Here is a 56563-nt window from a genome sequence, read left to right on the forward strand (position 1 = left end):
ACGCGCGCTCGATCTGCGCGGCCAGTTCGCGCGTGGGCACCAGCACCAACCCGCGCGGCCGCCCCGGCTTCGTCACCCCGCTGGCGAGCCTGGCCAGCATCGGCAACCCGAACGCGAGCGTTTTGCCGGACCCGGTCGGCCCACGGCCGAGCACATCCTTGCCCGCCAGGACATCCGGCACGGTCGCGGCCTGGATGGGGAACGGCGTCTCGATGCCGTCGTTGCGCAGTGCCTGCACGAGCACGGCGGGCAGACCCAAGTCCATGAAGGTCACGGTGGGCGCTACGGCGACGGGAGTCGAGGGGGTCACAGGTGTGGTCGGCCTTTCGTCGGGCAACGCGCTCGAACCGAAACGCGCTGTGCGGGAGTCGCACCGCGCGCCGTGCACGGACGGGCGCGGAAAGGCCAGGCAGCAGGCCAAGAGTTCAGGATACGTGGGCACAGTCGAAGCTGATCAAAGGATCATGCGGAACCGGCGGCGGCATCGTCCGCCAGTCCAAGACTCAGCCCCGGAAGAGCCGCCCGAGCTCGACTAGCCACGGCACCGCCACGGCCATAGTCGGAACGACGAGTATCGCGGCGGAGCCGAGATAGGCGGCGCTCGCCACCCGTACGTCACCGATGCGCCCGGTGAGCCGCTGGATACGGATCAGCGTCGTCGGCCCGCCTGCTGCCAGCGCGCCCTGGGGCGCGGTCGATTTCGAGCAGGCGACGAGCGCGCGGGCCAGCGGCTTGGGCCCGGTGACCTTCACCGCGGAGTCGTCGGCGAGCAACTCGATGAGCAGCTTGACCGAGCCGAGCGCGGCCTTGCTGCGCACGAACCGCGGGAACGCCTCGTGCACCGCGGTGAACGCCTCGAGCACCAGGTCGTGCCTGGCCCGCAGGTGCGAGCGCTCGTGACTGACGATCGCGGTGATCTCCGCGTCGGCGAGGTTGGTCAGCGTGCCCTCGCTGATCACCACGCGCTGCCGCAGGCCCGGCAGGCAGTAGGCGATCGGCTCGGTCGCGGCGAGCACCCGGATATCGGAGGCCCGCCGGCGCGGACCGCTCTGATCGAGCAGATCGACCAGCATCCGATGCCTGGCCCGCCGCCGCCGCGTGTGCACCCCGACCCGCACGATCGCGTAGCACAGCCGCGCGCCGACCAGCAGCGTCAACGCGAACACGAAGACATACGCCAGCCACAGCGGCAGCCCGAGCGCGTCGATCTCGCGGGTGGGCGCGGTGGTCGGCCTGCCGTCGGGGCCGGGCACGAGCAGTTCGGCCGCGATGGCCAGACCCGAACCGAACGCGCTGAGCACGGCGGCGAGCGCGATGGCCTGCCAGAGCACGAGCGCGGCGCGCGGGGTCCGGTATGTCCACGTCGCCCGGCTGAGCAGGGCCGGGGCAGGCCCCGCGAGAAGCAATGCGAGTCCGGCGAATACCGGCGCGGTTGCGTTCATCGACTCAGCTCACTGCGTTGGGGGCAAGGTCGCGAGGAGTCTACTGCTGGGGCGGTGTGTCCTCGTTCGCTTCGAGCTTAGCGAGTGCTTCGCGTAATGCGGCAGCCTCATCCTTTCCGACCTGTTCAACGAAGTGCACCAGCGCGGCGGCGCGGCTGCCTGCGGCGTCGGCCTGCTGCAGCGCGTCCACCATGAGGCTGGCGACCAATTCATCCCGGGTGTGCACCGGCGCGTAGCGATGAGCACGGTCGTCGCGCTGCTGGACCACGAGATTCTTCTTCGCGAGTCGTTGCAGCACCGTCATCACCGTGGTGTACGCGAGCTCGCGGCGTGCGGCCAATGCCTCGTGCACCTGCCGGACTGTCTGCGGTTCATCGGCCGACCACAACTGGTCCATGACCGCTTTCTCGAGTTCACCAAGTCCTGCCATCCCACAATTTTACGGACTCAACGACGCGCATGCGTACTACAGGGTGTCGTAACTATGGAATAGCTGGTGTGTCATTTGTCATACCGGCGCGGATTCGGGCATGACCGGCCCGCCCGCCTTGCCGAGAACGTGCCGCGTGCCGATCGGTACCACCATCGGCCGGCCCGACACCGGATCCGGCAGCACGGAGGCGTCGAGATCGAAGACCTCGCGCAGCAGAGCGACGTCGATGATGTCGGCGGGCGTGCCCTGCGCGACGATTCGCCCGTCGCGCATGACGATCAACTCGTCGCTGTAGCGAATGGCCAGATTCAGGTCGTGCAGCACCATGACGACGGTGCGGCCGAGCTCGGCGTGCAGCCGGTCGACCAGGTCGAGCACGTCCACGGCGTGCGCGAGGTCGAGGTAGGTGGTCGGCTCGTCGAGCAGCAGGATATCGGTGCCCTGCGCGAGCGCCATGGAGATCCACGCGCGCTGGCGTTGCCCGCCGGAGAGTTCGTCGAGCGCGCGGTCGGCCAGGTCGGCGATGCCGGTCTGCGCGAGCGCGGCCATCACCTCGTCCTCGTCGGCCGCCGACCACTGCCGGAACCACGACTGATGCGGATGACGCCCGCGCGCAACGAGATCGGCGACGGTCAGGCCCTCCGGTGCGACCGGCGACTGCGGCAGCATGCCGATCACCCGGGCCACGTCCTTGGTCTTCATCGTCGAAATGGCCTTGCCGTCCAACAACACTCGGCCCTGCTGCGGGCGCAGCAGCCGGCCGAGCGCGCGCAGCAGCGTCGACTTGCCGCAGCCGTTCGGGCCGATCACCGTGGTGATCACGCCGGGCGCGATGTCGAGGGTGAGTTCGTCGATGATCACCCGGTCGCCGTAGGCGAGCCGGACGTCGTCGGCGGCGAGCCTGGTCGGCACCGCGTTGTTCACAGCGTCTGTGGTCATGCCAGCGTCGCCTTCCGATTCATTCGCACGAGCAGGTAGAGCAGGAACGGTCCGCCGAACGCCGCGGTCACGATGCCCACCGGCAGATCGGCCGGAAACACCGAGCGCGACGCGACATCCCCGCCGACCACCAGGATGGCACCGGTGAGCGCCGACCCGATGAGCGGTTCGCCGGGGGTGCGCAGCAGCCGCCGGGCGATCTGCGGCGCCGACAGCGCGACGAAGCTCACCGGGCCCACGGCGGCGGTCGCCACCGAGGCGCCGATCACGGCCGAGCCGATCAGAATCGCCTGCTGCGTCTGGATTTTCACGCCGAGCGCGCGGGTGGTGTCGGCGCCGAGGCGCAACGCGGCCAGCGTGCGGGCCGAGCCGAGCGCGACGACCACGACGACGGCCAACGCCAAAGTCGCGGGCAGCAAACCGGATCGGTCGGCGTTGTTCAGAGATCCGTTGAGCCACAGGTGCGCTCGCTGCGCGTCCTGGAGCGTGGCGCGGGTGAGCAGCCAGCTGACGCCGGCCAGCAGCAGCGCGTTCATGCCGACGCCGATCAGCACCAGGCGCAGACCGGTGACGCCGCGATCGCCGGTAGGGCTGCGGCCCCACGCGAGCAGATAGATCGCCGCCGCCGTGAGCAGCCCGCCCGCCAGCGCGGCCAGCGGCGCGCCGAGGGTTCCGAGCAGTCCGGTCGCGCCGCCGCCCAGCACGACCACGCTGACCGCGCCCAGGCTGGCACCCGAGGTGATGCCGAGCATGTCCGGCGCGGCCAGCGGGTTGTGCAGGATGGACTGGGTGATCGCGCCGGCCAGCCCGAGCGCCGCGCCGACCACCAGCGCGGTGAGCGCCCGCGGCAGCCGGGAGTCCAGCACGATGAACCGCTGTGACCTGGTTCCGCCGCCGGTGAGCACGTCGACCACCCGCCCGAGCGGGATGTGCGACTCGCCGGTGGCGATGTCGAGACAGAACAGCAGCAGCACCAGCGCGGCCAGCGCGGCGACGACCGCCACCATCACCGGCCGCAGCACCACCGACACGGGCCCGATCCGCAGCGCGGGCCGAACGCCCTCGGTCTTCACCCACTCGGTTTTCACCGACGGTGTCACAGGCTCACCAACTTCCGACGCCGGACGAACGCGATGAAGAACGGGGCGCCGATCGCGGCGAGCACCACGCCGACCTGGAGTTCGCCGGGCATGGCCACGACGCGCCCGACGATGTCGGCGATCAGCAGCAGCAGTCCGCCGATCAAGCCGGAGTAGGGGACCAGCCAGCGATAGTCCGGCCCGGTGACGACGCGAGCCAGATGCGGCACGACCAGCCCGAGAAAGGCGATCGGCCCGACCGCCGCCGTCGACGCCCCGGACAGCAGCACGATCGCGGCCAGCCCGAGCGCGCGACTGCGCCCGACGTTCACGCCGAGCCCGCGTGCTACATCGTCGCCGAGGCTGAGCAGGTTCAACCCGGGCGACGCGATCAACGCGAGCAACACCCCGAACGCCAGGAATGGCAGTACCTGCCAGAACACCGAGGCGTCGCGCCCGGCGACCGTGCCGACGACCCAGAAGCGGTAGGTGTCCAGCGCCGCCGGATCGAGCAGCACAACGGCGTTCGTCATCGCCTGCAAAAATGCGGTGACTGCCGCGCCCGCGAGCACCAGGCTCAGCGGGCTCGCCTTGCCGCCGCCGACGGCCGATGCCCCGAACACCACCAGACCCGCGATGAGCGCGCCGGCGAAGGCGAACCAGATGTACTGCTCCGGCGCGGTGAACGCGAACAGGTAGATGCTCAGCGCCGCGAAAAACGCCGCGCCCGAGTTGAGTCCGAGCAGGCCCGCGTCGGCGAGCGGGTTGCGCGTGTAGCCCTGGATCAACGCGCCGGCCAGGCCGAGCGCGACCCCGGTGACCAGCGCCAGCGCCGTGCGGGGGAGTCGAAGCCCGCGGACGATCTCCTCCTCGGTCGACCCGGCTGGGCAGCTGAACGGGCCGCCGGGACAGCTGATCGCGTGGTGCACGGCGTCGTAGACGGTGCCGGGCGAGAGCGCCCGTGTGCCGATCGCGACGCTGGCGAGCGCGGTGAACAGGAGCAGAGCGGTCAATAACAGCAGACCGGATAGGCGGCGTCGCCGTACGTTGCCGAGCGTGGTCACGGTGACGAACTACTCCTGAAATTCGTTGTAGCCGAGTACTGGTTGGTCTGGTAAGCCTAACCTATCTTGCGGTACGCACCGCTACGGCCAATTCTCGAGGAGGTTCCATGCCCGAGCTCATGACCACCTGCCCGCCGCGCCATACGCACCTGGTGTTCGATCGCACGTGTGCCGATTTGCGTGCGCTGCAACCCGAACATCCGCGCGTGTACGCGGTCGCGGCGATGGTCGAGCAGGGCAAGCGCCGATGGTGGCGGCTGGCCGACGGGGCGCGTGAGGGCCGCATCGAACTCATGTATCGCAGGCATGCCGCGGAGATGATCCGCGCCGACGTCGCGGCCGAGGTGGTGGCCACCGCGCTCATCCACGCGGTGGTCGGCCGGGTGACCGCGCTGCTGGTGGCCGAGGGGCGGGCCTGGGATCCCGGCCTGGAGAACCTCTGGATCCACACCGACAACGACGGCGGCATCGACTGGGCGGGCTTGGGCGACACCACGATTCGCGTCCTCGACGGCGACCCGCTCGCCGACGAGCCCGGCGCGGTGAGCCTGCCGTGCGAGGACGCGATGTATGTCTGGCTGGCCCACCGCTGCGAGCCGTCGCTGACGCTGATCCAGTCGAGCATGGCTCGGTGCGCCGGTCTGAGCGCGCGCCGATTCTGGTTGCTGGTAGGCGAATCCATCGCGGGCGCGTCGACCTACGTGCCGGCCCTCGCCGGTACCGACGCGGAGATCGGCACCCGCCGCGGTCAAGGGCTGTTGGCGGCCTTGGAACAGCGCGGATTACCGGTTCGCCGCGCGGCGGTGTTGCTCAGTTAGGTAAGCCTGACCTATAATCATGACCGGCGTTAGGATTGGTCGAGAGTCCCGAGGGCTGCGGTGACCCCCGATCCATTGCCGCGGTGGGCTCCACTTCCCGTAGTGGAGCCCACCGCTTTGTCTTCGACGCCCGGTCGGCAAGTGAGCCAGCGAAAATCGGGTCCCACCCCCTATGCAAAAGTGGACCACATGACAGATCAGGAGAAGCGGGCCGGCGACTGGCTCGCGACGATCACGCCCGAGCAGATGACCAAGGCCAGCGAGGGCACGTTCACCGACCTGATCGGCCTGCGCTACACCGAGGTGAGCCCGGACCGCGTGCGCGGCGAGTGGACCGTGAAGCCGCACCTGTACCAGCCCGCGGGCATCCAGAACGGCGGCGTCTACTGCACCATCATCGAGACGCTCGCCAGCGTCGGCGGCGGGGTCTGGTACGGCGGCAAGGGCACGGTCGTCGGAGTGAACAACAACACCGATTTCCTGCGCGCGATCCGCGACGGCAACCTCTACGGCGAGGCGACCCCCATCCATCGCGGTGGGATGCAGCAGCTCTGGCAGGTGGTGATCACCGACGAGCAGCAGCGGGTGGTCGCGCGCGGACAGGTCCGCCTGCAGAATCTGCCGGCCCGGGGCTGACCTACCGGCGACCGCTCGTCCCGCGCCGCGGGAACGGGCGTGCCAGAATGACCGTCACCCAGCCACCCCGACCCGGTGAGGAGCCCGGATGCGACTGTCGCCGCACGAGCAGGAACGCCTGCTGCTGAGCTACGCGGCCGAGCTGGCCCGGCGCAGGCAGGCGCGCGGGCTCAGGCTCAACCATCCCGAGGCCGTGGCCCTGATCACCGATCACGTACTCGAGGGCGCGCGGGACGGACGCACGGTCGCCGAGCTGATGTCTTCGGGCAGAACGGTTCTCACGCGCGCCGACGTGATGGAGGGCGTGCCGGAGATGATCCACGACGTCCAGGTCGAGGCCACGTTCCCGGACGGCACCAAGCTGGTCACCGTCCACCATCCGATCGGCTAGGAGGCCGCATGACACCGCAGCGTGCGGCCCGCGGACGGGTGTGCGAGGCATGATCCCCGGTGAATACCTCTGCGCGGAGGGCACTGTCGAGCTGAACGCCGGCGCGCACCGGATCGAGCTCGACGTCGTCAACACCGGCGACCGGCCGGTGCAGGTCGGCAGCCACGTGCACTTCCCGCAGTCCAACGCCGCCTTGAGCTTCGACCGCGTCGCCGCGCACGGCTACCGGCTCGACATTCCCGCGGGCACCGCCGTGCGCTTCGAACCCGGTCTGGGACAGCGCGTTTCACTGGTCCCGCTGGGTGGCGCCCGCGAGGTGCACGGCATCAGCCTGACGCCGCCCGGCCGCCTGGACGCGCGGTGACCGAACCCGGGAAAGTTGGAGAGTCGCAATGGAACTGAGCCGGGCGCGTTACGCACAGCTGTTCGGGCCGACCACGGGCGACCGAATTCGCCTGGCGGACACCGATCTGTTCGTCGAGATCACCGAAGACCGCAGCGGCGGACCGGGTCTCGCGGGAGACGAGGCCGTCTTCGGCGGCGGCAAGGTGCTGCGCGAGTCCATGGGACAGTCGCGCGCCACCCGCGCCGACGGCGCGCCGGACACCGTGATCACCGGTGCGGTGATCATCGACCATTGGGGAATCATCAAGGCCGACATCGGCATTCGGGACGGCCGCGTCTGCGCCATCGGCAAGGCGGGCAACCCGGACACCATGAACGGCGTGCACCCCGATCTGGTGGTCGGCCCGTCCACCGAGATCATCTCCGGCAACGGGCGCATCCTCACCGCGGGCGCCATCGACTGCCACGTGCACTTCATCTGCCCGCAACTGATGGACGAGGCGCTCGGCGGCGGCATCACCACCCTGATCGGCGGCGGCACCGGCCCGGCCGAGGGCAGCAAGGCCACCACCGTCACGCCCGGCTCCTGGCACCTGGCGCGCATGTTCGAGGCCACCGACGGCTGGCCGATGAACATCGTGCTGCTCGGCAAGGGCAACACGGTCAGCGCCGACGCCATGTGGGAGCAGTTGCGCGGCGGCGCATCGGGTTTCAAGCTGCACGAGGACTGGGGCTCGACCCCGGCCGCGATCGACGCCTGCCTCACCGTCGCCGACGCGGCGGGCGTTCAGGTGGCGCTGCACTCGGACACGTTGAACGAGGCCGGTTTCGTCGAGGACACCCTCGGCGCCATCGCGGGCCGCGGCATCCACGCCTACCACACCGAGGGCGCGGGCGGCGGCCACGCGCCCGACATCATCACCGTCGCGGCGCATCTCAACGTCCTGCCGAGCTCGACCAACCCGACCCGCCCGCACACCGTCAACACCCTCGACGAGCACCTCGACATGCTCATGGTCTGCCATCACCTGAGCGCGTCCATCCCGGAGGACCTCGCGTTCGCGGAGAGCCGGATCCGCCCGTCCACCATCGCGGCCGAGGACCTGCTGCACGACCTCGGCGCGATCTCGATGATCGGCAGCGACTCGCAGGCCATGGGCCGCATCGGCGAGGTGGTCATGCGCACCTGGCAGACCGCGCACGTGATGAAGCGCCGCCGCGGCGCCCTGCCCGGCGACGGCGCCGCCGACAACGCCAGGGTCCAGCGCTACATCGCGAAATACACCATCTGCCCCGCCGTCGCGCACGGCCTCGACCACGAGATCGGCTCCGTCGAGGTCGGCAAGCTGGCCGACCTGGTGCTGTGGGAGCCCGCCTTCTTCGGCGTCCGCCCGCACGCGGTGCTCAAGGGCGGCGCGATCGCCTGGGCCGCGATGGGCGACGCCAACGCGTCCATCCCGACGCCGCAGCCCGTCCTGCCGCGGCCCATGTTCGGCGCGGCCCCGCTCGTCGCGGCCGCCACCTCCCTGCACTTCGTGTCCGAGCAGGCCATCGACGACGGGCTCGCCGACCGGTTGCGCGTCAATCGAAAACTGGTGCCGGTCAAGAACGTTCGCGACCGTAAGAAGACCGACATGCCGCACAACGACGCCATGCCGCGCATCGAGGTCGACCCGGACACGTTCACCGTCCGCGTAGACGGCGAGGTCTGGACCGAACAGCCCGCCGCCGAACTGCCTATGGCGCAACGCTATTTCCTGTTCTGAGTGGCCCTCTCGCGCTCAGTCGCCGAGCCCCTCGGTCAGCCGCCCGCCGTGCAGCCGGTGGTGCCGGAAGGCGAGGCGGACGATGTCGGCGATGCCGGGGTCGGCGATCGTGTAGACATTGCGCCTGCCCTCCTTGCGCATATGGACCAGTCCGGCCAGCTTGAGTTTGGCGAGGTGCTGGCTGACCGCGGGCACGGTCTGGCCGATGTCGACGGCCAGCGTGCCGACGTCGCGCTCGCCCTGGCTCAGCAGCCAGAGGATCTGCAGCCGGGCGGTGGCCGCGAGCATGCCGAAAACCGCTGCCGCGTCTTGTAGTCGATCCGCCGGGAGAGGGCCCGGCTCGCCGTCGTCGGTCACGTCCGCCTCCAACCTGTCGGTAGCGTGGCACGCGGGCGAATACTTGCGCAACTGATTGACGAACGTGCGGCGGCGGGGTTGTAATAATGGGTGCGCAATTCTGCGTAGTGAGCAACCAACGAAGCGGGGTGAGCGGCTGATGCCGGTTGACAGTATCGACGGTTCCGGCCGGACCGCCGCCTCGAAACGGGTTGTGCCGGTTCGTCGTTGATCTGCCCGTGCGATGGTGGCCGACCCGAGCGGCCGATCGCTTGACGCGGCACCCATTTCGACATTGTTCGACCTGTAGGGCCGGCGCATACGGCGTCGACCCGAGTGGTCGGCGCGATCAGACGCTACGAAACATTGGAGTTCCGCCATGGCGATCATGTTCAAGAGGGCCGAAACACCGCATCGCGCACCGAATCTGGAGCGCCAGTCGATCTGGTTCACGATCGGCCTGTACCTGCTGATCAGCGCGGGGCTGCTGACCATGCACTACGCCCACCCGCAGAGCCCGGTCGGCTCGTCGTCCGTCTCGCCCGCGCACTCGTCCTACGGCCGGTAGCGATGGGCGCCCGCAGCAGCACGGTGGCCGCCGACCGGTTCGACACCGAAGTCCTGCAACAACATTGGATCCCGTTGGCGGCCGCCGACGCCGACACCGCCGCCGTGCTGCGCGAACGGCTCGGCGTCGACTTCGCCGCCGCGCGCAACCGGGTCTGGGAGACCGACGACTTCCTCTACCTGCCGGTCGTCGCCAACTACAAGCGCGGCGACGCCATCGAACGCGAGACCATCGTCTTCGCGCTGGGCGCCGAGTTCCTGGTCACGCTGCAGCCGGCCGAGCACTTCGTCCCGTTCGACAAGGCGATCGCGAAGATGCGCCGCAATCCCGCCCTCACCGGCTCCGCGCACGGCGTGATGTACGCGCTGCTGTGGGCGCTGAACGAGGCGTCCGAGCGGGTGATCTACTACGCCAGCGACGCGCTGGAGGCGATGAACGACGAGATCGAGATGGCCACCAACGGCTACGACCAGCGCGGCCGCGAGATCGGCGTCGCCGACATGCGCGGCACCATGTCGCGGATGAACGCGGCCGAGGAGATCGTCTCGCGCACCCAGGAGACCCAGCTCCAATTGGCCCGCGCCGCAAGGCATCTGATGGCCGACAGCACCGTGCACAGCGCCGAGCTCGACAGCCTGCTCACCATCCTCATCGCCGACATCGACGGGGTGAAGCAGCACGCGGGCTTCGAGCACGACAAGGTCCGTTACCTGCAGCAGTCGGTGATGACCTGGTTGGACGTCAAACAGAATCAGATCGTCAAGGTGTTCACCATCATCACCGCGGTCTTCCTGCCGCCCACCCTGATCGCCACCTTCTACGGCATGAACTTCACCTGGATGCCGGAGCTGGAGTGGCAGCACGGTTTCGTCGCCACCACGCTGATGACCCTGGTGGCCGCGGTGATCCCGCTCGTGTACATCAAGCGAAAGGGCTGGCTGCGCTGACGTCTCGTGCCGATCATGCTCACGGTAAACCGGTCCATCTCGCGTTCGAGCCCGAGTGAATCTCCTACTGGTCGAAAACGATTCGCACCCGCGATGACTCCGGCAGAGTCTGACACGCCAGGGTGAGCCCGAGCGCGATCTCCTCGTCGAGGAGCGCCTCGTTCTGCCGCATCCGGGTGCGGCCCTGCCGCACCGAGCACACGCAGGTGCCGCAGGCGGACTCCCGGCAGACGTAGGGCGCGTCGATGCCGTTGTCCAGCAACACATCCAGCAGGGGCATGCGCCTCGGCCAGTCCAGCACATGGGTCCGGCCGTCGATCTCGACCTCGGCGACGGTGGCGTCGCCGAGCGGCTCGGCCTCGACGCGCTCCGGCTCGTCGAACGGATTCGACCGCAGCGAACGGTACTCCTCGCGGTGCAGACGAGCGGCCGGAACCCGCAGTGCCGCGGCCGCCTCACCGACCACGGCCAGGAAACCGGAAGGGCCGCACAGGAACCAGTCCCGACCCGAGTACGGTCGCAGCAGCTGCGTGACGGCCTGCGTGGTCGCGAGTCCGCGTTCCGCGTCGAGCCAGTGCAGCACCCGCAACCGGTCGGGGTAGCGGCGCGTCCACTCCGCGAGCGGATCCGCGAAGATCACCGACTCGCGGTCCCGATTCGCATACAGCACAACGGCATTGCCGCGACCGCCTGCCATCATGGACTTCACGATCGAGAGGATAGGCGTGATGCCGCTGCCCGCCGCGCACAGCACCACGTCGGCGTCCAGCCCGCGCGGCCCGAACGAACCGGACGGCTCGAGCACCGTGATCAGATCACCGACCGCGACGGTGTCACAGAGCAGGTTCGAGGCATACCCGCCCGCGATGCGCTTGACCGTCACCGCAATTCGGTCATCGCAGTGCGGGCTGCTGCACAACGAGTAGCACCTGGCGACCGATCCGGTCCGCGCGCTCGGCACGCGCACGGTGAGGAACTGGCCGGGCCGGTAGCGGAACCGCGCGCTCAGCTCGTCGGGCACCTCGAACACGAGGGTGCGGGCCTCGGCGGTCTCCTCGATCACCGCACCGACCTTCAGCACATGAACGCGCACGCCGTTGTCCGCGTTCATCGCCCTACCTCGACACCTCGATCGGTGCTGAAATAGCTTGCGCCCCTGCGGGCTCCGACGATGTCGGGTCGATCAAGCGGAGCACCCGCCGCCCGACCCGCTCGATCCGCTCGACGTCCAGCGGCTGGGCGATCCGCCGATTCACGCCCGGCGCGATCCGTAACAGGAAGTACCCCAACCACGCCTCGGCCCGCACCGGGACCACGGCGAGGTCGTACCGTACGGCGCGCTGCGCCGCCCGCGCCACCAGGTCCGGACTCAGTGGCGAGAACGGCAGTTTCGCGGCGGCGTCCTGCACCCGCCGGGTCAGTTCCTTGCCCCGCGCGACCAACTCCTCGTCGACGCCGACGGTGACCGCGTGCTCGCCGATATTGGTGTTGATCACGCCGGGGCAGATCGCGCTGACCCCGATTCCCTTGGGCCCGAACTCGAGTCGCAGACACTCGGTCAGCATCTTCACCCCGGCCTTGGACACCGAGTACGCCGACATCACCGGCGTCGGCGTGAACGCGGCCGCCGACGCGATATTGACGATGTGGCCACGCTTACCGTTGTCGATCATCTGCTGCCCGAACACCCGGCAGCCGTGCACGACGCCGAGCAGGTTCACGCTCAGCTGGCGATCCCAGTCGGCGGGCGTCAGGTCCACGAACGCGCCGCTGACCAGCATCCCGGCATTGTTGACCAGCACATCCGGCACCCCGTGATCGGCGAGCACGTCGCGGGCGAAGGCCTCCCACGCACTCGGATCGGTGACGTCGAGCCGGGCCGCGCAGGCGCGCCGCCCGCGCGCGTGGATCATCGCCTCGGTCGCCGCGGCCGAGTCCCTATTCAGGTCGGAGACCACCACGTGCGCGCCCGCCGCGGCGAATCGGAGCGCGATGGCCCGGCCGATGCCGCTGCCCGCGCCGGTCACCACCACCAGCTCGGGGTGGATGTTGGTGCGTTTCATACCGATTCTTCCAGGGTCGCGCCGATCCGCGCCGTGCGCACCGGCCTGCGGTAGTGGTAGTCGTCGAGATCGAAATGCCGGTTCTGCCAGTACATCTCGCCGTGCGTGGAGGGGCGGAACGGCGAGTCGCCGTGGCTGTTGATGTAGTAGGTGTTCGAGCCGTCGCAGACGGAGGTGAACAGGAAGTTCTTCTCCTGGCGGCGCAGGCATTCGGCGAAGTACTCCTCGTGCGCGCGCCTGCTGACCTCACACTCGGTCGCACCACGCCGCTTGGTCTCGGCGATGGCGCGGCTCAGGTGGGCGGCTGTCGCCTCGATCATCCAGATGTAGGAGCCGAGCACGAAGCCGTAGGGCCCGGTGATGGTGAACATGTTCGGGAAGCCGGGCACCGAGACGCCGTGGTAAGCCTGGAATCTGTTGCGGTCCCAGAACTCGCCGAGGTCGAGCCCGTCGCGGCCGGTCACCGGGAACGGCGGGACCGAGTCCTTCTCCCACAGTTTGAAGCCCGTCGCACAAATCAGCACGTCCACCGGGTGCCGCATCCCGTCCTCGGTGGTGACGCCGTGCTCGCCGATGAACCCGATCGGCTCGGTGACCAGGCTGACATCCGGCCGGTTGAACGTCGACAGGTAGTCGTTCGACATGGACGGCCGCTTGCAGCCGAGCCCGTAGGCGGGAATCAGCTTCTCCCGCAGGACCGGATCGTGCACCTGCGACCGCATCCACCGCCGCGCCGGAATCTCGGCGAGCCGGCGACCCGCGTCGGAGAGCCAGGTCGGGCCGGCGACCAGGCCGCCCATGCCGATCTCGGTGGCGAGCGTGCCGAGCATGCGAAGAGCGGAGCGAGCCCACGTCCGTTCGAGCACCGCGCGGCCGAAGGGCCCAACCGCCGCATCGGTTTTCGGGAACACCCAGATCGGCGTCCGCTGGAAGACGCTCAGGTGCGCCACCTCGTCGACGATGGCGGGCACGAGCTGCAGGGCGGTCGCGCCGGTGCCGATCACCGCCACCCGCTTGCCCGTCAGCGCGACATCGTCGTCCCACAGCGCCGTGTGCATCAGGGTGCCGCCGAAGTCGTGCAGGCCCGGGATGTCGGGCATCTTCGGCCGTTCCAGCCCGCCGATCGCCATCACGACGTAGCGCGCGGTGAGCGTGCGGCCGCCGTCGGTGCCGAGCAGCCACACGCTGTCCTCCGCGTCGAAGACGGCCGAGACGATCGTGGTGTTCAACCGCAGCTTCCGGCGAAGACCGTACTTGTCGACCATGCTCTCGGCGTAGTCGCGCAACTCGGTGCCGGGTGCGAAGATTCGCGACCAGTCCCCCCGCTGTTCGTAGGAGAAGCTGTAGATGAACGACGGGATGTCCACGGCCACACCGGGGTAGGTGTTGGCATGCCAGGTCCCGCCGACCCGGTCCCACTTGTCCACGATGACGAAGTCGTGAATGCCCTTGCGCTGCAAAGCGATAGAAGCTCCGATGCCGCCGAACCCGGCCCCGACCACGATCACTTCGAAGTCGGGTGACACCCCGCTCATCGGACACGATCCACGAGCGCGCCTTCGGCGCCGAACAACTCGGTCTGCCACCGCCGCAGCAGCGCACCGGTGTCCACGTCGTCCGGGTGGAACCCCGGTCTCAGATACACCTGGATCTCGCCGAGCAGGCCGCGCACGATGGGCCCGCGAACCAGCCGATACGACTGCCTGGCCACCGTAACCGGTTGCCAGGCAGCGGGATCGGCGAGAATCGAGACGAGCACGCCCAGCCCGACCACCGGAATCGTGAACGCGTACAGCGCCGACATGACTGCGATCCGCAGCCACTCCGGCCCGCCGACCGAGCGATAGACGTCGAACGCCACCGACTTGTGCTCCAGCTCCTCGAGCGCGTGCCAGTTCAGCAGGTTACGCACTTCGGGATCGCCCGCCAGCTCCTGGATTTCGGCGCTCGAAAGCACCCGCGCCGCCAGCACCGCGGTGTAGTGCTCGGCGGCGGCCGTGACGGCTAGGTGAGCGGCCGGCGGCGCCAGCCGCTCGGCCCGCTGAATGAGGCTGTGCTGCCTGCTCAGCACCCGTGGCAGCGGGTAGCCGAGCGCGAACAGCTGCTCGTTCAACTCTCCGTGCTGCTGGCCGTGCACTGCCTCCTGGCCGATGAACGCCGCGACGCGTTTCTTCAGCACCGGGTCGGTGATTCGATCGGCGAAGCGGCGCACCGACCGGATGAACGACTCCTCGCCGGGCGGGAAGACCGCCGAGAGCAGCGCGACGAGGTGACTGAGCACGATGTCGTCGCCCGCGTAGTACTTGGTCATCGGTTCCGGTTGGCCGAAGCGGAATTTCATCCGGCGCACCCTCGGGTAGCCGGTGTTCTGCACGCTGGAGGACATGTGAATCTCCGTTGATTCCAGGGGTTTTCGAGAGGGGGAGTGGCTACGTCAAGTGATCGACGAGGGCGCCTTCGGCGCCGAAGAGCTCTTTCTGCCAGCGCGCCAGCAACTCTCGCGAGTCGATGTCGTCGGGGTGGAAGCCGGGCCGCAGGTACAGCACCAGTTCGCGCCCGATGCCGCGGAAGACGGGACCGCGGAACAGGGTCACGGCCTCTCGCGCCAGGCTGAGCGGGTATCGACGCGCGTCGGGATCGCGGCCGATCGACACACCCAGGCCGACGGCGGTGAGCGGGAGGGTGAGCGCGACCAGAATGGCCATGGTGAGAATGCGCATCGTCTCCGTGCCGCCGACCGCGCGATACACGTCGAAGGCCACCGACTTGTGCTCGAGCTCCTCGAAGGCGTGCCAGTTCAACAGGTTTCGGACTTCCTCGTCGCCGGCCAGCGCCTGGATCTCGGGGCTGGACAGCACGCGCTCGGCGAGCACCGCCGTATAGTGCTCGGCGGCCGCGGTGGCCGCGAGGTGCAGCCGCGCGGGGATGCGCTGCTCGAAACGCTTCTGCCGTTCGATGACCGCGGGCGCGTCCAACCACTCGATGGCGTAACCCATGTCGATCAGTTTCTCGTTGAGCCGCCGGTGCTCCCGGCCGTGCATCGCCTCCTGGCCGATGAACCCGGCGACCCGCTTCTTGAGCACCGGATCGGTGATCTGATCGGCGAAGCGGCGCACCGAGCGGATGAACGACTCCTCGCCGGGCGGGAAGCTCGCGGACAACCCGGCGATGAAGTGGCTGAACACCATGTCGCCGCCCGCGTAGTACTTGGACATGGGCGCCGGCTCGCCGAAGCGGAATCTGATTCGCCTCGCCCTCGGATATGCGCTGCCCGTGCGTTCCCTCGTTCGCACCCTCTGCTCGGTCATCTCGCACCTCGTTGAGCTCGGTACCGTCAGTATGCGGTACTACTAGTACGATACCGTCTCAGACGGATACGGCAAGGGGCGATTGATTCGTAGCTGGTAGACGGAATTTAGCCGCTGGCAAGCGGAAAATCTGTCTGGTATTGATGGCGAAAAGCCTCGTTCTCGCCTGCCGGAGGTGCGGGCTTGTGCGACAAAGCGCGCACGTCGTGACAATATGTTTGCTCAAATGTTGCGGAGTCTCGACGGCCGGGCTAGGTTCGTCGGGAGTGGATAGTCGTAAGTGCCCAGCCTGTTGAGTAATACCGGGAGCATCCATGCGGAACCGACTTGTAGCTGCGATATTGCCTGTCCCGGGTCGTGCGTGACATGGCCCCGATGATCACGCCGGGCGAGGACCTGCTGGCCACGAACGAGTTCCTCCGCGACGGCGTCCGAGTGGGCGTGGTGATCGGCCGACCCCAGCCGTACCCCGGCGGATCTGGCTGGCGCTGCCGCGTGCGCGTCGAGTGCGGCGCCACCCGCCTGGAGCAGTCCCAGGTCGTCGCGCCGACCGCGCAGGAGGTGCTGCGCCTGGCCCTCGAGCTGGTCACCACCCGGCTCGGCATGACCGAGGCCGAGTTCTTCGAGGGCGCGACCATGAGCCCCGCCGCCTGACGCACACCCGAACGGCGCTCGGCTATTCGGTTGCGCCTCTGGTGAACACGGTGCGCCCCGGCCCGAGTGCGGGCATCCTTGGAGGGTTGGTGCAAACGCGTAACCAGGGGTGGTGGTCGACGTGGACGATGACTCCGCGATGGATGCCTATTCGCGCACGGTGATCAGGGTCGCCGCGTCGGTCACGCCGCATGTGGCCAGCGTGCGGACCAGGCGGGGCAGCGGCTCGGCGGTCGTGTTCACCGACGACGGCTTCTTGCTGACGAACGCGCACGTCATCGGGTCGGCCGGCGGCGGTGAGGTGGTGTTCGCGGACGGCGTCGAGGCGAAGTTCGAGGTCGTCGGCGTCGACCCACTCTCGGACCTGGCGGTGCTGCGCTCGCGCGACGGGGCGCCCGGCGCGGTGACGCTGGGCGACGCGGACCGACTCGTGGTCGGACAGCTGGTGGTCGCCGTCGGCAGCCCGCTCGGCCTCGCGGGGTCGGTCACCGCGGGTGTGGTGAGCGCGCTCGGTCGGGCCGTGCCGGTCGCCTCCCGCCGCGCCGGACGCGTGATCGAGGACGTGATCCAGACCGACGCCGCCCTCAACCCCGGCAATTCCGGTGGCGCGCTGTCTGATTCGGCGGGCCGGGTGGTCGGCGTCAATGCCGCCGTCGCGGGAATCGGTCTGGGCCTTGCGATTCCGATCAACGCCACCACCCGGCGCATCATCGACACGCTGCACACCGACGGCCGCGTCCGGCGCGCCTACTTGGGCCTGGTCGGCATGCCCGCGCCGCTGCCCGCCGCCGTCGCCGCCCGGACCGGACAGTCCGCCGGGGTTCGCATCATGGAGGTGGTGCGCGGCGGCCCCGCGGACCAGGCCGGGCTGCGCCGCGGCGATCTCGTGCTCAGCGTCGCCCGCGCCGAAGTCCGTGACGCACAGGGCATTCAGCGTCAGTTGTTCGCCGATGCGATCGGCGTCGAGTTGCCCGTCACGGTGCTGCGCAACGGCGCGATGGTCGATGTGATCGCCGTCCCGATCGAGCTCACCGTCGACTGATCTCGCCGCACACCCGTGCGGGAAAACGGAAGGGCGGCTACTCGGCGAGCGCGGCCGGTTCGCGCTCCGGCTCGGGCGCGGGATCGCTCGTCCACCGCGCGTCGACCACCAGCCCGATCACGCCGACGGCGATCAGCACGGCGGAGAACACGATCAACGCCGGGTGAGTGGTGCCGGTGAGCGCGTCGCCGAGGATGACGGTGCCGACCGTGCCGGGCAGCACACCGACCAGCGTGGCGAACATGTACGGCCAGAAGCGGATCGAGGACAGTCCGCAGCAGTAGTTGATGATCGAGAACGGCACCGCGGCGATCAGGCGCAGCGAGCCGACGGCCAGCCAGCCCCGCCGGCGCAGCCGATCGTCGACGGCGCGCACGGCCGGGTGCGTGAGGCGCGAGGCCACCTGCTCCCGGTCCAGCGCGCGCACCAACAGGATGGCGAGCGCGGCGCTGACCGTCGTGGCGCCCACGGCCAGCGCGATGCCGAGCGCCGGACCGAACAGCAGCCCGGCGCTGACGGTGAACACCGTCCGCGGGATGGGCGCGACCGTCACGAGCGCGTGGACCACGAAGAACAGCAGCGGAAAGATCGGGCCGACCGAGGTCGCCCAGTCCTGGATCTGGCGCGGGCTGGGCAGCGGGACCAGCATCGCCGCGCCGAACAACGCGACGACGCCGACGATCGTCGCGAGCACGCGCGGGTCTCGGAGCAGCCTGGTCACCGGGGCCAGGTTACCGGGTGGTAGTGGTACTGGGAGACAACACGGTGCGCGGCTGCCGCTAGCATCAGAAGAAACGGGACGAATGCTCGTTAACCAAAGTGGTCGCTGAACTGGGCGAATGCGGCGGTTTTGGCACACACCACGGGTGCGCCTGCAGTCGAGTGGAAGAGGAACGCAAGCTATGCCGATTGCTTCAGAGCCTGGACCGGGAGCGGCGCCCGCGGGCGCGGACCCGGTGCCGCAGTTCTCCGAGTGGCGCAAGGGCGTGGCCGGGGTACTGGCGAAGGTCCGGCGGGTCGAGATCGCCGAGTTGCCGGACGAACCAGAGCATTTGCTCGATGAGACGACCTACGACGGGCTGACCGTCGCCCCGCTGTACACGCGCAGGGACGAACTGCCCGAGCACCCGCTGCCGGGGGCCTTTCCGTTCGTCCGCGGCGGCGACGCCACCCGCGACGTCCACCGGGGCTGGTACGTCAGCGCCCACTTCGCGGGCCCGGACGCGGCCGAGGTCAACAGGGAGATCCTGGCCGCACTCGGCAACGGGGTCAGCGCCGTGTGGCTCGGCGCGGGCGAGCGCGGCGTGCCGGTGGCCGACCTGCCTGCCGCGCTGTCCGGCCTGCTGTTCGACCTCGCGCCGCTGGCCCTGGACGCGGGCGCCGCGACGGCCGAGGCGGCCGAGCGGGTCTACGCCGCGCTCGACGGCTATGACACGGCCTCCCGCAAGGACATTCAGGTCTGCCTCGGTGCCGCGCCGCTCACCAGCCGATTCGCCGACGCCGCCAATATCGGGCTCGCGGAGACGGTGACGCTGGCCGCCGGCGCGGTCGCCCGCGCCGAGACGGTGTGCGCGATCACCGTGGACGGCACGGCATTCCACAACGCAGGCGCCTCCGACGCCCAGGAGCTCGGCGCCTCGATCGCCGCCGGACTGGCCTACCTGCGCGCGCTCACCGAGCGGCTGGACATCGCGGCGGCATTGGGGCAGTTGACCTTCCGCTTCGCCGCGACCGACGACCAGTTCGCCACGGTCGCCAAATTCCGTGCCGCGCGCCGACTCTGGGCCCGGGTCGCGCACGTCTGCGGCGCACCGGATTTCGGCGGCGCGCCCCAGCACGCGGTGACCTCCGCGGCCATGATGACCCAGCGCGACCCGTGGGTGAACCTGCTCCGCACCACCCTCGCCGCGTTCGGCGCGGGCGTCGGCGGCGCGGACGCGGTGACCGTGCTGCCGTTCGACTCGGCGCTGCCGGCCGGGGAGCTCGGCGTCTCGAAGTCGTTCGCGGACCGCATGGCTCGCAACACCCAGCTGCTGCTGCTCGAGGAGTCGCACCTCGGCTTCGTGCAGGACCCCGCCGCGGGTTCCTGGTATGTCGAGGAGCTGACCGACGCGCTCGCGGCCAAGGCGTGGGAGTTCATGCAGGAGATCGAGGCCGAAGGCGGGTATTCCGCCGCGCTCGACTCCGGGCTGCTCGCCGAGCGCGTCGCGGCGACGCGGGCGGCGCGCGATACCGATGTGGCACACCGCAAGACGTCGGTGACCGGGGTCAACGAGTTCCCGAACCTGGCCGAGCCGCCGCTGTCCGAGCAAGCGCGGCGCGCGGACCGGATCGCGCGCTACGGCGCGACATTCGAGGCGCTGCGCAACCGCTCCGACACCTATCTGGCCGAGCACGGCGCGCGGCCGAAGGCGCTGCTGGTGCCGCTGGGATCGGTTGCCGAACACAATGTTCGGGTGACGTTCATCGCGAACCTGCTCGCCTCCGGCGGCATCGAGTCCGTCAATCCCGGGCCGTTGACCGTGGACACGATCGCCGCCGCGGCGACCGAGGCCGGCGCGCCGATCGCGGTGCTGTGCGGTTCGGACAAGCGCTACGGCGCGGAAGCCGGTGCGGCGGTGGAGCAATTGCGCGCCGCCGGAGTGGAGACGGTGTTGCTGGCGGGCGCCGCGAAGGCGGTCGCCGAGCTCGAGGACGCGCAGCGCCCCGACGGATTCCTCGCGGCGAAAATCGACGCGGTCGCCGCGCTGTCGGGCCTGTTGGAGAAGGTGGGAGCCTGATGACACTGAGTCACACGCACGAACAAGGCCATACGCACGAACCGGGCCGGATCCAGCACCTGGTAGGCAGTTTCGCCGAGGTGCCGCTGACCGAGCACGCCCCCGAACGCGCGGCCGTGGACTCCGCGCAGGTCGACGCCTACCTGCGCGAAGCCGCGACGGCCAACCATCAGACGCCCCAACAGCTGATGTGGTCGACGCCCGAAGGCATCGACGTGCCACCGGTGTTCACCAAGGCCGATCGGGATGCCGTTGTCGCCGAAGGCTATCCGCTCGACAGCGTGCCCGGCGTCGCGCCGTTCGTGCGCGGCCCCTACCCGACGATGTACGTCAACCAGCCGTGGACCATCCGCCAGTACGCGGGCTTCTCCACCGCCGCGGACTCGAATGCCTTCTACCGCCGCAACCTTCAGGCCGGGCAGAAGGGCCTCTCAGTCGCCTTCGACCTCGCCACGCACCGCGGCTACGACTCCGATCATCCGCGCGTGCAGGGCGACGTCGGCATGGCCGGGGTCGCCATCGACTCCATCCTCGACATGCGTCAGCTGTTCGACCACATCCCGCTCGACCAGGTCAGCGTGTCGATGACGATGAACGGCGCGGTGCTGCCGATCCTCGCGCTGTACGTCGTCGCCGCGGAGGAGCAGGGCGTCGCGCCGGAGCAGCTGGCCGGAACCATTCAGAACGACATTCTGAAGGAGTTCATGGTCCGCAACACCTATATCTATCCGCCCAAGCCCTCCATGCGGATCATCTCCGACATCTTCGCCTACACCAGCGCCAAGATGCCGAAGTTCAACTCGATCTCCATCTCCGGCTACCACATTCAGGAAGCGGGCGCGACCGCCGACCTGGAGCTGGCCTACACCCTCGCCGACGGCGTCGAGTACATCCGGGCCGGCATCGACGCGGGCATGGCGGTGGACGAGTTCGCGCCGCGGCTGTCGTTCTTCTGGGCCATCGGCATGAACTTCTTCATGGAGGTCGCCAAGCTGCGGGCGGGCCGGCTGCTCTGGAGCGAGCTGGTCGCGAAGTTCGAGCCGAAGAGCGCGAAATCGCTGTCCCTGCGCACTCATTCGCAGACCTCCGGCTGGTCGCTCACCGCGCAGGACGCGTACAACAATGTCGCGCGCACCTGCATCGAGGCGATGGCCGCGACCCAGGGGCACACCCAGTCGCTGCACACCAACGCCCTCGACGAGGCGCTCGCGCTGCCGACGGACTTCTCCGCCCGCATCGCGCGCAACACTCAGCTGCTCATCCAGCAGGAGTCGAAGACGACCCGGCCGGTAGACCCTTGGGGCGGTTCGTATTACGTCGAGTGGCTGACCCATCAGCTCGCCAACCGGGCCCGCGCGCACATCGCCGAGGTGGAGGCGCACGGCGGGATGGCGCAGGCGATCGGCGAGGGCATCCCGAAGCTGCGCATCGAGGAGGCCGCCGCGCGCACGCAGGCGCGCATCGACACCGGGCAGCAGCCGGTGCTCGGCGTCAACAAGTACCAGGCCGAGGAGGACCAGCAGGTCGAGGTCCTCAAGGTCGAGAACTCGCGGGTGCGCGCCGAGCAGATCGAGAAGCTGCGGCAGCTGCGCGCCGATCGCGACCCGGCCGCGGTGGAGCGCGCGCTGGCCGAATTGGCCCGCGCCGCAGCGTCTTCCGAGGGCGGCATGGCCAACAACCTGCTGGCGCTCGCCATCGACGCGGCCCGCGCAAAGGCCACGGTCGGCGAGATCTCCGACGCGCTGGAGAAGGTGTACGGCAGGCACCAGGCCGAGATCCGTACCCTGTCCGGTGTGTACCGCGACGAGGCAGGGAAGGTCAGCAACATCACCAGGGCGAGCGATCTCGTCGAGGAGTTCGCCGAGGCGGAAGGCCGTCGCCCGCGCATCCTCGTCGCGAAGATGGGGCAGGACGGGCACGACCGAGGGCAGAAGGTGATCGCCACCGCCTTCGCCGATCTCGGCTTCGACGTCGACGTGGGCCCGCTGTTCCAGACGCCCGAGGAGGTGGCGCAGCAGGCGGCGGACAACGACGTGCACGTGGTCGGTGTGTCCTCGCTGGCGGCGGGGCACCTCACGCTGGTGCCCGCCCTGCGGCAGGCGCTGGCCGAGGCGGGGCGACCCGACATCATGGTCATCGTCGGCGGCGTCATCCCGCCCGGTGACTTCGACGCGCTCTACGAGGCGGGCGCCGCGGCGATCTTCCCGCCCGGCACCGTCATCGCCGACGCCGCGATCGATCTGCTGAAGAAGCTCGCCGGTGAGCTCGGGCACGCGGAGCTGTCGCCCGAAAGCGACGGTGGCGCCGGGGATTCCGCCGGGGCCGAATGAGCGAGCACGACTCCGTCGTCCCATCGGCCGGCCTTCCGCGCGACACGTCCGCGGAAGGCCGGACCGGCGCGGAAGGTCGACCCGGCGCGCCCTCTGTCTCGAATAGCGTTGGCGCACAGCCGGTATCGCAGAACACCGGCGGCTCCCGGCGGCGCGCGATCGATGTCGACGCGCTGGCCGAGGCGGTGCGCTCGGGGGAGCGGGCGGCCCTCGCGCGGGCGATCACCCTGGTGGAGTCGACGCGCGCGGATCACCGGGATCTGGCGCAGCGGCTGCTGTTGCGACTGACGCCGGACGCGCACAGTTCCGAGACCGCGACGGTGTCGAATCGTGTTGGCATCACCGGTGTTCCGGGCGTCGGCAAGTCGACGTTCATCGACGCGCTCGGGATGGATCTGATCGGCAAGGGGCACCGAGTCGCGGTGCTCGCGGTCGATCCGTCGTCCACCCGGACGGGCGGCTCGATCCTCGGGGACAAGACGCGGATGGCGCGACTGTCGGTGGAGCGCAACGCCTACATCCGCCCGTCGCCGACGGCGGGCACGCTCGGCGGCGTGGCGAAGGCGACCCGCGAGACCATCGTGCTGCTCGAGGCCGCCGGGTACGACGTGATCCTGGTGGAGACCGTCGGCGTCGGCCAGTCCGAGGTCACCGTAGCGAACATGGTCGACGTCTTCTGCTTCCTCACGCTGGCGCGCACCGGGGATCAGTTGCAGGGCATCAAGAAAGGCGTGCTGGAACTCGCCGATCTGGTCGCGGTCAACAAGGCCGACGGCAAGCACGAGATGGAGGCCAAGTCGGCCGCCCGCGAGCTCGCGGGCGCGCTGCGCCTGATCCATCCGCACGATGCGCTGTGGCGACCGCCGGTGCTCACCATGAGCGGGCTGGAGGGGCTGGGGCTCGACAAGTTCTGGGACACGGTGCTCGAACACCGCCGGGTGCTGACCGATGCCGGCGAGTTCGACGAGAAGCGTCGCCGTCAGCAGATCGACTGGACCTGGACCATGGTGCACGATCAGCTCCTGCGCCGCCTGGCCGACAATCCGCGGGTGAAAGCCGTTCGCGCGCAAGTGGAGAAGCAGGTGCGCGAGGGAACCCTGACCGCGGCACTCGCCGCGGAGGAGCTTCTTCGCGCCTTCGACACCCACTGACCCGCGCTCATCCGAAGGGGTTGATCACCACCGCCCCGGTCTCCTCGAAGTGCTTCACATTGCGGGTGACCACGGCGAGCCCGTGCGCCAGCGCGGTCGCCGCGATGAGCCCGTCGGCCATGTCGATCGAGTGCACGCTGATCCGGGCCCACCGCCGGGCGATCTCGGTGGTGACCGGCAGGATGCGGTCGCCGTGTCTGGCCTCGATGTCGCCGATCGCCTGCTCGAACGTGTCCGCGCGCGCCATCGCGCCTCGGTGCCGTAGCAGCGCGACGCCTCGGCGCAGTTCGCCGAGGGTGATGACGCTGAGCCACTGGTCGGCCCGGCGTGCCCGATCGAACCATTCGACAACGGCCGCAGCGGGTTTGGGCCGCATGACCTCCGACAGGACGTTGGTGTCGAGGAGGTAGCTCACGACGACTCCGCCGTGCCGTCGAAGAGGTCGACCTCGCGCGGCCTGCTCAGCTCCCGTTCCCGCTCGACCTCGTCGAGTACGTCGGCCACCTCGTCGCCGAGGCCGGAGAACTTCACGAGCAGATGGTCGACGAAGCTGATGTCGGGCCGCATCAGCCGGCGGTATTCATCGATGTCGATGACCACGGCCACGGCGTCACCGTGCCGGGTGATGGTCTGCGGCCCGTTGGACTCCGCGGCCCGTAGCACCTCGGAGAATCGTTGCTTCGCCTCCTGTACCTGCCACTGCACGATATCGGTCTCCTGTTCTAGCATCATTGTCCCCATCTGGACAGTCTAGACATAGCCTCCCCACGATGTCGAGCCCCTCGCTGCGGCGGCTCTGCCAGTCCGCCGTACGGTCTGCGGAGCGACCGCTCATCGATCGCCCGCCGGTCGACGGGGGCGGCATGCTCGTCGTCTCGGCCGCTCGCTCCGGGCGTTTTACCTGGGCAATGGCCGCATCCGGTGAAAATTGCTCACTATCAACTGGTTGTCGACCCGCATTGACGAGTAGTAAATTGGAATGTTCCTCAGCCGGCGACCACGCGGCGACGAGGACTCGTCGGCCGATGTGCTGCGGGGGGAATCCGTCCTTCCGCACGGCGAAGGAGGCGCTGGCGATGTCCGAGGAAGCGTTCGGTCGGCCGTCCGAACCCGCGAGGGCGCGGCCGCAGTGGGTGTCCGGGCCGGAACCGCCTCCGCCGCAGCACAATCCGATCGCTGCGGAGCCGGTGCTGGTGACCGTCGGCGATATCGGATGCACGGCGACCCGGGTCATGACGCCGTCCGGGCAGCAGCCGCTGGCGGGGACGACGTGGATCGTCACCGACCAGACCAGCGTCAGCCAGCGCATCCCGTCCTACGCGATCGTGCTCGCCGTGCTGCTGATGGTCTTCTGCCTGCTCGGGTTGCTGTTCCTGGCGGTGAAGGAGGAGAAGATCCAGGGTTTCGTCCAGGTGAGCGTGCAGCGCGAGGGCTTCTACTACGCGACCCAGGTCAAGATCACCGACCGCGCGCAGGTGTTCGACACCGAGCGGCGCGTCAACTACATCCGCAGCCTCGTCGCCGCACTGCCTGCCGTCTGAGCGTGACGGCGGCGGGGGTTGAATCATGTTGCGTCGCCGAGTGATTCGAGCAGCGTGCGGAGCGTGTTCGCGAGCTGCGCGCGCTGCTTGCCGGTGAGCGGGCGGAGCAATCGCGCCTCGGTGGCGACGTGGTCGGGGAGCGCGTCGTCGATGAGGGCGCGCCCCGCGTCGGTGAGGGTGACGATGATGCCGCGGCCGTCGGATTCGCTGCGGGACCGGCGCACCAGGCCGCGCTCCTCGAGGCGATCGAGGCGCTGGGTGATCGCCCCGGAGGTGACCATCGCCGAGTGCATCAGCTCGGTGGGGGTCAGGCTGTGCGGGGGAGCGCTGCGGCGCAGGGTGGCCAGTACATCGAAGGACGCGGCGTCGAGGCCATGCGCGGTGAAGGTCTTGCGCAGCTCGGCCCCGGTGAGCTGCGTCAGCCTGGACAGCCGACCGAGCACGGCCATGGGGGATACGTCCAGGTCCGGGCGCTGATCTCGCCACTGCGCGAGGACGTGGTCGACGTGATCGGTCACTCACGCACTGTAGCGAATACCTCAGCGGTGAGGTATCTCTGCCGCCGGGGAATTACCCGGCACTGACCGAAGTTGCTTAGGGCTAAGTAATTGACGACTGTGCAGGAGGACGAAGACATGCGGATCACGGTGTTCGGCGCGACGGGTGACGTGGGTAGCCGAGTGGTGGCCGAGGCCCTTTCCCGCGGCCATGAGGTCGTCGCGGTGATCCGCGACCCGGCCCGCGCGGGCGCCGTGCCCGCCGCGGCCGAGGTGCGGATCGGCGACGCGGCCGACCTCGACGACGTCGTAACCCTCAGTGTCGGACAGGATCTCGTGATCACCGCGACCAGGCCGCCGGCCGGTCAGGAGCACGAGCTGCCCGAGATCACCTCGGTGCTGCTGAAGGCGTTGGCGCACACCGGCGTTCGTCTGCTGGTGGTCGGCGGGGCGTCGACCCTGCTCGTGCCCGGCGCCGACGGCGCGACCCTGCACGAGACGCCGGAGTTCCCGGCGGAACTGCGCGCGATCGCCCAGGCCTGCGCGGATCAGCTCGCCCGGTGCCGCGCCGAAACCACCGCGAACTGGACGTATCTGAGCCCGCCTGCCGAACTGATTCCCGGAAAGCGCACCGGCACTTACCATTTCGGCACCGACGAACTGCTGTCGCGCCCCGACGGAACCTCGACGATCTCCATGGAGGACTTCGCCGTCGCACTGCTCGACGAGGCCGAGCAACCCGCCCACCCCCGAAGGCGATTCACCGTCGCCGCGCTCTGAGCCGTCTTGTCGCTCTGAGCCGTCTTGTCATGGCTGGTCGACCGGCTCGAAAGGACTCGCAGACGTCTCCGCGCGCACGGTGCAGCGCCTAAGGACGGTTCGGCTCGGTCGCCGCAAGTGTGTGGGTGAGGTAGGCGACGAGTGCCGTCTCGAGTTCGTCGGTCAACCGTCGCCGCCTCGGCGGGTCCGAGGCGGCGATCACGGGCATCAGACCACGGGTGATCTGAAGGGTGACCTGGGTGTAGACGGCGATGTCGTGGTCGCTCTTGTCCCGGGCGAACATGCTCAGCGCCGCGTACGTACCTGCCTCCAGTGCGCGCTGGAGGGGAGTGATCGCGCTCTGGAGTGCGGGTTTCATATCGGTGCGAGCGAACAGCGCCTGGAAGCCGGGGTTGGCGATGTTGAACGCCACCATGTTTCCGACGGCCCGGTGGATGAACTGCGGGAGGGTCTCGTGCGCAGGTGGAAGTGCCAATGCGGCAGCCTGTGCGGTCTCGAGTTCGGTGACGTAACGCTCGGCGAGCGAGTGCACGATCTCTTCCTTGCTGCGGAAGAACTGATACAACGAGCCGGGCGATATGCCGGCCCGTTCGGCGATCGCGTTCGTCGTGGTGGCCTCGAATCCCCTCTCGGCGAACAAGGTTTCGGCGTTGTCGAGGATTTCGGTGATGCGACGCCGTCCTCGTTCCTGCCGACGCACCGGTGGTGTGGTCCGGTTCGTCATCGTGACTCCTCTGGTGGACAACACGAGCAGGGGCTCGTATTCTGAACCTGTCTGAATGCGAGCATTGACTCGCTTTATGAGCCTACCAAGGGGGCCCGATCATGTTCGGTCGGTTGGCTACGTCCTATCCGCGCCGCGTCATCGCGGCGGCAATCCTGTCCTTCCTAGGGCTGGCGTTCGTGGCGGCAGGGGCCATGGATGCTTTGTCGCTGAGTCGCTTCGAATCCGACTCCGCCGAATCGGCGCAGGCGGAGCAGCTACTGGCCGATCGGTTCCACACCGGCACATCCAATATCGCGGTGCTGGTCACGGCCGAGTCCGGAACAGTCGATAACGCCGCGGTGGTCGCGGCCGGCCGCCAACTGACCGACCTGGTCGCACGGTATCCCGGGGTGGAAGACGCCTGGTCGTTCTGGACCGCGTCCGGGTCGCCGACCCTGGCCAGCGAGGACCGAACCAAGGCGCTGGTGCTCGCGTGGGCGCCGGGCGACGCCGATGAGATTCGGAAGAATGTGCTCCCCGGGCTCGAGGCGGCGTTGACCTCCTTCGACGACACCGCGGCAGGGGTGCGGCTGCAACTGGGCGGTAGCGACCAAGTGTTCCGCGCCGTTTCCGAACAGTCCAGGACCGATTTCCTGCGCGCGGAGATGCTGATCCTGCCGTTGGTCATCGGACTGCTGTGGTTGGTGTTCCGGCGGTGGGCGCTGGCATTGGTCACCTTCGCGATAGGTCTGTTCTCCGTGGTCGCGACGTTGGCCGTCCTGCGTGTGGTCGCGGCGCTGACCGAGGTGTCGACGTTCGCGGCGAACATCGCGTTGGTGATGGGTATCGCCTTGGGCGTGGATTACGGATTGTTTCTCATCTTCCGGTTCCGCGAGGAGATGCAGCGAACCACCGACACCGGCCAGGCGGTGCGCGCGGCCCTCGCCGTTGCGGGGCGGACGATCGTTTTCTCCGGTGCCACCGTGGCGGCTTCCTTGGCGGTGTTGTTCGTCTTCCCGTTCCCGTTCCTGTCGTCGTTCGCGTATGCCGGGATAGCGGTGGTCGCGACGGCGATCGTCGGTGCCACGGTGATCCTGCCCGCCGCGCTCACTTTGCTGGGTACCCGTGCTTTGCGCCGCCGCAACGCGAATGCGCAAGCGGCTCCGTCCGATGGTGGGCGCTGGGGTCGGCTCGCGCGGACGATCATGCGGCGCCCGATCGTGGGCGGCGGTGTGGGACTGCTGGTGCTGATCGCGCTGGGAGCACCGGCTATGGGGGTCGACTTCGGCGCGCCGGACGACCGGATTCTGCCCGCGTCACAGCCGGTTCGGGCGTTGTACGACACCATCCGCACCGACTTCCGCACCGAAGACGCAGATGCCATCGCAGTGGTCGCTCCGGGTAGTTCGGCGGATGCGGTCGACGACTACGCAGCCCGGTTGTCGCGCGTTCCGGGCGTGCAGCGGGTGGATTTCGCTCTGGGCAGCTACACCGAGGGCACGCCGGAGCCGACTGTTCGCGGTGACCGGTTCGTCAGCGACTCCGGCACCGGAACGTGGCTCGAGGTGATCCCGACTCGTGCGCAACTGGATTCGGGCGCCAACGAACTCGTCGACCAGATCCGAAGCGTGCCAACGGATTTCACGACGCTGGTGGGTGGATCACCGGCGATGCTCGAAGACTACACCGAGGGCGTCCGGGGTCGCCTCGCGGTGGCGGGGGTGTTGATCGCGCTGATCACCTTCGCCGTGTTGTTCCTGATGACCGGCTCTGTCATCGCGCCGTTGAAAGCGACCGTGCTCAACCTGCTGTCGCTGTCGGTGATGTTCGGAGTGCTGGTGTGGGGATTCCAGGAAGGCAACCTTTCCGGGCTGGTGGGGTTCACCCCGACGGGCACCATCGAGGCCAGCATCCCGATCCTGATGTTCTGCATCGCCTACGGGTTGTCGATGGACTATGAGGTCTTCCTGCTCTCACGCATCAAGGAGGAATTCGACCGCACCGGCGACTACCGGGAATCGGTGGTGTGGGGCATCGCCCGATCCGCCCCCTTGGTCAGCGCCGCTGCCCTGATCCTCGCCGCGTCCTTCGCTCTGTACGCCACCAGCGGCGTGGTCTTCCTCCAGCAGCTCGGCATCGGCATGGCCCTCGCCGTGCTGGTCGACGCGACCATCGTGCGCGGGGTCCTCGTCCCGGCGTTCATGCGGCTGGCGGGTCCGTGGAACTGGTGGGCGCCGGCGCCGCTTCGGCGCCTCCACAACGCGATCGGCCTGCACGAGAACCCGATTCGAGTGCCGGTCGCCACAGATGTTGTCTCCGTTCGGTCGAAGTAGCACACAGGTGTGCCGGGGTGATCCGCCCGCCGAGACCGATATCCATCCACGACGAATGCGTTGCCATGACTTTCAGGGGGCCTTGTGAAACCCATAGCGAACCTCGCGTACAAAATATTCGTTACCACCATTGCGGTAACGGCCTGCACCGGCGCCCTCGCGCCGGCTGCCGTGGCGCAGTCGCCGAGCGTCGACCCTGCCGCCGCACCGGCCCGGCTGCCGAGCGGCACCGTCGACGTCCCGGTCGAATTTCAGGTGACCAACACCAACGACACCGCCGTGCCGTGCGCCGCCGACGGACAGACCTACACGGTTCGCGGCCACCTGACCGCTCCGATCGACCAGCTCCACGGCGGGGCGATCACGGTGTACGAGCACGGAATCGCCGCGGGGGAATGGTATTGGCGCGTACCGATCGACGGCTACCACCACGCCTACGAGATGGCCGAACGGGGCCACGCCTCGCTGACGATCGATCGGCTGGGATACGACTCGAGCGACGCGCCCGGTGGCAATGCCATGTGTGTCGGATCGCAGGCCACGATGGCGCACCACATCGTGCAGGATTTGCGGGCAGGCACCTACAGGTGGGCCTCGCCCGAACCGGCGCCCGCGTTCGGGCAGGTATCGCTGGCGGGACAGTCCAACGGCGGCCAGATCGCGCAGATCGAGGCCTACAGTTTCGACGACATCGATTCCCTGATCGTCATGGACTGGGCCGATCAAGGACTCACTCCGGAGGCCTACGGGCGGTTCTTTGCCGCCGTCGGCCGCTGCGTTGCCGGGGGTGAGCCCGCGGAACATAATCCCGCCGCGGGTGGATACGTCTACTACGACCAGGGTCGAGAAGAGTTCGTCGCCGGAAATTTCGGCAACGTCGATGCCGCGGTACTCCGATTCGCCGCGCCGCAACAGAATTTGCACCCCTGCGGGGACATGATGACCCAGGGCCCGGGCATCCTGGTCGACTTGGCCGAACTCGGCACCATCACCATCCCGGTGCTCGGCATGTACGGGGAGCGTGACAGTCGTGTGCAATGGGGGGACGAGCATATGAAAATGTTCCACTCATCGGTCCGAACGGATGTATTCACTCTCCCTGCGGCCGGCCATTACATGAGCCACTCCAAGAACGTGGCCGACATCTACGATCGTCTCGATCTATGGTTGGACACGATCTGAAATGACCGGCACGGTTCTGCCGATGATCCCGTGGGCGAATTCGCGAATTCGGTAGATATAGCGCAAACCAGGCTGCGACCTGCGACGGAGCAATCCGTCACAGGTCGCAGCCTGGTTTCGTATTGTCCGCCGGTGTGATGTCGAAGGCGAGAGGCGGGGTCGTTTTCCGAGGCGACGGAATGCAATCACCGATTTGATGTTTTCAGATCTCGGCGAAAAAGGATTCTGGTTCACTTGTATTTCAGAGATATCGAGTGTGGCACTATTGATTTCCGGTTGCTCTCGTTGCTACTATCGAGCAGTCCAGAACTGGACTTCTCATTAGGGGTGGGTAAAGACATGAATGCAACTACGGATATGACCGCTGGAATTGTTTCCAGATTGTCTTTCGATCGCACTGTTCCGCGGGGGCTCGTACACAGGCAGGCGGTCAGTGAGGTTTTCCTCACCGATGTGATCGCGATCGGTGAAAACCGTTTTGCGGTAGCGGCACAATTGCCGCGAGGACATGCGCTGTACAGCGACAGGCTCGACGACCACTATGACCCGATGATCTTGCTGGAGGCCGTTCGCCAGGCGGGGATTTTCATCAGTCACGAGTACTACGGTGTTCCACAGCAAGGGTGGGCGTTCATCTTCCGCAAAGCCGCGGTGTCGGTATCGAACCTGCTGGCGATGAAGGTCGGCGATACTCCCGGTCGTTTGGTCATGCGCGTCTATTTCGAGCGGCGGTTTCACAGCGAGGAGATGCTGACCGGAGCGGTCGTGCGCTCCGACCTCAGCCTCGACGATATGCCGGTCGGTGAGATTCGCGGGTCGTTCAGCTTCCTGCCGCGTCCGATGTACGAGGCGATGCGGTCGGCGGGGCGGGCGGCGAAGGCGCTACCCGATATGCCCTACGTACCTACCGCGCGGCCGTTGTCGCCGGAGCGGGTTGCGCGCGTCGACTCCCGCAATGTCGTTGTCGCGCAAGCGACTACGGACGATTCCACGGCGGTGTACGAGGTGATCGTCAACAACGATCACCCGTCGCTCTCCGATCACAAGCTCGACCATATCTCCGGAATGCTGATCACCGAGGCGTTCCGGCAGGCGGCGGTGTGCGCCTTGCTGGAGGTCGGTGAGCTGCCCGACAATGTCGTGGCCGCGCCACGGGCATTCGACGTCGTATTCACCGATTTCGCCGAGCACGAACTGCCGCTGTATTGCCGGATGGTCGATACGCAGCCCGAGCAGGTCGGCTCCCGGGTAGTCGTCTCGCTCGAGCTGGTGCAAGGCGATACGGTGATCGCCTCCGCGCGGGTCGGGGTCGGCGAGTGATGCTCGGTCGGGCTGATGACTCGCCGCGGGTGCTGATCGTCGACTACGGCGGTGTCTTGACGAACCCGATCGCGGAAACGATCGGTCACTTCGCGAACCATCTGGAGATCGAACCGGCCGAGTTGCTGGCGGCACTGGCTGCGGCCGGCTCCGCGGGCGAGACGATCATGGCCCCGCTCGAGCGAGCGGAGATCTCCGAGGCGGAATTTCTCGATCGTATGAGCCGCTCGCTCACCGGGGTCGCCGGCCGCGCGATCGACCTCCGCGATTTTCGTACGGTGTGGTTCTCCGGTCGGTTCGCCAACCACATGATGCTCGATCGTCTCGCCGAACTACGTGGTGAAGGCAGGACCCTAGCGTTGCTGACGAACAATGTCCGTGAATGGGAACCCTACTGGCGCGCCCAGGTCCCTGCCGACACCTTGTTCGACGTTGTGGTCAACTCCGCCGATGAGGGAGTGCGCAAGCCGGACGAGGCGATCTATCACATCGCCATCGACCGGCTCGGCGTCGCGCCGCGGCACTGTTTGTTCGTCGACGACGATCTGACCAACTGCCAGAGTGCGCGGGCCGTGGGAATGCGCGTTCATCACTTCGTCGACACTCCGGGCGCGGTCACGGCGATCGACGAGTGGTTCGGGCGCACGACAACCGGCGCCCTGCCGGTCGTGGCCGGGAATCCGGGTGCGGGTGAGAGCTCATGACCGCCGCTGTCGGCCGTGACCAGGCCCAGGATCCACACCGCTGGTGGATGCTGGCGGCGGTATGCCTCGCTACGTTCATGCTGTTCCTGGATCTGACGGTGGTCAATGTCGCCCTGCCGTCGATCCGGGCGGATCTCGACGCGAGCTTCGACGACTTGCAGTGGGTGATCGACGCCTATGCCCTCGGGCTGGCGGCGTTCTTGCTCACAGCCGGGTCGATCGCCGACCGAGTCGGGCGGCGACGCCTGTTCTCGATCGGGTTGCTGGTCTTCACCCTCGCCTCCGCCGGCTGTGGCCTGGCCGGTGCTCCCGCGGTGTTGAACATCGCGCGGGGCGGTCAGGGGTTGGGCGCGGCGATCATGTACGCGGTGGGGCCTGCGATGATCGCCGCGAGCTTCCGTGGTCGCCAGCGGGGTACCGCGTTCGGCGTGTTCGGAGCGGTCTCGGGCGTGGCGATCGCCGCAGGCCCACTGCTCGGTGGTGTGCTCACGGAGGTGGACTGGCGATGGGTGTTCTTTCTGAACATTCCACTCGGCGTGCTGGCGCTCGTGGTCGTGGCCACGCGGGTGCGGGAGTCCACGAAGCCCGCGGCGCGGCGGGTCGATTACCCCGGAGTGGTTCTGTTCTCGTCGGCGCTGCTGGCCTTGGTCTACGGCATTATCCGCGGCCCCGTCGAGGGATGGACTTCGCTCAGCGCGGTGGGCATGATCGCGGCGGCGGTGGTGCTGCTCGCCGCGTTCGCTGTGGTACAGCTGCGCTCGCGGGCCCCGATGTTCGATGTGGCGTTGTTCGGCAACCGCTCGTTCGCCGGGCTGTCGGCGGCCACCTTCCTGATCAACTTCTCGGTCAACGCCGTGATCTTGTTCGCGGTGCTGTGGATGCAAGGCGTCCTGGAACTGTCGGCCATCGAGACCGGTGTGCGATTTCTTCCGTTGACCGTCGTGTTGCTCGTCGCCGGGGCGGTCGGCGGCGTGCTGAGCGCACGGGTGCCCATCAGCGCGCTGATCGGAACCTCATTGCTGTGCACGGGGATCGGGTTGCTGCTGATGCGGTGGGCGGACCCGGGCAGCAGCTGGCTGGTGCTGCTGCCCGCGTTCATCGTCGCCGGCATCGGGATGGGACTGCACAATCCGCCCCGCGCCAACGCCTCGGTGGCACTCGTCCCGGCCGAGGACGCGGGGATGGGCTCGGGCATCAACGAGACATTTCAACAGGCCGGCTCCGCGCTCGGCGTGGCCGTGCTCGGCGCCGTCGCGCACGCCGTCATCGTTGCCGGGCTCAGCAGCGGAATCCGCGATCTGCCTGCGGATTCCGCACAACTCGATGCGGCGGCCGACGCCGTCGCCGTCGGCGCGCTGGCGTCGTTGCCCGAGCGGTTTCCGCCGGACGCCGCGGACGCGGTCGCGGCGACGGCCGAAATGGCGTTCGTCGACGCGTTCGACACCGTGGTCACCGTCGGTGGCCTGGTCACTCTCGTCGGGGCGCTGCTCGCCTACTGGCTGATTCGCCGCAAGGACTTCGTGCTCGATCCGGCGGCACCCGAGACCGAACCATCCGAAGAAGTCGGCGACGACCAGGGCGGCAGTGCGCCGAACGCGGACGGGAGAAAACGTGCGGACCGGAGGAAGCATGAACTCGTGTGACGTGCTGATCATCGGGGCAGGACCGACCGGCCTGTCCCTCGCCTGCGAACTCGCTCGCCGCGGCGTCACCCATCTCATCGTGGACCGCAGGGACGGACCCGCTACCGAACCGCGAGCACTCGTCCTATGGAGCGGTGCGCACGAGTCACTGCTGGCGTTGGGCGTCGACCCTGACGACCTGGCCCAAGGGGTCGAACTACACGGTGCTACCTACTGGTCACGGGGGCGGCGGATCGGTCGCATCGGCTTCGGCAGCCTCGCTGATCGCACAGTGCCGATGCCGATCTCGCTGCCCCAACCGGCCGTGGAGGCCGCGTTGCATGCGCGATACCGGGCCCTCGGCGGAAAAGTGCGGTGGCACACTGCATTCGAGCGTATCGAAGTCGCTGACGCAACGCGTACCACCGCGCTGCTGATCGATCGCGGCGCTGCCGAGACGGTCACGACTCAGTGGATCGTCGGCGCCGACGGGGCGCACAGCCGAGTCCGCGGAGCCGCCGGGATCCCCTTCGAAGGTGCCACCTACCCCGAATCGTTCGTCCTGGTCGACGGCGCACTCACCAGCGCCGAAGAATCTCGCACGGAGGCGCAGTATCACCTGCATCCGGACGGCGTGACCGTGGTCGTCCCCCTGCCGGACGGTCTGCATCGCGTGTTCCTCAGCTTCGACCCCGGCCCGGACGCGCCGGCGGCCGGCCTAACCCTCGAATCGGTGAACGCGCTGCTCCATGCCCGAGCATTGGACCGGTTCACAGTGCGGCAGGCCGACTGGATCAGCGATTTCCGGATCCACCGCCGATTGGCATCGCGGTACATCGAAGACCGGGTCGTGCTCGTAGGCGACGCCGCGCACATCCACAGTCCGGTCGGCGGGCAGGGGATGAATACCGGGATTCAGGACGCGGTCAACCTGGGATGGAAGCTGGCCGCGCACCTCGAGCACGGGCTCGGCGAATCGCTGGTGCATAGCTACGAAGTCGAGCGCCGACCGGTCGCTCAGCAGGTCAGCAAGGTCAGCAACGTTCAGACACGACTATGGACCCTGCGGAAGCCCTGGCATCGAGCCATCAGAGACGGCGGCATTACCGCGGTCGGCGTGCTCAGGCCCGTTACCGGGCGCATCGTCGCGAGCCTCGCCCAGATCGACCTGGACTACGGGCACTCACCGCTGACCACGTCCGGCACCGCACGCACCGGTCTGATGCCGGGCCGACGACTCGGGCACTATCCGATCTGGATCGACGGGCGTGCCGGTGCCGTGCGTCAACGACTCGCGGACCCACGCCCGCTCGTCATAGCGGCCGGCGCCGCGGCCAACGAGCTTGCCGTGATCGCGTCCGAGTCGGATGGGCGAGTGCAGACTCTGGCCATCGCCGATCGACTCGACCGGTTCGACGCCGACTTCACCTTGCCAATCGGCATCGACCGCGACGGCGCCCTGTTCCGTGACCTCGGCTCGACCGGACTCGCGCTGATCCGGCCGGACGGATACATCGCCGCGGTCTCCACCGGCACGACGACGCGAGAGCCATTCCATCGACTGCTCGCACAGCTGGCAGGGGCGACGAGACGGCATTCGGACTCTGCGAACCCCGCCGAAGCGGGGACCGCATCATGAGCCGACTCTCCATCCCAACCGACAGTTCCTTGGTCGACACACCCTTCGGGATCTTCGGGCCGGACGACCCGGCGCACCCCGCACCGGGCCTGTACCACATCGTCGACCCCGATATCGGCCTTCCCTTCCTCGATCTCGCCCGTCAATACGACGAATTGGAGCCGCGATGACTGTCAGCAACACCACCCTCGGTGCCGACCTACGGGTGCCGATCATGGGATTCGGCGCCATGGCACTGACCCCCATATACGGCGAGGTCGATCCCGACGACGCTCTGGCGACCCTGCACCACGCCGTCGACCGCGGCATCGGTTTCCTCGACACCGCCAATATCTACGGCGGCGGCGCGAATGAAGAACTCCTCGCTCGCCTGCTGGCCACCCGCCGCCGAGAAGAGGTCGTCGTGGCGACCAAGTTCGGCATCGATGCCGATCCTTCCTCTTCGCGCCGAGCGCGCGGCGATCGCGAGTACGTGCGCCGCTGTGTGGAAGAGAGCCTCAACCGGCTGGGGACCGATGTCATCGACCTGTACTACCTCCATCGGGTCGACCTCGACACGCCGATCGAGGAGACGGTGGCGGCGATGGCCGAGTTGGTCGCCGAGGGCATTGTCGGCGCTATCGGTCTTTCAGAAGTCACCGCCGCCGAACTCATTAGGGCTGATGCCGTCCACCCGATCGCCGCCGTGCAGTCGGAATGGAGTCTGTGGAGTCGCGATGTCGAACGCGAGGTCGTTCCCACCGCCGCCCGGCTCGGCGTGGGATTCGTGCCGTATTCACCGCTGGGGCGTGGCTTCCTCACCGGCACACTGCGTTTCGACGACCTCGGCACCAACGACTTCCGACGCTACCTGCCTCGCTTCCAGCAGACATTGTTCACCGCGAACATCGAGGCCGTGGCGGTCGTCCGCGACATCGCCCGAGAGCTCGACGCCACGGCCGCGCAGGTCGCGCTGGCCTGGCTCTACCATCAGGGGGACCAGTACGGTCTGCCTGTCGTGCCGATCCCGGGAACCCGGCGAGTCGGCCGGGTGGAGGAGAACCTCGGTGCCCTCACGCTCTCTCTCACCGAGGCGCATCTCGCACGGCTCGACCAGGTCGCCGAACGCACCCATGGTGCACGGTCGGCCGACCTCACCTGGGTCTCGGCGGGGCGCGAATAACCAGGCCTCGAGGACTCCCTCGGGGGCGCTAATCGACGCCGAACAGCTCGGCCGCGTTGCGGTAGCAGACGGCGCGCAGCCACTCGTCGCCGAGATCGAGGCGTTCGAGCGCGGCGACCGCGTGGCTGTAGTTGTAAGGGATGTTGGGGAAGTCGCTGCCGAAGAGGATGCGGTCGCCGAGCGCGGTGAGCCGGGCGTATTCGTGGCGGGGGAACGGGTCGGCTTCCTCGAAGAAGTCGGTGAACGTCATGGTGGTGTCGAAACGGAGATCGGGGTATCGCTCGGCGAGGTCGAAGAACTCGGTGTACTCCGGCGCGCCCATGTGCGCGACGATCAGCGGTAACCGCGGAAAACGTTGGAGCAGCGCGGCGATCGGGGCCGGTCCGGTGAATTCGCCTGGTACCGGGCCCGATCCGCAGTGGATCACCACGGGCACGGCGGCGTCCTGGATCAGCCCCCAGACGGGATCGAGCAGCGGATCGCCGGGATCGAAGTCGCCGACCTGGATGTGCACCTTGAACAGCCGAGCGCCTCCTCGAATCGCCTCCGCGACATAGTCTTCGGCGTGCGGCTCGGGGAAGAACGTCGCGGTGTGCAGGCAGTCGGGGGTGCGCCGGGCGAACTCGGCGGTCCACCCGTTCAGCCAGGCCGCCATCTCCGGTTTGTGCGGGTACACCAGGGCGCTGAACGCGCGAACGCCGAAGCCGCGCAACGTTTTCAACCTGACCTGCTCGTCGTCGCGGTAGGCGATCGGCCAGGCGCGCGCGGTGAGCGGACCGGCCGAGTCGAAGTACGCCCACACCTTCCGCATCACCGGCTCCGGCATGAAATGCGTGTGCACGTCGATGATTCCGGGCACGCCGAGCCGGGCACGGAAATCGGCGAAATAGGTATTGTCGTCGGCGTTCATCAGCACTCCTGTCTCATCCGACCGGCGGGTACAGCGAGCGGGCGAAGTCGCCGACCCGGCTGATCATGCGGTCGAAGAACAACTCCTGATCGGTGCCGATCACGATGTCCGCGTTGGGCTCCCGGCCCCACATGCCCGCCCAGTCGGCCACCGTCGTCGCGCGCGTCAAGGTGCCGGCGAGCTCGACGTCGACCGTCGCGGGGCGGGTGACGGCGAGGACGGGGTCGAGCGCGACCGCCGCGGCGAACGGGTCGTGCATGTGCGCGAGGTAGCCGAGGTCGTAGTGGCGGTGGAAGTCGAAGTAGAACCGCACGGCGTCGGTGACGTGCCGGACGATCGGATTGCTCGTCGCCGACCTGGCCTCGGGCGGATCGGTCTCCGAAACCCACTGCACCGGAAGGCTGCCCGCGCGCTCGGCGAGCAACGCCAGATGCCGCGGGCGCATCTCGATGGTCTCGGTGATGTCGAGCGCGCAGACGATCGGCCTGCGATCCGGCGGCGCGGCGGAGAAGGCGTCGAAGACCTCCTTGGCGGCCTCCGGGTCCACGTGCACGTTCCACTCGTTGGTCGGCGTGGTGTTGCCGGGGTGGTTGAACGCGCCACCCATGATCACCAGCCGGCGCAGCAGCGTCGGCAGCGCGGGCTCGAGCCGCAGCGCCAGCGCCAGATTGGTCAGCGGGCCGGTGCACAGCCCGACGATCGCACCGGGTCGCGCGCGGACCAGGTCGACCCACATGCGCGCGGCGGAGCGCGACGAGAGCGCGCGCGTGGACGGCGGCAGCTCGGCATAGCCGACACCCTGCGGACCATGCGTGTCCTCGGTGGTGCGCAGCGGAATCGCCAGCGGTTCGGCGGCGCCGAGCGCGACCTCGATCTCCGGCGCGCGGCACACGTCCAGCCAGGCGAGATTGTTCGCCGCCACCTGCGCCGCGGGCACATTCCCCGCGGTCGAGGCGATCCCGACGATCTCGGCCTCCGGCGAGGCGAGCAGATAGAGCAGCGCGAGGGAATCGTCGACTCCGGTATCGACGTCCATGATGATCTTCTGCCGCACACCACGAGACTAACGGCCGCCGCACCGCGCCTTACCCGTGCCATGCACGAAGTCGCGGCCTACCGAGTCGTCAACGGCCAAGCCGGTCGATCTCCGCCATAGGCCGGAGCGGCCCACGTATACGCCGGATACTCGGCGATGGCCGGCGTGGCCGTGATGACGTCCCCGTGCGACATCACCTCCGCGGGGTCGGGCAGCGCGGCCGGGGGGTGGCGCGGCGTGCGGTCCGGCGCGGCGAGCAGCCAGGAGGCGGTGCGCGCCAAGGAGACTCGCACGTCGCGGCCGATGCCGTCGCACGCCCGGGCGGCCAGCGCGTCGATCACGCCCGCCGCGAGCAGATAACCCGACGCGTGGTCGAGGGCCTGTGCGGGCAGCGCGCTCGGCACGGCGGGCGCGCCCTCCGCGATCGAGATCCCGGTCGCGGCCTGCACGATGCTGTCGAAACCGCGCCGCTGCCCCCACGGCCCGGCCTCGCCCCAGGCGCTGACCCGCCCGTGCACCATCCCCGGGCGCATCGCGGCGGTGAGCCCCGCGCGCTCGAGCGCGCCGGGCCGATACCCGGTGACCAGCACGTCGGCCGAGGCCAGCAGGTCCCGCACGAGCGGCAGCTGCGTCCACAGATCGATCAGCGTGGAGCGTTTGCCCTGGCCGGTATCGGCGTATTGCCAAGGGATCTCGGGGAGTCGCGGCGGGTCGACGCGCAGCACGTCGGCGCCGAGCAGAGCCAGCGAGCGCGTCGCGACCGGTCCGGCGATCACCCGGGTCAGATCCAGCACCCGCAGCCCGCGCAGCGGCTGGAACGGCGCCGCCCCGACCGGCAGACCCGGCTCGCCGCGGTCGGCGCGCGTCTCGATCGCGACCAACGGCCCGTTCGCGGCGGCCCATCCTTCGGCGCTGCTCGCCCACTCCTGTTCGGTGCGGACGCGGACCGCGATGGCGCCGTGCGCGGCGGCGTGATCCTCGATATCGGCCGCGCGACTCATCGCCATGTGGGCGACGGCGAGGTCGAGGGGCGCGTCGACCGGCAGGCCGAGCGCGGCGAGCAACCGGGCCCGGTGGTGCGGATAGTTGGCGTGGGTGCGGACCCATCCGTCGAACGTGGGGAAGAATCCGGAGAGGTCGCCGAACATCGTCGCGGGGCGACCGTTGAGCCGGAGTAGGCGTTCGCTACAGAACGCCGCGGTGATACGTGCGGGGTCGATGCGGTGCGGCACCGGGTCGAGGCCGCGCACGGCGCGGATTCGGTTCGCCGCGGCGATGAGCGCGGCGACCGACCCGGCCGCCAGCGACCAGACCGGCAGTGTCGCAGCGAGATTGCTGCCCGGATCGGGAGCAGGGGTAATGACGGAGGAGGTGACACCGATTCCGGCTTCGTAGTCGTTGACCAGCCGCGTGTGCGCGTTCACGCGGAAGAGCGTAGTAGTCGCATCTGAGAAGGAGATATACATGGGCCGAACGATCGAGTCCGGCGAGTGGCTGCGGATCCTGCGATCCGACGCGACTCCCCGGCACCACCTGCTGTGTTTCCCACCGGGCGGCGGGCCGGCCACCGCGTACCGCGACCTGGCGAAGCACTTCGGGCCGGGCATCGTCGTCGCCGCCGTGCAGTATCCGGGTCGGCAGGACCGGCTCGCCGAGCCGCCGATCACCGAGTTGGACGCGCTCGCCGACCGGATTGCCGAAGAGGTGCTGACGCTCGGAATCATCGACGGGCTGACGCTTTTCGGCCACAGCATGGGGGCCACCGTCGCGTTCGAGACCGCCCGGCGGCTGGAGCGCAAGGGGCAGGCGATACGAACGCTGCTCGTCTCCGGCCGTCCCGCACCGACTTTCGTGGAGACCCAGCGGGTGCACCTGGGGACCGACGAGGACCTCATCGCCGAACTCGAGCGCCTGGCCGCGGACCGGGGGCCCATCCAGATGCTGCGTGCCGAACCGAGTCTCGCGGAATTGGTGCTGCCGGGGGTACGCGGCGACTACCAGGCCGTCGAGACGTATCGATACACGCCGGGCGACCCGCTCGCCGCCGACATCGCCGCCTTCGTCAGCACCGACGACCCCACGATGACCTCGGAGCAGGCCGACGACTGGCGCGACTTCACCAAGGGCACTTTCGACCGTACGACGTTCCCCGGCGGTCACTTCTATCTCGACGAACGCCCGGCCGAACTGGCCGCTGCCATCACGCAGCATCTCGTCCGCTCACCAGCGTGAAAGCTTCGCTCTGGCAGTCAAATTCAGAGAACTAGTGGGATGCCTGTAGGCGGGTGGCCGAACCAGCCGCCCGCCTACGCAGCCACACATACCCGACCCAGGACGCCGCGACTCCCACCGCGACGAGCGCCCTGACCAACCCGAGCGCGCTATCCGGATACAGCACCCCCGTGATGTAGTGATCGATGAACCCGCTCGACGGCAACCCCGCCTGCCCCGCCCGATGTCGCGCCCAATTCTCCAAATGCGTGAGCGGGCAATCGATCCCGACCAGCACGGTGCTGAACCCCCACCCGAACGCGAGCACGTGCAGCCAGATACTGCGCGGCCACCGCCACGCCAGGAACCCGCCGACCACCACGTACGCCACGAACACGAAATGCGCCGCGGCGGTGGCGTCGGCCAGCAGCCGATACAGCATCCTCCCAGCGTAGCCTCGGCGCGCGGGGTGCGGCGGCGAGCGCCGGATCACCAGGGGGAAGGCCGGTAGTCCTTGAGGAAGCAGCCGTAGAGGTCGACGCCCTGCTCGCCCTGGACGATCGGGTCGTAGACGCGCGCCGCGCCGTCGACCAGGTCGAGGGGCGCGTGGAAGCCTTCGTCGGCGAGGCGGATCTTCGTGTAGTGCGGACGCTCGTCGGTGATCCACCCGGTGTCGACGGCGGTCATGAGAATGCCGTCGGCTTCGAGCATCTCGCCCGCGCTGGTGCGGGTGAGCATGTTCAGCGCCGCCTTGGCCATGTTGGTGTGCGGGTGGCCGGGTCCCTTGTAGGCGCGGGAGAACTGGCCCTCCATCGCCGAGACGTTGACGATGTACTTGCGCCGCGCCGAGGCCGCGGCCATGGCCGGGCGCAGCCGGGAGACCAGGATGAACGGCGCGACCGAGTTGCACAGCTGCACCTCGAGCAGCTCGGTCGGGTCGACCTCGGCGACGGTCTGCACCCAGCTGTTGGTGTGCGCGAGATCCGGCACCAGACCGCCCGCGTCGATCGCGACGCCGCGCGAGATGCGTTCGGGCGTGGCCGATCCCGCGACCAACGCGAGCTCGGCGACGTCGGCCGCCGTGAGCGTCGGGGTGAGCGACGCGGTGAGCGCGGTGGGGTGCGCCTGCATCGTCTTGCCGAAGGTCACCACGTCGGGCAGCGCGCCGGCGGGCAGCGGGCCGGACTCGGCGTCGACCAGCGCGCTGTAGGCGCCGGGGGAGCGGCGGACGGTCTGCGCGGCATTGTTGATCAGGATGTCGAGCGGGCCCTGCGCCGCGACATCGTCGGCGAGGGCGACCACCTGGGCCGGGTCGCGCAGATCGATGCCGACCACGCGCAGCCGATGCAGCCACTGCGCGCTGTCGTCCATGGCGGCGAAGCGGCGGATCGCGTCGTTCGGGAACCGCGTGGTGATGGTGGTGTGCGCGCCGTCGCGCAGCAGGCGCAGCGCGATGTACATGCCGATCTTGGCGCGCCCGCCGGTGAGCAGCGCGCGGCGTCCGGTCAGATCGGTACGGGCGTCTCGTTTCGCGTGGCTGCTCGCCGCGCACGCCGGGCACAGCTGGTGATAGAACGCGTCGACCTGCGTGTACTGCTGCTTGCAGATGTAGCACGGGCGCGGGCGGATGAGCGTGCCCGCTGTCGCGCCGCGCGCGTTCGAGGCGAGCGGGATGCCCGCGGTCTCGTCGTCGATCCGCTGCGGCGATCCGGTGGCCGTCGCGGCGATGACCTCGCGGTCGGCCTGGGCGACGGCCGTCCTGGCCTCGACCCGGCGCCGCTGCTTGAGCTTCTTGAACATGTGGCCCACCGCGCGCTGCACCGCCACGGAGTCGGGGTGGTCCTTCTCCAGCCGTCCGGCCTGGTCCAGTACCCGCAGACAGGTCGCGAGTTCGTCCGGATCGATCATGCTTTCGGCCATCGGTGGTACAGGTGTCCTTCGGTGAGCTGGGAAATCGACCCGGCTATTGTCGCAAACTCCGAGATCCGACCACCGGCCGGTCGCCTCACGCGCGCAGCAGCGCCATCGTGGTGGTGGCCGTCTGCCGCAGCAGATCGATCACCTCGGGCACCTTCAGCTCGGCGGTCGTGATCACCGAGGGCGGGTGCAGCCAACTGATCTCGAAGGTGGTCCACCCGTCCCTGGCGGCGAGGGTGACGCCGGCGCGCGGCGCGTGCGCGCTCTCCCGGCGAACCACATACGCCTCGTCACCGAGGCCGGAGATCTTCGTGACGACGTCGTCGGCGGCGAGCTCGGCCTGCGTCCAGGTCTCGAACCGGGCGGTGAACTCGGGGCCGGGATCGGCCCGCTTGTGCACCGCCGCGGCCACCATGAGGGTGGTGTCGTCGGACCGGCCGCTCGATCCGGGCGGGGCCAGCCGGATCGTGCAGGTCATCGAGTCGAGCGCGGGGTGCAGCCGGGTCTGGTGCAGCGGGTACTTCAGCGTCGCGGAAGTCGATGGGGCCAAGGCGAATCCGGCGCGGGCGTACGGTGCGGTGTCGGTGATCGCGCAGAGGTTGTCGACGTAGTGGTAGCCGCGCAGGTCGGGCGCCGGCTCGGCGCCGGGCTTGTCGGAGACGTTCAGCGCGGCGACGAGCACGAGCGCCGACACGCCCGCGCCGAGGCCGAGCAGCCAGAGCCGATTTCGGTTGCCGCCCCGGGGTTTCCACCGGCCGAGCGGTTGCGGCGGCACCCGTCCGTCCGGGTACGGCCGCATCGGCCCGACCGGTGCGAGCGGCTGGTGCAGCCATCCGGCGTTGCTGAGGCTAGGAGGCCTCCGACCAGCCGGTCCCATCATGGGGCGAAAGTATCACCTCCCCTTGATGATCGCCGGACGTTCGCCCCAGTCCTGTTCCGCGCGAGGGGAACTCCCTCAGCTGCTGCGCGGGGTGATCGAGGCGTGATCGGCCCGCATGTCGTCGACGAAGTTCGCGATCGCCTCGGCGACCAGCAGCGGCTCGGTGACCGGCAGCCAGTGATCGGCGGGGACCGCGCAGCGCCACAGCCGGTCCACCCAGCGCGTGGAGGTGTCGTAGAGCGCGGCGGGCACGAACGGATCGGTGCTGTCCACGAGCAACTGCACCGGCACCGCGGTCCGGCGCACCCGCGGCCGCCGCAGATGATGCAGCAGATTGGCCTGCGCGATCCGGCCGCCCGCGACCAGATCCGTGCGCCACGTGCGCGCGATCCTGGCCGGGACGGGCGAGAGCCCGCCGAGCCGCTCGACCAGCAGGGTGCGCACCCGCGGCGGATAGAGCCTGCGCGCCACCGGCAGCGGGCTCCACGTCCACCGCACGCCGCTCAACCACCAGCCGAGATCGCCGGCCCGCAGCCGCACGTGCGGCGCGACGGCCCGCAGCCACAGGCCGAGGTGGTCGAGGTTGGGCCCGGAAATCGCGGTGAACGAGGCGATTCGGGTGTTCGCCCTCGAATCGCACACCGCCTCCCACAGCTGCACCGCGCCCCAGCCGTGTCCGCAGGTGTGCACCGGCTGCTTCGGGCTCGCCGCGTCGATCACCGCGTAGAAGTCGTCGGCGAGCCGGTCGAGCCGGAACTGCGCGAGCAGCGCGGGCGAGCCCGAACGCCCGTGGCCGCGCACGTCGTAGGCGATCACGCGGAAGCCGTCGGTCAGCAGGGCGGCGACGGTGGCCCACACGCGATGGGTGTCGGTGAGGCCGTGCACGAGGACGAGGGGTGTCGCGGCCGGGTCGCCCCATTCGAAGACGGCGAGGTCGGCGCCGTCGGCGGCCACCGTCCACTGCCGATCCGGGCGGGGCGTGTCGGTGTCGAGCTGGTTGGTCATGTCGTTGCCTCGTTCGGGTGCGGGCTGCCGGACGGTCACGCGGGCGGGCCGGGCGCTCGGCCCGCGACGGTGCGCATCGCCCGAGCCTGCCCGTACCGGCAGTACGTTTTCCGATACCGACAGTACGAAGAAATTCTCGCCTGCGGGAGAGATAGTCGCAGACTATGGCGTACCTCACGGTTATTGCCTCGTGCCACTGTGAGGTTCCAGCACGGCGGAAATCCGTACCGCCGGTACGTGTATGCTGCCGACGTGCCACGCCCCCGCGTCCGTTCGACGACCTCCCGTGCGGAGATCGTCGACGCCGCGATCCGGGTGATCGACCGCGACGGGCCGCGGCCGAGCATGGACGACATCGCCCGCGAGGCCGGCATCACCAAGCCCCGCCTCTACCGGCAGTTCGCCGACAAGGCCGATCTCTACACCGAGATCGCCGACCGGATGGCCAAGGCCGCGGCGGCCGCCACGGGCAACGACCTGACGCTCATGCTGCAACCGCCGCGCACCGCGCTGCGCCGGGTGCTCACCGGATACGCCGACAGTATTGTGCGGCATCCCAACGTTTTTCGCTTCCTGGGCCAGGCGCAGGTGACCCAGCGCTCCGACGACGCGGTGCTGCAGTTCGATCTCGGCCGCGCGGCCGCGGACCGCTTCGCCGGGCAGGCGCGCGAGATCGCCGAGTCCATCCCGATCGACACCGCGGGCATCGACTACCTGTCGCGCGCCGTGGTCGGGGTCGTCGTGGCCATCACCGACCTGTGGCTGGCCGACGCGGCGCTGCCGCACCCGGACCGGACCGCCGAGTTCATCGACCAGGCAACCGAATTCGTCTGGGGCCTGATCGACGGTTTCCTGCGCAGGCAGGGCATATCGGCCGATCCGGAGACGCCGATCTTCACCTCGCTGGCCGCCGTCAATCAGGCGCGCTAGTCCGCTTTTTCAGCATCGCCACGCGGTATCGACTCGCCGTGTGCCGATGTTGTTGACACGTTGCCAATAGTGCGAGAATCTGATGCCAGGAACCGGAGGCCCGCATGACCGCCGGTGAGGGCTTCGAGCAAAGGATCCGACGATGGCACGCCCCGCATGGAGTGACGACGAGGTCGAGGCGGTACGCGACCTGGCGAAGACGTTCTTCGACAAGGAGGTCGTGCCGCACGAGGAGAAGTTCGTCGCGCAGGGCCACCCCGACCGCGCGCTGTACAACCGGGCGGGCGAGCTCGGCCTGCTGTGCACGGCCATTCCCACCGAATTCGGCGGGGGCGGCGGGACATTCGCGCACGAGGCGGCGATCATCGAGGAGCAGTCCCGGGCCGGCGACGGTGCGATGGGCATGCCGGTGCACAGCTCCATCATCGCGCCGTACCTGAAGGAGTTCGGCTCCGCCGAGCTCAAGCAGCGCGTGCTGCCCAGGGCGGCCAGCGGTGAGATGGTGCTCTCGATCGCCATGACCGAGCCGGGCACCGGCTCGGATCTGCAGAACATCAAGACCCGCGCGGTCCGCGAGGGCGACGAGTACGTCATCACCGGCTCGAAGATCTTCATCACCAACGGCTGGCTCTGCGACGGCATCGTCATCGCCGCCAAGACCGACCCGACCAAGGGCGCGGCCGGCGTCTCGCTGATCTTCGCCGAGGTCTCCGACGACACCCCCGGCTTCAAGCGCGGCCGCATCCTGAACAAGATCGGCGGCAAGGCTCAGGACACCGCCGAGCTGTTCTTCGACGGCCTGCGGGTGCCCGTCGCGAACCTGCTCGGCGAGCAGGAGGGCCTCGGCTTCTATCAGATGATGCAGATGCTGGCCCAGGAGCGGCTGGTCACCGGCGTCATCGCGGTCGCGATGATGGAACAGGCCGTGCGATTGACCATCGACTACACCAAGGGCCGCGAGGCCTTCGGCAAGCCGCTGTTCGCGATGCAGAACACGAAGTTCGAGCTCGCCGAGTGCGCGACCATCGCCAAGGTGAGCCGCACGTTCCTCGACGACTGCATCGTCAAGCACCTGCGCGGCGAGCTCGACATTCCCACCGCGGCCATGTCGAAGTACTGGCTCACCGATCAGCTGGGTATCGTGGTGGACCGCTGCCTGCAATTGTTCGGCGGCTACGGCTATATGACGGAGTATCCGATTTCGCAGCTCTACACCGGCGCCCGCGTCATGCGCATCCTCGCGGGCAGCAACGAGGTGATGAAGGATCTCATTGCCCGGTCTCTCTGATACGACGAGTGAGATCGCGGGCGACGCCGCGCAACCGCGCCGTCGCCGGCTGGAGCCCGACGAACGCCGGGCCCAGATTCTGGCGTGCGCGATCGACATGTTCGGCGAGCGGCCGTACGCGGCCGTCTCGACCGCAGAGCTGGCCCAGCGCGCCGGCGTGGCCCGCGGTCTGATCAACCACTACTTCGGCAACAAGCGCGACCTGTACCTGGCGGTCGTGCGCCGGATGGTGACGCTGCCCAAGCTCGACGACATGATCGTGCCCACCGGCACCGAGCGCGAGCGCGTCGACGCGAGTGTGCACTGGCTGCTGGACACGATCGCCGAGCACGGCAGCACCTGGGTGAAGGTGACCAGTCACGAGGGCGTCGGCGACGACCCCGAGGTGCAGCAGATCCTCGACCAGGCCGACGACGCGGCCGCTGAGCGGCTGCTGCTGATGATCGGCCTCGCCGATTCGGCACGCAGTGCGGTCTTGCGCGCGATGGTGCGGGCCTACGGCGGATTGGTGAAAGTGGCGGGGCGGGAATGGATCACCCGCGGCACGCTCACCCGCCCGCAGGTGCACGAACTGCTCGCCGACATGCTGATGACACTGGTCACCGAGTCGCTGCCGAAGGTGGACCGCCGGCGCTGAGCGCGCGGCGGCCCCGACCCTCAGCCGAGCGTCTCCGGTGCGGCGTCACCAGGGGCGACGACGCCGCCCGCGCTGTAACGAACCGGCCGCGGGTTGCCCGGCGCGTGGCCGGGCCTGCCGTACTTGCGCTCGATCACTTCCTCGCGCCGGTGCTCGACGATCAGCGCGCCGATGCCGAGGATCCACAGCGCGGCCGTCGCGATCGCACCGGTCTGCGTCCAGGTGGCGTCGCCGTACGCGGCGGCGGTGAGGGTGCAGGCGAGCGCGGCGACGCCGAGCGCGCACAGCACCAGGCCGGGAACGTTGTAATTGTCGCCGAGCAGATCGCCGGCCTGGGCGTGCCACGGGCGATTGTCGTGGTCACCGGGGTTGGTGCTACCGAGCATGGATCCTCCTGGGAGTCAGCGCAAGATCAGTGACACTCTCCGATCAGCATGGACCCGCGACGGGGAAAACAGCTAGTAATTGGACGTTTCAGATGATGGCGCGTCGCCGGAGCCCTATTGTGGGTCGGGAAATCGGGGCGGGTCCGGGCAGTCCGAGGTTCCTGCACGGTGGTTTGGTGTGGAGAGGGACCTGGCATGGCACGGGCGCAACGCCGTGAGAATGAACGTTGGCCTTCGGCGCAGCCGGACGATCGATGGCCGGCGGCGGGTGACGAGGAACAGTGGATCGAGCCGGAGCCCGAGGAACGGTGGCAGGAGCCCGCGCCGAGCAGGCGCCGGACGGGCCGGCTGCGGGTGGAGATTCCGCCCATCGTGAATCCGTACGCGATCGTCGCGCTGGTGGCGGCGCTGATCGGATTGTTCCCGGTGGCCATCGTTTTCGGCTTCATCGCGTTCTCGCATCCGCGCGGGCGGGTGATGGCGATGTTCGCGCTGCTGATCGGGGTCGCGGAGGTGACGGCGGTCGCGGGCTTGGTGCTGCTGTCGGGCGACATGCTGCCAGACTCGTGGACTCGGGTGGGTAAGACCGCGGCGACGACGAGCGTCGCGCCGCCGCCGGTCGTGCCCACGACGGCGAGCCCGTCCACGACGAACCAGAGCAATCTGAAGAAGGGTGCGTCATGTACCGACGGGCAGGTGGGGCAGATCGGCAGCGCCACCGACGGCGGAACGCTCATCTGCCTGCTCAGCTCGAGCGGCAACTATCAGTGGGCGGGGCCGTACACGGTGTCCACGACGGTTCAGCAGCCCGGCGCGAAATGCGATAGCACCACGGCGAAGACGGGCCGCACCGCGGACGGCCGCGCGCTGGTGTGCGAGAGCGCGGGCCGCAGCGGCACGTGGGTGCTGTGGACCGAGTAGCCGGTGCTGTGGACCGAGTAGCGGTCGCTACTCCTCTTTCTTTGCCCGGCTCGGCTGCACGCGCGGCGGTTCGTTCGGCATCTTCGGATACTGCGGCGGCCACGGCGCGTCCATGAGTCCCGACGCCAGGTCGCGCTCCGACATCTCCAGCAGCGGGGCGATCGACTGCGGCGCGCGGTCGGCCCACGGGTCACCCAGCTCGGCCAGCCGGTCGGGCACGGTGGCGATGGTCAGCTCGTCGGGTACCACCGAGTCCAGTTCGGACCAGGCGATCGGGGTCGACACCTGCGCGCCGACCTTCGGGCGCACGCACCACGCCCCGAAAACCGTTTTGTGCGGGGCATTCTGGTTGAAGTCGACGAACACGCGGTTGCCGCGCTCCTCCTTCCACCAGTGCGCGGTGATCTGGTCGGGGTGGCGGCGCTCCAGCTCCCGCGCCAGCGCGACCGACGCCGCGCGCACCTGGTAACCATCCCAATTCGGTTGCAGCGCAACGTAGATGTGCAACCCGCGAGACCCCGAGGTCTTGATCCGCGACTCGATGCCCAACTCCTCGAACAACTCTCGCGTGAGCACGGCCGCGTGCTTCAGGTCGTCGAAGGAGATGCCGGGGGAGGGATCGAGGTCGATGCGCAACTCGTCGGCGATCTTCAGGTTGTCCGCGCGGTTGGGCCACACGTGAAAACCCAAGCAGCCCTGGTTGACTGCCCACAGGATGTGCGCGAGATCGTGCGCGACGAGCGCGTCGGCGGTGGTGCCGTTGGGCGTGGACACCTCGACGGTGTGCAGCCAGTCCGGCGCGGATTTCGGCACCCGCTTCTGAAACCACGACTTTCCCGACGCGCCGTCGGGATAACGCTCCAGCAGCAGCGGGCGACCGCCCACCACATTCAGGAACGGTTCGGCGACCGCCTGGTAGTAATGCACGAGATCGAGTTTCGTCTCGCCGCGCTTGGTGAAATACACCTTGTCGGGATTGCTGATGGTGACGGTGCGGCCCGCCGCCTCGATATCGACCGATGAGCTCACTTCGCCTCGCTGAAGATCGCGCTCAATTCCGCGGGCGGCGCCTCGTCGAGTTGAGCGTAGGTACACGATTCCGGCGTGCGGTCGGGGCGGAAGCGGACCAGCCGGCCGCCGTGCCGCAGCCGCCCGGACTGCACGTGCTCGTAGCGGACCTCCGCGACCAGCTCGGTGCGCAACGCCTCCCACGAGAGGTCTTTGCCGCCGGTCCAGCGGCTCACCCCGCCTGGCATCTTGCCGTCGGCCCTGGCCTGCGCGGCGGCGTCGGCCCATTCGCGCCACGGATGGTTCTCCAGCGCGTTCTCGCGCAGCGGCGCGAGTTCGTCGACCAGTTCCCTGCGCCGGGCGGCGGTGAAGCTGCTCGCGACGCCGACGTGATGCAGGCTGCCCTCGTCGTCGAAGAGCCCGAGCAGCAGCGAGCCGATGCCCGCGCCGTCCTTGTGCCAGCGGAACCCGGCGACCACGCAGTCGGCGGTGCGTTCGTGCTTGACCTTGAGCATCACCCGCTTGTCCTGGAGATACGGCAGGTCGTCGGCCTTGACCATGACGCCGTCGAAGCCGGCGCCCTCGAACCGGGTGAACCAGTCCTCGGCGACCTCCGGGTCCTGGGTGATCGGGGTGAGGTGGACCCGCGCGAGCTCGGTGTCCAGGATGGTCTCGAGCAGCCGCCTGCGCTCGGCGAACGGTTCCTCGGTGAGGTCCTTGTCGTCCAGGGCGAGCAGGTCGAAGGCGACGAAGCTGGCCGGCGTCTCGACCGCCAGCTTGTTGACCCGCGAGGCGGCCGGGTGCAGGCGGTTCTGCAGCGTGTCGAAGTCGAGGCCGGCCTCGGTGACCACCACGATCTCGCCGTCGACCACGCACCGCTGCGGCAGCGCCTGCTTCAGCAACTCCGCGACCTCGGGGAAGTACCTGGTCAACGGGCGGTCGTTGCGGGAGCCGAGCTCGACCTCGTCGCCGTCGCGGAACACGATGCAGCGGAACCCGTCCCACTTCGGCTCGTAGCTGAGCCCGCCCTCGTGCGGCACCTTGGGCGCGGTCTTGGCCAGCATCGGTTTCACAGGCGGCATCACCGGTAGGTCCAAAGCGATCCTCCTCGGATTAGGTTCTCACCTGTACCGACGGCATGACCACAGCAAACTCATCGGTACTCGCCGATGATCGTATGCGCCGCGTCCGACACTCTGGCGAAGGCCGGCAGCCGCAGCGACGTGTCCCCCCTGGCCGGACCGTGCTCCCGCCTGGACCGGTGCGCTCCACGCCACTGATTTCGGGTGCACATGGGTAACTCGCCGGGGACGGGCTAACTGGACGAGCAATCACACCGCCGGTCGCCGACGCGGTTCTCGCGGTACCTGAGTCTGGCTTGAAGTCCCGGAGAGGCGGATCAAGCGTCTAACCAGCCGTGTTGTTCGGCGAAGACCGTGAGGCGGTCGCGGATGGTGAGGATCTCGCCCGCGGTGAGCGCGGGGCTCGCGTCGAGCAACAGCTCGGTGATCAGGCGTTTGTGTTCGGCGGCGTTGAGCTGTCCCGAGCCGGACCGGTGTTTGGTCTTGTGCGGCGGGGGCGGGCTCGGCTGGCCACCGGCCACGCTGAGATTGACCGCCTTGGGGCCGCGGTCGCCTTCCGTCATGTCGAATTCGAACACCCGGCCCTGCCGCAACTCGTCTTCATCCAGACCGATGTCGTTGACGTGCACGAATACGTCCGGCCCGCCGTCTTCCGGTCGAATGAAACCGAATCCCCGAGAGCTGTCGAACGACACCAATTTCCCGATGGACACCAACACCCGCTCCTCGCCGTCGCTACCCGGCCACCTTAGCCCGCGTTATCGCTGTCGTTGGACGAAAGCGCCTTTTGCAGTGAATTGAAAACCGTGAGTCCCTGACCGACCATTCCGTTCACCAGTTCGCTCACGCCGTCGGGCCCGTTGAGCACGGTCAGATTGGCGTTCGCCAGTCCGTTCGAGGCCTGCTTGACGATTTCCGGAAGTTGTTCGATCAACAACTGGTCCAACGCGATCCGATTGTTGGACGCGGCCGCGGCGGCCTGGATCCTGGTGCGGTCGGCCTCCGCCTCGGCCAGGATGCGCACCCGATCCGCTTCGGCCTGAGCGGGTTTCACCACCTCGGTCTGCAACTGCTGCTCGCGCAGCTCGGCCTCTTTGCGGGCCTGAATGGCCTTCGCCTCCAGCACTTCCTGCATCGCCATCGCCTCGGCGAGCGGACCCGCCTGTGCCGCTTCGGCATTCGCCTTGTCGATGTCGCGCTGGTACTGCGCGCGCAGGATCGCGGTCTCGCGCTGATACTCCGCCTGCCTGCGCAGCGACTCCTGCTCGGCCTGGGCGGCCAGCTGTGCGGCCTGCGACTGCGCGATCTGCGCGTCGCGCTGGACGGAGGCGTTGTGCGGCGCGGCGAGCGCCTGGATGTAGCCGAGGTTGCCGTCGTCGATGGACTGGATCTGGAAGGAATCCACCCAGAGCCCGATATTGCCCATCTCGACCTTCGAGGCGACGAGCACCTCGTCGGCCAGCTTCTGGCGCTCCCGGATGATCTCCTCGACCGTCATCGAGCCGACGATCGAGCGCAGGTGACCGGAGAAGATGCGGCCGGTGAGCACCGACATCTCCCGCTCCTGCTCGGACAGGAAGCGTTGCGCCGCATTGACGATCGAGGTGGTGTCGTTGGCGACCTTGAACGCGATCACCGCGCGGACCTCGAGCTGGATCGCCTGCTTGGTGACGCAGCGCTCCTTGATCTCGGCCTCGAACATGGCCAGCGAGAGGTAGCGGACCTTGCGGAACAGCGGAACCACCCAGCTGCCGCGGCCGATCACCACCTTGAACGGCGCGTTGTCCTTGCTCTTGGCGCCGCTGATCAGCATCGCCTCGTCCGGGTCGGGTACGTGGTAGCCCAGCACGGTTGTCTCCCTTACTCTTTCAGATGATGTCGGCCGGATCCGGCGTCAGCGGTATCCAGGGCACCACATCGACGATGCGCCCCGGGGCGACGTCGATGACCAAGACGGTCGCTCCTGCGGGAATCGCCTCGGCGGCGCGCGCGATGTACAGCTCCGTCCCCCCTCGAATCGCCACCCGGACCTCCCCGAGCAGCCCCGCGCCTCGGATAGGCGAGGTGAGCGTACCCGTCAAACCGACCACGGGGTCGCTCATCGCACCGATCCTCCCACTCCACACCCGGACCCGCCACACTACGTCTCGGGCAGCACCTTTCGGGTATCGAAACGGTGTCGGCGCGGGTCGGACGATCCCCGATACCGCGCCGGCGACTAGGTCGCGGGTGTGTGAACTGCTCGAATAGCACGCGGGTATGTTGCTTGCATGGGAGGACGACTCGCTTTGGTTGTCGGGTCCGAGTGTGCGGCGCTGGGGGAACTGGGGTTCACCGGCGAACTCGCGACGGGGTTGTACGGGAGTCTCACCGAGGCCGGGGGCTGGCGGTCCGCGACCGAAGACGACGGGCCGGTCTTGAATCCGACTGCGGCGCAGCTGGTCACGGCGGTCGACGCGGCGTTCGCGGCGGCGGGCGAGCGGCAGGCGACGCTGCTGCTCGCGTTCATCGGGCACGGCGTGGCGACCAACGCCGAGGACTTCTATCTGCTCGGCCACGACTCACCGGCGGCGCCCAACTCGCACAACGCCTTTCACCTCACCCAGGAGATCAGAGAGCGGCTGGACCAGTCGGCCGTCGACGGTCTGGTCGTGCTGGTCGACGCCTGCGAGACCGGGCAGGGCGTGATCGGCGCGGCGCGCCGGTGGACCGATCTGCTCGCGCAGTCGGCGGGCCGGATGGAGATGCTGGTCGCGGCCGGGGACGGGCCCGCGTTCTCCGGCTGCTTCACCAGGACCATGCTGATGACCTTCGCCGTCGGCCTGCCGCTGCGCGGGGAGAACCTGCTGCCCGGCGACCTGGTCGACCCGATCGCCGGCGAGTGCGTTCATCAACAGCCGCAGTATCTTTCGTTCACCTCCGGCTCGGTGTCGGGAGCGCACGGCGCCGACCTCGGCCTGTGGCTGGTGCCCAACACCGCGCGGCACCGCGACGCCGTAAGTGGGCGCTCCGCAGCGGGTTTCGTCGATCAGCTCACCAGAGGGCTGCTGGTGACCCCCGATGTCCGCGAGCACCTCGACGCCATCGTGGACGCGGGCAGCAATCGACTGCGCGTGGTGATCGGGCCGACCGGCGCGGGCAAGTCCACGCTGCTCGCCATGCTGATCCGCCCGAGCCTGGTGGAGGGCCTCGCGGTGACGCCCGAATACATCACCGCCGCAGTGTTTCTCACCGCCGCCAGCTCGATCGAGGCGGTCGCGGCCGAGCTGGCCGCGCAGCTGAGCGCCCGCCTGCCCGGTTTCGCCGAGGCGGCGAAGGCCGTGCACGCGCACCGCGCCAGGGACGAGTTCGACATCTTCGACCTGACCGTGCGGCATCCGCTGGCCCGGTTGTCCACGGCCGGTCGCCGCGTGACGCTGGTGCTCGACGGATTGAACCAGCCGCAGGAGGGCACGCGCCGGCTGCTGATCGCGGCCATCGCGGACCTGACCCGCCGCCACGACCTGCGGCACGTCCGGGTCATCATCGGCATCCGCGACGGCACGGGCGTCGAGGACGATCCGGCGCTGGCGCACATGTACCGGATCGAGGTCGGCGAGCCCGCCGCCGACGACATCGCCACCGTCGTCGGGTCCGCGCGCGGCTCGGGCGCGCCCGCCGATCCGGCGGACTGGGTGCGGTGGATCCAGTCGTTGCTGGCGCAAACGCCCACCGACGTCAACGGATCACACGTCGCCTCGGGCGGCTGGCTGCTGGCCAGGATGCTGCTAGAGGTGGCCTCGAGCATCACCGACGGGGCCGTCGCCGCCGGCATCGGGCTCGACCGGATCGTGGCGCTGCGCGTCGACGCCGCACAGCGCGGCATGTACCCCGAAACCGCCGGTGCGACAGGCACTTTCCTGAGCATTCTGGTGGCCGCGGGCGTGGGGCCGGTGCTGCCGATCGAGCTGCTGGACGCGGCGTTGACGGCGCGCGGTTTCGACCTGCACATCGCCCGGATCCGGGACATGACGGTGGCTTTGGGCGCGCTGGTCACCCGAAGCAGGCCCGGCACGTCGCGTGAGTCGCTGGGCGTGACGCACGGGGCGCTGCTGCCCGGACTGCGGGCCGAGTGCGCCCAACTCGGCGTCGACGTCGAGGACGCGCACCGGGCCATCGTGACCGCCATCAAGCAGAGCCCCGACGACGACCGGGCCGCCGACTACGCGCGCGGCTCGGCGGTGCGCCACTGCCTCGCCTACCGGGATTCCGCCAGCGCGCTGCACTTCCTGGAGCTGCTGCAGACCGCGCGGGCGGCCGACAACCGCGATCTCTGGGCGGCCTGGGTGCCCGCGTTCGTCGAGACGCTCGGGCCCGACCACCCCGCCACGCTGACCACCCGCAGCCGCGAGGCCTATCACCGCGGGGAGAGCGGCGACCTGGTCGGCGCCATCGCGGCGTTCGAGCTGCTGCTGGCCGACCGGCTGCGCGTGCTCGGGCCCGACCACCCGAAAACCCTTGGCACCCGCCTGAATCTGGCCAGTTACCGGGCCCGGTGCGGCGACTACGTCGGCGCCCGAGCCGAATACAAGCGGCTGTTCGCCGATCAGCGTCGCCTGCTCGGCCCCGATGCGCCCGACACGTTGCGCACCCGAAACGATCTGGCGTCCAACCGGGCCGACCTCGGCGACCTCCCCGGCGCCATCGCCGATTTCGAGCAGCTCCGCCTCGACCGCATCCGGGTGCTCGGCCCCGACCATCCGCAGACCCTGCGCACCCGCAACAGCCTCGCCTA

The 56563-nt window shown here is 68.8% G+C and carries 58 protein-coding genes (1 of these 58 cut by a window edge); 28 read left to right on the plus strand and 30 right to left on the minus strand.

What is annotated here, in order from left to right; translation table 11 throughout:
- From ON39_RS15555 to ON39_RS15580, 6 genes are all read right to left on the minus strand, one after another.
- On the minus strand, positions 1-265 hold a 265-nt coding region (locus ON39_RS15555), incomplete at its 3' end, for a DEAD/DEAH box helicase (RefSeq protein ID WP_157195477.1).
- 238 nt (positions 266-503) lie between these two features.
- The gene (locus ON39_RS15560; RefSeq protein WP_040734778.1) at positions 504-1442 is read right to left on the minus strand and encodes a M56 family metallopeptidase; all 939 of its coding nucleotides are present in this window, start codon (positions 1440-1442) and stop codon (positions 504-506) included.
- A 40-nt stretch (positions 1443-1482) separates the two neighbouring features.
- Entirely contained in the window at positions 1483-1872 is a 390-nt protein-coding gene (locus ON39_RS15565) for a BlaI/MecI/CopY family transcriptional regulator (protein ID WP_040734779.1), read from the minus strand.
- 78 nt (positions 1873-1950) lie between these two features.
- Positions 1951-2814, minus strand: a complete 864-nt coding sequence (locus tag ON39_RS15570) for an ABC transporter ATP-binding protein (RefSeq protein ID WP_040734780.1) — start codon at positions 2812-2814, stop codon at positions 1951-1953.
- Complete coding sequence (locus tag ON39_RS15575; protein WP_051186663.1) at positions 2811-3914, minus strand: FecCD family ABC transporter permease; 1104 nt, start codon at positions 3912-3914, stop codon at positions 2811-2813. The genes ON39_RS15570 and ON39_RS15575 overlap by 4 nt, the downstream gene beginning before the upstream one ends.
- Positions 3911-4957, minus strand: a complete 1047-nt coding sequence (locus ON39_RS15580; protein ID WP_040734781.1) for a FecCD family ABC transporter permease — start codon at positions 4955-4957, stop codon at positions 3911-3913. Before ON39_RS15580 ends, ON39_RS15575 begins: the two co-directional genes overlap by 4 nt.
- Positions 4958-5064: 107 nt before the next feature.
- Between ON39_RS15580 and ON39_RS15585 the strand changes: the two genes are divergently transcribed.
- The 5 genes from ON39_RS15585 (at position 5065) to ON39_RS15605 (ending at position 8913) form a co-directional block, all read left to right on the plus strand.
- The gene (locus ON39_RS15585) at positions 5065-5775 is read left to right on the plus strand and encodes a hypothetical protein (RefSeq protein WP_040734782.1); all 711 of its coding nucleotides are present in this window, start codon (positions 5065-5067) and stop codon (positions 5773-5775) included.
- Between the two features lie 246 nt (positions 5776-6021).
- Complete coding sequence (locus ON39_RS15590) at positions 6022-6411, plus strand: PaaI family thioesterase (RefSeq protein WP_051186685.1); 390 nt, start codon at positions 6022-6024, stop codon at positions 6409-6411.
- An 88-nt stretch (positions 6412-6499) separates the two neighbouring features.
- Positions 6500-6802 (plus strand): urease subunit gamma, encoded by a 303-nt coding sequence (locus tag ON39_RS15595; protein ID WP_040734784.1) that lies wholly within the window; start codon positions 6500-6502, stop codon positions 6800-6802.
- A 49-nt stretch (positions 6803-6851) separates the two neighbouring features.
- On the plus strand, positions 6852-7166 hold the full coding sequence (locus ON39_RS15600; RefSeq protein ID WP_040734785.1) for an urease subunit beta: 315 nt from the start codon (positions 6852-6854) through the stop codon (positions 7164-7166).
- Between the two features lie 28 nt (positions 7167-7194).
- The gene (locus tag ON39_RS15605; protein ID WP_040734786.1) at positions 7195-8913 is read left to right on the plus strand and encodes an urease subunit alpha; all 1719 of its coding nucleotides are present in this window, start codon (positions 7195-7197) and stop codon (positions 8911-8913) included.
- A 15-nt stretch (positions 8914-8928) separates the two neighbouring features.
- Here ON39_RS15605 and ON39_RS15610 read toward each other — a convergent pair whose 3' ends face one another.
- Positions 8929-9270, minus strand: a complete 342-nt coding sequence (locus ON39_RS15610; protein ID WP_246002603.1) for an ArsR/SmtB family transcription factor — start codon at positions 9268-9270, stop codon at positions 8929-8931.
- 358 nt (positions 9271-9628) lie between these two features.
- Here ON39_RS15610 and ON39_RS15615 point away from each other — a divergent pair, with 358 nt between their 5' ends.
- On the plus strand, positions 9629-9817 hold the full coding sequence (locus tag ON39_RS15615; RefSeq protein WP_040734787.1) for a hypothetical protein: 189 nt from the start codon (positions 9629-9631) through the stop codon (positions 9815-9817).
- 2 nt (positions 9818-9819) lie between these two features.
- Complete coding sequence (locus ON39_RS46765) at positions 9820-10764, plus strand: CorA family divalent cation transporter (RefSeq protein ID WP_063713350.1); 945 nt, start codon at positions 9820-9822, stop codon at positions 10762-10764.
- A gap of 64 nt (positions 10765-10828) precedes the next feature.
- Here the strand turns inward: ON39_RS46765 and ON39_RS15625 are convergent, their stop codons facing one another.
- From ON39_RS15625 to ON39_RS15645, 5 genes are read right to left on the minus strand one after another with little or no spacing between them, the layout of a single operon-like run.
- Positions 10829-11875, minus strand: a complete 1047-nt coding sequence (locus ON39_RS15625) for a ferredoxin--NADP reductase (protein ID WP_040734788.1) — start codon at positions 11873-11875, stop codon at positions 10829-10831.
- A gap of 4 nt (positions 11876-11879) precedes the next feature.
- Positions 11880-12827 (minus strand): SDR family NAD(P)-dependent oxidoreductase, encoded by a 948-nt coding sequence (locus ON39_RS15630; RefSeq protein WP_040734789.1) that lies wholly within the window; start codon positions 12825-12827, stop codon positions 11880-11882.
- Positions 12824-14362: a flavin-containing monooxygenase gene (locus ON39_RS15635; RefSeq protein WP_040734790.1), complete on the minus strand. Its 1539-nt coding sequence runs from the start codon at positions 14360-14362 to the stop codon at positions 12824-12826. The genes ON39_RS15630 and ON39_RS15635 overlap by 4 nt, the downstream gene beginning before the upstream one ends.
- The gene (locus tag ON39_RS15640) at positions 14359-15213 is read right to left on the minus strand and encodes a metal-dependent hydrolase (RefSeq protein WP_040734791.1); all 855 of its coding nucleotides are present in this window, start codon (positions 15211-15213) and stop codon (positions 14359-14361) included. The genes ON39_RS15635 and ON39_RS15640 overlap by 4 nt, the downstream gene beginning before the upstream one ends.
- Before the next feature lie 43 nt (positions 15214-15256).
- On the minus strand, positions 15257-16135 hold the full coding sequence (locus tag ON39_RS15645) for a metal-dependent hydrolase (RefSeq protein WP_051186665.1): 879 nt from the start codon (positions 16133-16135) through the stop codon (positions 15257-15259).
- A gap of 366 nt (positions 16136-16501) precedes the next feature.
- On the opposite strand from ON39_RS15645, the gene ON39_RS15650 reads away from it, so the two are divergent.
- Both ON39_RS15650 and ON39_RS15655 read left to right on the plus strand, forming a co-directional pair.
- Positions 16502-16789: a hypothetical protein gene (locus ON39_RS15650; RefSeq protein WP_085998194.1), complete on the plus strand. Its 288-nt coding sequence runs from the start codon at positions 16502-16504 to the stop codon at positions 16787-16789.
- A 121-nt stretch (positions 16790-16910) separates the two neighbouring features.
- The gene (locus ON39_RS15655) at positions 16911-17831 is read left to right on the plus strand and encodes a S1C family serine protease (RefSeq protein WP_373283691.1); all 921 of its coding nucleotides are present in this window, start codon (positions 16911-16913) and stop codon (positions 17829-17831) included.
- 37 nt (positions 17832-17868) lie between these two features.
- Here ON39_RS15655 and ON39_RS15660 read toward each other — a convergent pair whose 3' ends face one another.
- Complete coding sequence (locus ON39_RS15660) at positions 17869-18552, minus strand: TVP38/TMEM64 family protein (RefSeq protein ID WP_174412529.1); 684 nt, start codon at positions 18550-18552, stop codon at positions 17869-17871.
- Between the two features lie 181 nt (positions 18553-18733).
- On the opposite strand from ON39_RS15660, the gene ON39_RS15665 reads away from it, so the two are divergent.
- The 3 genes from ON39_RS15665 to meaB are packed head-to-tail and all read left to right on the plus strand — an operon-like array spanning position 18734 to position 24092.
- Positions 18734-20611 (plus strand): methylmalonyl-CoA mutase family protein, encoded by a 1878-nt coding sequence (locus tag ON39_RS15665; protein WP_083894473.1) that lies wholly within the window; start codon positions 18734-18736, stop codon positions 20609-20611.
- On the plus strand, positions 20611-22941 hold the full coding sequence (gene scpA, locus ON39_RS15670; protein ID WP_051186666.1) for a methylmalonyl-CoA mutase: 2331 nt from the start codon (positions 20611-20613) through the stop codon (positions 22939-22941). Before ON39_RS15665 ends, scpA begins: the two co-directional genes overlap by 1 nt.
- On the plus strand, positions 22938-24092 hold the full coding sequence (meaB, locus tag ON39_RS15675; RefSeq protein WP_246002605.1) for a methylmalonyl Co-A mutase-associated GTPase MeaB: 1155 nt from the start codon (positions 22938-22940) through the stop codon (positions 24090-24092). Before scpA ends, meaB begins: the two co-directional genes overlap by 4 nt.
- 7 nt (positions 24093-24099) lie before the next feature.
- Here the strand turns inward: meaB and ON39_RS15680 are convergent, their stop codons facing one another.
- Together ON39_RS15680 and ON39_RS15685 are read right to left on the minus strand one after the other, a co-directional pair.
- On the minus strand, positions 24100-24507 hold the full coding sequence (locus ON39_RS15680; RefSeq protein WP_040734795.1) for a type II toxin-antitoxin system VapC family toxin: 408 nt from the start codon (positions 24505-24507) through the stop codon (positions 24100-24102).
- Positions 24504-24833 carry a type II toxin-antitoxin system Phd/YefM family antitoxin gene (locus ON39_RS15685; protein WP_246002607.1) on the minus strand — a complete coding sequence of 110 codons (330 nt, stop codon included), beginning with the start codon at positions 24831-24833 and terminating at the stop codon, positions 24504-24506. Before ON39_RS15685 ends, ON39_RS15680 begins: the two co-directional genes overlap by 4 nt.
- A gap of 335 nt (positions 24834-25168) precedes the next feature.
- Between ON39_RS15685 and ON39_RS15690 the strand changes: the two genes are divergently transcribed.
- Positions 25169-25633, plus strand: coding sequence for a hypothetical protein (locus tag ON39_RS15690; RefSeq protein ID WP_146250977.1), 465 nt, complete (start codon positions 25169-25171; stop codon positions 25631-25633).
- Between the two features lie 23 nt (positions 25634-25656).
- Here the strand turns inward: ON39_RS15690 and ON39_RS15695 are convergent, their stop codons facing one another.
- Positions 25657-26151, minus strand: a complete 495-nt coding sequence (locus ON39_RS15695; RefSeq protein WP_040734796.1) for a MarR family winged helix-turn-helix transcriptional regulator — start codon at positions 26149-26151, stop codon at positions 25657-25659.
- Positions 26152-26250: 99 nt separating this feature from the next.
- Between ON39_RS15695 and ON39_RS15700 the strand changes: the two genes are divergently transcribed.
- Positions 26251-26910, plus strand: a complete 660-nt coding sequence (locus ON39_RS15700; protein ID WP_246002717.1) for an NAD(P)-dependent oxidoreductase — start codon at positions 26251-26253, stop codon at positions 26908-26910.
- A gap of 88 nt (positions 26911-26998) precedes the next feature.
- Here ON39_RS15700 and ON39_RS45920 read toward each other — a convergent pair whose 3' ends face one another.
- Entirely contained in the window at positions 26999-27634 is a 636-nt protein-coding gene (locus ON39_RS45920) for a TetR/AcrR family transcriptional regulator (protein ID WP_051186668.1), read from the minus strand.
- Positions 27635-27735: 101 nt separating this feature from the next.
- Between ON39_RS45920 and ON39_RS15710 the strand changes: the two genes are divergently transcribed.
- From ON39_RS15710 to ON39_RS15740, 8 genes are all read left to right on the plus strand, one after another.
- The gene (locus tag ON39_RS15710; protein WP_051186669.1) at positions 27736-29949 is read left to right on the plus strand and encodes an MMPL family transporter; all 2214 of its coding nucleotides are present in this window, start codon (positions 27736-27738) and stop codon (positions 29947-29949) included.
- 171 nt (positions 29950-30120) lie between these two features.
- Positions 30121-31131, plus strand: a complete 1011-nt coding sequence (locus ON39_RS15715) for an alpha/beta hydrolase (RefSeq protein ID WP_040734797.1) — start codon at positions 30121-30123, stop codon at positions 31129-31131.
- Between the two features lie 234 nt (positions 31132-31365).
- A complete protein-coding gene (locus ON39_RS15720) occupies positions 31366-32451 on the plus strand; it encodes a ScbA/BarX family gamma-butyrolactone biosynthesis protein (RefSeq protein WP_146250979.1) in 1086 nt (361 codons plus the stop codon).
- A 29-nt stretch (positions 32452-32480) separates the two neighbouring features.
- Entirely contained in the window at positions 32481-33155 is a 675-nt protein-coding gene (locus tag ON39_RS15725; protein WP_157195478.1) for an HAD family hydrolase, read from the plus strand.
- Positions 33152-34798: an MFS transporter gene (locus tag ON39_RS15730; protein ID WP_051186671.1), complete on the plus strand. Its 1647-nt coding sequence runs from the start codon at positions 33152-33154 to the stop codon at positions 34796-34798. Before ON39_RS15725 ends, ON39_RS15730 begins: the two co-directional genes overlap by 4 nt.
- A complete protein-coding gene (locus ON39_RS15735) occupies positions 34785-36416 on the plus strand; it encodes an FAD-dependent oxidoreductase (protein WP_083894475.1) in 1632 nt (543 codons plus the stop codon). Before ON39_RS15730 ends, ON39_RS15735 begins: the two co-directional genes overlap by 14 nt.
- On the plus strand, positions 36413-36586 hold the full coding sequence (locus tag ON39_RS48815) for a hypothetical protein (protein WP_157195479.1): 174 nt from the start codon (positions 36413-36415) through the stop codon (positions 36584-36586). Before ON39_RS15735 ends, ON39_RS48815 begins: the two co-directional genes overlap by 4 nt.
- Positions 36583-37578 carry an aldo/keto reductase gene (locus tag ON39_RS15740; protein ID WP_040734799.1) on the plus strand — a complete coding sequence of 332 codons (996 nt, stop codon included), beginning with the start codon at positions 36583-36585 and terminating at the stop codon, positions 37576-37578. The genes ON39_RS48815 and ON39_RS15740 overlap by 4 nt, the downstream gene beginning before the upstream one ends.
- 28 nt (positions 37579-37606) lie before the next feature.
- Here ON39_RS15740 and ON39_RS15745 read toward each other — a convergent pair whose 3' ends face one another.
- Genes ON39_RS15745 through ON39_RS15755 form a run of 3 tightly spaced genes read right to left on the minus strand, consistent with a single transcriptional unit; the run spans position 37607 to position 40948 of the window.
- Complete coding sequence (locus tag ON39_RS15745; RefSeq protein ID WP_040734881.1) at positions 37607-38488, minus strand: amidohydrolase family protein; 882 nt, start codon at positions 38486-38488, stop codon at positions 37607-37609.
- 13 nt (positions 38489-38501) lie between these two features.
- On the minus strand, positions 38502-39542 hold the full coding sequence (locus ON39_RS15750) for a nucleoside hydrolase (protein WP_281278335.1): 1041 nt from the start codon (positions 39540-39542) through the stop codon (positions 38502-38504).
- Between the two features lie 59 nt (positions 39543-39601).
- Positions 39602-40948, minus strand: a complete 1347-nt coding sequence (locus ON39_RS15755; protein WP_246002610.1) for a CoA transferase — start codon at positions 40946-40948, stop codon at positions 39602-39604.
- A gap of 40 nt (positions 40949-40988) precedes the next feature.
- On the opposite strand from ON39_RS15755, the gene ON39_RS15760 reads away from it, so the two are divergent.
- Positions 40989-41756 carry a thioesterase II family protein gene (locus tag ON39_RS15760; RefSeq protein WP_040734800.1) on the plus strand — a complete coding sequence of 256 codons (768 nt, stop codon included), beginning with the start codon at positions 40989-40991 and terminating at the stop codon, positions 41754-41756.
- 31 nt (positions 41757-41787) lie between these two features.
- Here ON39_RS15760 and ON39_RS15765 read toward each other — a convergent pair whose 3' ends face one another.
- The 4 genes from ON39_RS15765 to ON39_RS15780 form a co-directional block, all read right to left on the minus strand.
- Positions 41788-42177 carry a DUF2784 domain-containing protein gene (locus tag ON39_RS15765; protein ID WP_040734801.1) on the minus strand — a complete coding sequence of 130 codons (390 nt, stop codon included), beginning with the start codon at positions 42175-42177 and terminating at the stop codon, positions 41788-41790.
- A 47-nt stretch (positions 42178-42224) separates the two neighbouring features.
- Positions 42225-43655 (minus strand): SDR family oxidoreductase, encoded by a 1431-nt coding sequence (locus tag ON39_RS15770; protein WP_040734802.1) that lies wholly within the window; start codon positions 43653-43655, stop codon positions 42225-42227.
- A gap of 85 nt (positions 43656-43740) precedes the next feature.
- Complete coding sequence (locus tag ON39_RS15775) at positions 43741-44451, minus strand: hypothetical protein (RefSeq protein WP_040734804.1); 711 nt, start codon at positions 44449-44451, stop codon at positions 43741-43743.
- Between the two features lie 156 nt (positions 44452-44607).
- Positions 44608-45537, minus strand: coding sequence for an alpha/beta fold hydrolase (locus ON39_RS15780; RefSeq protein WP_040734885.1), 930 nt, complete (start codon positions 45535-45537; stop codon positions 44608-44610).
- 252 nt (positions 45538-45789) lie between these two features.
- Here ON39_RS15780 and ON39_RS15785 point away from each other — a divergent pair, with 252 nt between their 5' ends.
- From ON39_RS15785 to ON39_RS15795, 3 genes are all read left to right on the plus strand, one after another.
- Positions 45790-46467 (plus strand): TetR/AcrR family transcriptional regulator, encoded by a 678-nt coding sequence (locus tag ON39_RS15785; RefSeq protein ID WP_040734805.1) that lies wholly within the window; start codon positions 45790-45792, stop codon positions 46465-46467.
- Between the two features lie 142 nt (positions 46468-46609).
- The gene (locus ON39_RS15790; protein ID WP_040734806.1) at positions 46610-47755 is read left to right on the plus strand and encodes an acyl-CoA dehydrogenase family protein; all 1146 of its coding nucleotides are present in this window, start codon (positions 46610-46612) and stop codon (positions 47753-47755) included.
- A complete protein-coding gene (locus ON39_RS15795; protein WP_051186673.1) occupies positions 47739-48392 on the plus strand; it encodes a TetR/AcrR family transcriptional regulator in 654 nt (217 codons plus the stop codon). Before ON39_RS15790 ends, ON39_RS15795 begins: the two co-directional genes overlap by 17 nt.
- Before the next feature lie 20 nt (positions 48393-48412).
- On the opposite strand, the gene ON39_RS15800 is transcribed toward ON39_RS15795, so the two are convergent.
- The gene (locus ON39_RS15800; RefSeq protein ID WP_040734807.1) at positions 48413-48778 is read right to left on the minus strand and encodes a hypothetical protein; all 366 of its coding nucleotides are present in this window, start codon (positions 48776-48778) and stop codon (positions 48413-48415) included.
- A 195-nt stretch (positions 48779-48973) separates the two neighbouring features.
- Between ON39_RS15800 and ON39_RS15805 the strand changes: the two genes are divergently transcribed.
- Entirely contained in the window at positions 48974-49699 is a 726-nt protein-coding gene (locus ON39_RS15805) for a DUF4190 domain-containing protein (protein ID WP_040734808.1), read from the plus strand.
- Positions 49700-49726: 27 nt separating this feature from the next.
- Here the strand turns inward: ON39_RS15805 and ligD are convergent, their stop codons facing one another.
- The 5 genes from ligD to ON39_RS15830 all read right to left on the minus strand — a co-directional run bounded on the left by ligD (position 49727) and on the right by ON39_RS15830 (position 53891).
- Positions 49727-50728: a non-homologous end-joining DNA ligase gene (gene ligD, locus ON39_RS15810; RefSeq protein ID WP_040734810.1), complete on the minus strand. Its 1002-nt coding sequence runs from the start codon at positions 50726-50728 to the stop codon at positions 49727-49729.
- Positions 50725-51804 (minus strand): ATP-dependent DNA ligase, encoded by a 1080-nt coding sequence (locus ON39_RS15815; protein ID WP_174412530.1) that lies wholly within the window; start codon positions 51802-51804, stop codon positions 50725-50727. Before ON39_RS15815 ends, ligD begins: the two co-directional genes overlap by 4 nt.
- A gap of 302 nt (positions 51805-52106) precedes the next feature.
- On the minus strand, positions 52107-52508 hold the full coding sequence (locus ON39_RS15820; RefSeq protein WP_051186674.1) for a cold-shock protein: 402 nt from the start codon (positions 52506-52508) through the stop codon (positions 52107-52109).
- A gap of 29 nt (positions 52509-52537) precedes the next feature.
- Positions 52538-53638 (minus strand): SPFH domain-containing protein, encoded by a 1101-nt coding sequence (locus ON39_RS15825; protein WP_040734814.1) that lies wholly within the window; start codon positions 53636-53638, stop codon positions 52538-52540.
- A 19-nt stretch (positions 53639-53657) separates the two neighbouring features.
- Positions 53658-53891 (minus strand): NfeD C-terminal domain-containing protein, encoded by a 234-nt coding sequence (locus tag ON39_RS15830; RefSeq protein ID WP_040734815.1) that lies wholly within the window; start codon positions 53889-53891, stop codon positions 53658-53660.
- 168 nt (positions 53892-54059) lie between these two features.
- Here ON39_RS15830 and ON39_RS45925 point away from each other — a divergent pair, with 168 nt between their 5' ends.
- Positions 54060-56563, plus strand: partial view of a tetratricopeptide repeat protein gene (locus tag ON39_RS45925; protein ID WP_051186675.1) — the 5' portion only. Its footprint extends 529 nt past the window's final position; only the first 2504 of its 3033 coding nucleotides appear in the window; the start codon lies at positions 54060-54062; its stop codon lies off the right edge, out of view.

The organism is Nocardia tenerifensis NBRC 101015 (genome assembly GCF_000308715.1).
GTDB classification, from domain to species: Bacteria; Actinomycetota; Actinomycetes; order Mycobacteriales; family Mycobacteriaceae; genus Nocardia; species Nocardia tenerifensis.

Bases quoted from the DNA above. Each gene is read 5' to 3' on its own strand.
- ON39_RS15560 (WP_040734778.1), bottom strand. From the start codon at position 1,442: ATGAACGCAACCGCGCCGGTATTCGCCGGACTCGCATTGCTTCTCGCG.
- ON39_RS15565 (WP_040734779.1), bottom strand. From the start codon at position 1,872: ATGGCAGGACTTGGTGAACTCGAGAAAGCGGTCATGGACCAGTTGTGG.
- ON39_RS15570 (WP_040734780.1), bottom strand. From the start codon at position 2,814: ATGACCACAGACGCTGTGAACAACGCGGTGCCGACCAGGCTCGCCGCC.
- ON39_RS15585 (WP_040734782.1), top strand. From the start codon at position 5,065: ATGCCCGAGCTCATGACCACCTGCCCGCCGCGCCATACGCACCTGGTG.
- ON39_RS15590 (WP_051186685.1), top strand. From the start codon at position 6,022: ATGACCAAGGCCAGCGAGGGCACGTTCACCGACCTGATCGGCCTGCGC.
- ON39_RS15595 (WP_040734784.1), top strand. From the start codon at position 6,500: ATGCGACTGTCGCCGCACGAGCAGGAACGCCTGCTGCTGAGCTACGCG.
- ON39_RS15600 (WP_040734785.1), top strand. From the start codon at position 6,852: ATGATCCCCGGTGAATACCTCTGCGCGGAGGGCACTGTCGAGCTGAAC.
- ON39_RS15605 (WP_040734786.1), top strand. From the start codon at position 7,195: ATGGAACTGAGCCGGGCGCGTTACGCACAGCTGTTCGGGCCGACCACG.
- ON39_RS15615 (WP_040734787.1), top strand. From the start codon at position 9,629: ATGGCGATCATGTTCAAGAGGGCCGAAACACCGCATCGCGCACCGAAT.
- ON39_RS46765 (WP_063713350.1), top strand. From the start codon at position 9,820: ATGGGCGCCCGCAGCAGCACGGTGGCCGCCGACCGGTTCGACACCGAA.
- ON39_RS15625 (WP_040734788.1), bottom strand. From the start codon at position 11,875: ATGAACGCGGACAACGGCGTGCGCGTTCATGTGCTGAAGGTCGGTGCG.
- ON39_RS15630 (WP_040734789.1), bottom strand. From the start codon at position 12,827: ATGAAACGCACCAACATCCACCCCGAGCTGGTGGTGGTGACCGGCGCG.
- ON39_RS15635 (WP_040734790.1), bottom strand. From the start codon at position 14,362: ATGAGCGGGGTGTCACCCGACTTCGAAGTGATCGTGGTCGGGGCCGGG.
- ON39_RS15640 (WP_040734791.1), bottom strand. From the start codon at position 15,213: ATGTCCTCCAGCGTGCAGAACACCGGCTACCCGAGGGTGCGCCGGATG.
- ON39_RS15645 (WP_051186665.1), bottom strand. From the start codon at position 16,135: ATGACCGAGCAGAGGGTGCGAACGAGGGAACGCACGGGCAGCGCATAT.
- ON39_RS15650 (WP_085998194.1), top strand. From the start codon at position 16,502: ATGGCCCCGATGATCACGCCGGGCGAGGACCTGCTGGCCACGAACGAG.
- ON39_RS15665 (WP_083894473.1), top strand. From the start codon at position 18,734: ATGCCGATTGCTTCAGAGCCTGGACCGGGAGCGGCGCCCGCGGGCGCG.
- scpA (WP_051186666.1), top strand. From the start codon at position 20,611: ATGACACTGAGTCACACGCACGAACAAGGCCATACGCACGAACCGGGC.
- meaB (WP_246002605.1), top strand. From the start codon at position 22,938: ATGAGCGAGCACGACTCCGTCGTCCCATCGGCCGGCCTTCCGCGCGAC.
- ON39_RS15685 (WP_246002607.1), bottom strand. From the start codon at position 24,833: ATGGGGACAATGATGCTAGAACAGGAGACCGATATCGTGCAGTGGCAG.
- ON39_RS15690 (WP_146250977.1), top strand. From the start codon at position 25,169: ATGTCCGAGGAAGCGTTCGGTCGGCCGTCCGAACCCGCGAGGGCGCGG.
- ON39_RS45920 (WP_051186668.1), bottom strand. From the start codon at position 27,634: ATGACGAACCGGACCACACCACCGGTGCGTCGGCAGGAACGAGGACGG.
- ON39_RS15710 (WP_051186669.1), top strand. From the start codon at position 27,736: ATGTTCGGTCGGTTGGCTACGTCCTATCCGCGCCGCGTCATCGCGGCG.
- ON39_RS15730 (WP_051186671.1), top strand. From the start codon at position 33,152: ATGACCGCCGCTGTCGGCCGTGACCAGGCCCAGGATCCACACCGCTGG.
- ON39_RS15735 (WP_083894475.1), top strand. From the start codon at position 34,785: ATGAACTCGTGTGACGTGCTGATCATCGGGGCAGGACCGACCGGCCTG.
- ON39_RS48815 (WP_157195479.1), top strand. From the start codon at position 36,413: ATGAGCCGACTCTCCATCCCAACCGACAGTTCCTTGGTCGACACACCC.
- ON39_RS15740 (WP_040734799.1), top strand. From the start codon at position 36,583: ATGACTGTCAGCAACACCACCCTCGGTGCCGACCTACGGGTGCCGATC.
- ON39_RS15745 (WP_040734881.1), bottom strand. From the start codon at position 38,488: ATGAACGCCGACGACAATACCTATTTCGCCGATTTCCGTGCCCGGCTC.
- ON39_RS15760 (WP_040734800.1), top strand. From the start codon at position 40,989: ATGGGCCGAACGATCGAGTCCGGCGAGTGGCTGCGGATCCTGCGATCC.
- ON39_RS15765 (WP_040734801.1), bottom strand. From the start codon at position 42,177: ATGCTGTATCGGCTGCTGGCCGACGCCACCGCCGCGGCGCATTTCGTG.
- ON39_RS15770 (WP_040734802.1), bottom strand. From the start codon at position 43,655: ATGGCCGAAAGCATGATCGATCCGGACGAACTCGCGACCTGTCTGCGG.
- ON39_RS15775 (WP_040734804.1), bottom strand. From the start codon at position 44,451: ATGCGGCCGTACCCGGACGGACGGGTGCCGCCGCAACCGCTCGGCCGG.
- ON39_RS15780 (WP_040734885.1), bottom strand. From the start codon at position 45,537: ATGACCAACCAGCTCGACACCGACACGCCCCGCCCGGATCGGCAGTGG.
- ON39_RS15790 (WP_040734806.1), top strand. From the start codon at position 46,610: ATGGCACGCCCCGCATGGAGTGACGACGAGGTCGAGGCGGTACGCGAC.
- ON39_RS15800 (WP_040734807.1), bottom strand. From the start codon at position 48,778: ATGCTCGGTAGCACCAACCCCGGTGACCACGACAATCGCCCGTGGCAC.
- ON39_RS15805 (WP_040734808.1), top strand. From the start codon at position 48,974: ATGGCACGGGCGCAACGCCGTGAGAATGAACGTTGGCCTTCGGCGCAG.
- ON39_RS15830 (WP_040734815.1), bottom strand. From the start codon at position 53,891: ATGAGCGACCCCGTGGTCGGTTTGACGGGTACGCTCACCTCGCCTATC.